Genomic DNA, 47,099 nt, shown 5'->3' on the forward strand with positions numbered 1-47,099 from the left:
GTGGGGGTGGCAGCGGCGGCAGCGGCGGCAGCGCGGTCTCGGCCAACAATTCGCAAAACATCGGTGTGGCCTCGAAACTGTCGGTCTACAGCGGCATGGAAAGCGCGATCAAGGTGATGCTGTCGCCTTACGGCAAGGTGCTGGCGTCGCCGGCCACCGGCGCCATCACCGTGGTCGACACGCCGGACACGCTGGACCGCGTCGCCGCCTACATCGAGGGCGAGAACAAGGCGCTGTCGCGGCAGATCGCCATCAACGTCACGGTGCTGTCGGTCAGCCTGTCCGATTCCGACGAGTACGGCATCAACTGGAACGCGGTGTACAACACGCTGAACCGCAAATTCCAGATCAACAATACCTTCACGCCGAGCACCGGCGCGGTCGGCTTCACCGCCAGCATCCTGGGATCGTCGCGCTTTTCCGGCACCACGGCGATGATCAACGCGCTGTCGGAACAGGGCAAGGTACGGCGCCAGACCACCGCCTCGGTGGTCACGCTGAACAACCAGCCGGTGCCGGTGCAGGTGGCGCGCCAGACCACCTACCTGGCGTCGTCGCAGACTTCGATCGTGGCGCAGGTCGGCACCACCACCACGCTGGTGCCGGGCGTGGTCACGGCCGGCTTCAACATGAGCATCCTGCCGCACGTGCTGACCAACGGTACCGTGATGCTGCAGTTCTCCACCGATATCTCGACCCTGCGCACCATCCGCGTGATCGAAAGCAACGGCACCAAGATCGAGTCGCCCGAACTGGACACCCGCAACTTCCTGCAGCGGGTGTCGATGAAGTCCAACGAGACGCTGATCATCAGCGGCTTCGAGCAGACAGACGACAACCTCGACTACCGCGGCGTGGGCAGCGCCAAGAATCCGCTGCTGGGCGGCGGCGCCAACGCCAAGAAGACCAAGGAGGTGATCGTGGTGCTGATCACGCCGGTGTCGATGGCGATCTCTTCCTGATCGGCGGAGACGGCCATGGCGCTCTACATCACGCAAATCGGCAAGCACAAGTTCGTTTGCGGCCTGTTCTGGCAGTCGCTGTCGCGGCCGCGCGAGCTGGCCAGGGAAGCGGCCGACCTGGGCCGCAAGATCGAAGCGGACCTGATGGTCATCCGCACCGACCATTCCACCACCCAGGCCGGCTTCGGCCACAGCAAGGAGGGCGCGCGCCGCGGCATGTATTCGCTGGCCACGGTGGTGTCCAAGACGCTGGCCCTGGAGGGCGCGTTCTACGATGGCGAGCAGCAGCAGGTGCACAACTGGCTGGGCGCCTTCGCCTTGCCGGACGGGCAGTGGGTGTACTTCGCGGTGCGCGACGCCAATTTCCTGCCCAATGGCGATTTCGCCGGCAGCCGGGAGGAAGTGCTCGAGCGCCTGCACAGCGACTACGCGCTGGGCGGCTGGAACGTGGTGATCGGCGATGCGGGACTGGCCAGCCACGGCTTTCACAATTTCAATCCGCGCGACATCGACAGCTTCATCCCGAAGAGAAAAGACGGCAGCGCCCGCATCCACCGCTGGTGGGCCTTGCGCCAGATCGACGGCGCGCGCACCTGGCTGCCGATGGCGGCCGCCGCCGGCGTGGCGCTGGCGGTGGCGCTGGGCGGCGTGGCCGGCTGGCGCTACTACCAGCACAAGAAGCAGGCCGAGGCGGACGAGCTGGCGTTTCAGGCCGCCCGCGCCAACCTGCTGCGCGTCAACTCGGCGGTCTCGCATCCGTGGTCGCACCAGGCGCCGCCGCGGGTGCTGGTGGCGGCCTGCCAGCGCCAGTTCACCCATCCGACCGCCGGCGGCTGGCGGCTCGACTCCTATGGCTGCACCGCCGGCGAGGCGCGCTATGCCTGGAGCCGCGCCGATTCCACCGTGGCCATGCTGCGCGAGCAGATTCCGGCCGTGGTGGTGGACATCGGCGGCGACAAGGCCACCTTCGCCAGCGCCCTGAACGGCCAGGCCGGCAGCGACGACGGGCTGCTGGAGCAGCGCCAGCTGATCGAGCCGTTGCTGACGCGCTTCCAGGCCATGGGGCTGCCGTTCCGCGTGACGCAGGTCGACGCCAGGCCGGCGCAGGCCGGCGAAGCCGTGGCGCCGCCGGCGTGGAAATCCTTTTCATTTGCGTTGAATTCCCACGGCGTCGAGCCGATGGAAATTGCGACGATACTCAACCGCCCCGGCGTGCGGGTGGACAAGATGGTCTACCGCGCGTCCGAATGGCTCATCGAGGGAACGATCTATGCCAAATAAATTCGCCATTCCGTTGCTCGCAGTGCTGGCCCTGCAGGGGCAGGCAGTCCGCGCCCAGAGCACCTCCGAGAGCCTGACCCGCATCGAGGCCGAGACCCTGGTGCTGAAGGCGCGCGAGCGCCAGCTCGATGTCCAGGCCAGCATCGTGGCCAAGCAGAACGACATCGCCAGCCGCCAGAACCAGGCCGCCGTCGTGACCCAGCCGGCCGCGGTGGACGATCCCGTGGTGCGCGGCATCGAGGGCATCGGCAGCAAGCTGTTCGCCACGCTGCAGATGGGCGACGGCAGCATCGTCGACGTGCAGCCGGGCGACGTGCTGGGCAACGGCATGACCATCGTCTCCATCGGCCCGCGCGAGGTGGTGGCGCGCGCCAGGGACAAGCGCAGGGTGCGGCTCGGCACCTATGGCCAGCAGCCGGTCGGTTTCAATCCCAACTATCCGGGAACCGGCCTGTCGCTGCCGGCGCCCCAGCTGCGCGGAGCGGCAAGATGACGCTGCGCCCGGTCAGGCACAACGGCCAGCCGGCGCCGCGGATCGTCGTCGACGATATCCGCGACATCGACGGGGTCGCCATCCTCAGCAACGCGGGCAACTACGAGGCCAGCGCCGAGGAAAAGAAATTGTTGTGCCTGCTGGCGGACGGCCGCCTGCTGGTGGCGGCCGGGCAGCAGCTCAATTCGCACGTGCTGTCCTACCAGGGGCGGCTGGAGCGGATGGGGTGCGCCTACACCGCGCTGTACACCAATATCGAGGTGATACGGCGCGTCAACCAGAACCTGCTGCCGGGCGGCGACCGCCACCAGGAGCATTCGATGATGCAGGTCACGGCCAAGGACCTGCTGACCAAGGCCTGCCGCGCGAGGGCGTCGGACATCCACTTACGCGTGAAAAAAAATTGCACAGAGATTTATTTCCGCATCCATAACGACCTGGTGCCGGTCGGCGGCCAGACCCGCGAATACGGCGAGCGCCTGCTGGCGACGCTGTACGGCGCGATGACGTCGGTGTCGGACAGCTCGTACAAGCCGACCGAACGCCAGGACGCCAGCATCGCCGACCGCGACAAGCTGCCGCCCGATCTGTACGGCGTGCGCATCGCCACCGTGCCCACCAGCGACGGCAGCGTGATGGTGCTGCGCCTGCTGTACAACGACGCCGGCGACAATATCGACCTGCGCCCGCTGGGCTTCAGCGACGCCCACGCGGACATGCTGCAGCGGCTCAAGGAGCAGCCGGTCGGCATGAACATCATCAGCGGCCCGACCGGCTCCGGCAAGTCGACCACCTTGCAGCGCGTGCTGTCGGGCGAACTGATCGAGGCCGGCGGCAAGGTGCACGTGCTGACCATCGAGGATCCGGTCGAATATCCGATCGAGGGCGCGGTGCAGACCGCCGTCACCAACGCCCACAACGAGGAGGAGCGCTCGCGCCTGTTCGCGGCCGCCATTTCCAACGCCATGCGGCTCGATCCGGACACCATCATGATCGGCGAGGTGCGCGACCGCGCGTCGGCGCAGAACGCCTTGCGCGCCTCGATGACCGGCCACCAGGTGTGGACCACGGTGCACGCCAACAGCGCGCTGGCCATCGTCGACCGCCTGCTCGACCTGGGCCTGCCGCTCAGCCTGATCGCCGACCACACGGTGATCACCGGCCTGATCAGCCAGCGCCTGGTGAAGACGCTGTGCCCGCACTGCAAGCTGCCGCTGGCGGCGCACCAGGACCGGCTGACGCCGGCGGCGCTGCTGCGCATCCGCCAGCGGGTGGCGGCGGACCTGGAGAACGTCCACATCGCCGGCCCGGGCTGCGAGCGTTGCGGCGGGCACGGCACCACCGGCCGCTCGGTGGTGGCCGAGATCATCATCCCCGACGACCAGTTTTTCAAGTATGTGCGACAGGGCGAGAAAATGGAGGCGATCAACTACTGGCTGAAGGAGCTGGGCGGACGCACCATGCTCGACCACGCGATCGAGAAGGTGGCGGCCGGGCTGATCGACCCGCGCATGGCGGAACATGTGGTCGGCCACTTCACGCTGGGCATCACGCGCCAGCCGCCGCAGTCGCCGCAGCTGCAGTTGCAACTGGTGGAGGGCGGCCATGCGCATTGACGTCAACCGCTGGTGGGCCAGGACCCAGTTCAACGATTCCGCGCGGCTGCGCCTGTACCGCAAGATGGCCAAGATGCTGTCCAACGGCCTGCCGCTGCTGAAGATCCTGGAGGAGCTGCGCGACCGCGCCTCGCAGCAGGGGCGGCGTCCCAACGATCCGCTGGCGATGGTGCTGGACGACTGCCGCCGCATGGTGCAGAACGGCCGCCTGCTGTCGGACGGGCTGGACTGGTGGGTGCCGAAGACCGAACAGATGATACTGATGGCCGGCGAGCAGGCCGGCCGGCTCGAGCCGACCTTGCTGTCGGTGGTGACCGTGGTCCAGGCCAACAAGAAAATCAATGGAGCCATCCTTGGCGGCATCGCCTATCCGCTGTCGATCCTGTTCCTGGTGAGCGTGTATGTGTACCTGTTCGGCACGCGGGTGATCCCGGAGTTCAGCCGCATCGTCGATCCGGCCGGCTGGCACGGCGCGGCGCGCTCGCTGTACCTGATGTCGGTGTGGGTGCAGCACTGGATGCTGCAGGCGGTGGGGGGCGTGGCGCTGCTGCTGGTGCTGCTGTTCGTCTCGCTGCCACGCTGGCGCGGCACGCTGCGGGTGCATGTCGACCGGCTGCCGCCGTACTCGATCTACCGCCTGACGGCGGGCAGCGGCTTCCTGATGGCGTTCGCGGCCCTGCAGGCGGCCGGCGTGACGGTGGAAAAGTCGCTGGCGCGGCTGTCGGCCATGGCGCAGCCCTGGCTGCGCGAGCGCCTGGACGGGGCTTTGCTGGGGGTGCGTTCCGGCCTCAACTGCGGCGAGGCGCTGCGCAATGCGGGATATGGATTTCCGTCGCCGGAGGTGATCGACGACCTCTGCGTGTACGCGAAATACAAGGGATTCGCCGAAGCCTTGCAGCTGATGGCGGATGAGTGGCTGGAGCAGGGCGTGGAAGTGATTACGCTCCGGATGAGGGTGCTGAACGGCGTGGCGATCGTCGTGCTGGCCCTGGTGATCGGCTGGCTGGTCACGGGCTTCTTTGGCATCCAGCAGGAAATCGCGGCGCTGACGCATGGCGTCCATTGAACTTTGACATCAAGCTTAATTGAGGAAATGCATCATGGCGAATCAAGACAACCTGAATCAAACAACACTGCGCGGCGCCGGCCGTCCCGCGCGTCAACGCGGCGCTTCTTTGCTGGAGGCGCTGGCCTACCTGGGCATCGCGGCGGTGGTGGTGCTGGGCGCGGTGTCGCTGCTGACGTCCGCCTTCGGCAGCGCCAAGTCGAACCAGAGCTCCGAGGAGGTGGTGGCGCTGCGCACCGCCGTGCACAAGCTGTACCTGGGGCAGACCTACCCGGCCGGCAACCTGCTGCCGACGCTGCTGACTGCCAACGCCGTGCCGGCCACGCTGACCAGGGGCGCCGCCAACGCGGTGACGAACAGCTGGGCGGGCGCCGTCACGGTGACCGGCAACACCAGCACCTTCACGGTGACCTACAACGGCGTGCCGCAGGACGTCTGCGTGGGCATGGTCAGCGGCGCCAACGGCTGGAGCCAGATCGACCAGGGCGGCAATGCCCCGATCACGACCTTCCCGGCCACGGCCGCCGCGGCGGCGGCCGTGTGCGCCAACGCGGCAGGCAACAGCGTGACCTTCACCGGCACCTGAGCCAACGACCTCGGCTGAAGGGAGACGACGATGTGGAATATCACGGTGATGCTGGTGCTGTTCTCGGTGGCGGGGTATTACACCACGCATAACCTGGAACAGCAGGACCAGAACCAGGCCAACGGTGCGCTGGCGGTGGCCGACGACATGGCGGTCTACCGTGGCGCGGTGATCGACTATTTCAGCAGCAACGACTTGCGCGACACCAGCGTGTCCCTGGCCACGCTGAAGGCCGCGCACGCGCTGCCCGCCTGGTCGACCAGCGGGCAGGGCGGCATCGCGCCGGCCTGGGGCAACTACCGTGACGGCGCCGGCCTGATCTACATCTACGCGACCAGGCTGCCCGCCGGCGATATTTCGGCCGACATCGCCAGGCTGTCGAGGAACTCGATCCTGGCCGGCGTGTATCGCCGCGAACAGCCCAACCTGCAGTCGCCGGTGTTCGGCGACACGCATATTCCATTGACGGCACTGGCCGGCCTCGCCGTTCCCGACGGCGCCCCGGTCTGGATAGGAACCAGCCCATGACACAGCACGCACGCCACACGCCCCGTACCCCGGCCCCGCGCCAGCACGGCTTCGCCCTGCTTGAGCTGCTGGGCGCGCTGGCGGTCGGCGCCCTGGTCCTGCTCGGCCTGTCCACCGCGATGGACACCTCGCTGGCGGACCTGAAGGGGCAGCAGGCCGGCTATTACCAGTCGCAGCTGGTGGCGGGCGCCGACAAATACATCAGCGCCAACGCCGATGCGTTGCAGTTGGCCACGCCGACCGCCGCCACCATCGTGCCGGTCACGCTGGCGCAGCTGAAGGCGGGGCGCTTCGTGCCGCCCGGCCTGGCCGCCGTCAACGCCTACGGCCAGAGCCCGTGCGTGCTGGTGCGGCAATCCGATCCGGCCGGCCATCCGGGCCAGTTCGACACGCTGGTGACGACCGTCGGCGGCGACAAGATCGCCGACCGCGAGATCGCCGTGGTGGCGGCCGGCGCCGGCACCGGCGGCGGCTACATCAGCGCGGCCAGCCCAGCCATCGCCAGGGGCACCAGCTGGAGCATCGACACCACGCCTTACCGGGGCACGGCCTGCGCCGGCGCCGGCGCACTGACCGGCGGCGCGGCGGACGGCGGCCACCTGGCGTCGAACCTGTTCTACGGCGGCCCCGGCCAGTTGTCGACCGACTTCCTGTATCGCGGCGCGGTGCCCGGCCATCCCGAGCTGAACCGCATGAACACGCCGCTGCGGCTGGCCAACGCGGCGCTGGTGGCGCCGGGCGCGTCCTGCCTGACGGCGGCCGGCGTGGCCGAAGCCGGCCTGGCGATCGATGCCGCCACCCGCGCGGTGCTGACCTGCGGCGCCGGCGGCACCTGGAGCCTGCCGTCGCAATGGAAGGATCCGGTGGCCGCCTACGCCGACCTGCCTGCCGCCGGCAGCACGACCGGCGACGTGCGCATGGTGACCGCGCTGAGCCGCGCCTTCACCTGGGACGGGGCCAAGTGGGCGGCGCTGGCGGTGGATCAGAACGGCGACCTCGACGTGCCCGGTACGGCGACCGCCGCGCAGCTGGTCGCGACCACGTCGGTGTATTCCAAGGGAACCATCAGGGCCGATGGGAACATTAATTCAGGTAACGACATCGCGGCACAACACGATGTCAACGCCAGCCACGACCTGCGCGCCACGCACAACGTCTATGCCGGACGGGATATGTTCGCCGACGGCGGCGTCAGCGGCCAGTTGTGGATGTATAGCAACCATATCTCGCTGTTCCAGCATTTCAACCCGGGCGACGCCTGCAATTTCCAGGTGTTCAACGTGGAGGACGGCGTGTATTACATCCCTTTCCCGATCGGTACCATAGTGCTGGATGCGAACTCACTTTCGATGACATGCTATGCAGACGAGACCTTCAGATATGCCAACGGCACCTACCGCCCATGACCGCGCGCGGCGACGACGGCTGATTGCCGCCGTGCTGCTGGCCGCCTGCGCCTCCAGCGCGCAGGCGTGCTGGCAGGACATCGCCGATTCGTACGGCATCAACGCGCACCTGCTGTACGCCATCGCCAAGACGGAATCGAACCTGAATCCGGCGGCGATCAACCGCAACAAGAACGGCTCCTACGATATCGGGCTGATGCAGATTAACAGCAGCTGGCTGCCGGTGTTGAAGAAATACGGGGTGGAGGAGGGGCAGCTGAAGGATGCCTGCACCAACCTGCAGGTCGGGGCCTGGATCCTGTCGCAGAATATGCGGCGCATGGGGCCGACCTGGGAGGCGGTGGGCGCCTACAACGCCAGGAATCCGCAGTTGCGCATCAAGTACGCGCAGCGGGTGTACAAGAATATTCCGGCCGAGGCGCGCGACCAGGATGTGCGCTAGGCCTGCGCTTCCAGCGGCGCGTCGCCGGCGTCCTCGCACAGTTCGAGCCGGTAGCCCTGGCTGTAGGCGGTGCGTATCATGACCACCGGCTTGCCGTCGACCTGCAATTTCTTGCGCAGTTTATAGACGTGCTGTTCGATCGTACGGCCGGCCACTTCGCTGTCGGCGCGCCAGATCACCGTGCCGATGGTCTCGCGCGAGATATAGACGCCGGGGGAGGAAAAGAACAGCCATGCCATGCTGAATTCGCGCGAGGTCAGCGAAATGGGCGTGCCCAGGTAGCTGAACTTGGACGACTCCCGGTTCAGCAGGAAGCCGGAGTATTCGATCGTGCGCCGCAGGCTGGGCGGCGCGGCGCGGCGTATCAGCGCATTGATGCGCGCCGTCAGTTCCACCGTTTCGAATGGCCGTACCAGGAAGTCGTCGGCGCCGCTGTTCAGGGCCAGCGCGACCAGGTCCGCGCTGCGGATCGGCGACAGGATCAGCGTCGGCGTGTTGTCGCCGCTGCGGAAGCCCAGCCAGGAAAAAATGCTGTCGTCGTCGCGCGGCGGCAGCGCGACGTCGATCAGGATCAGGTCGAAGGTGCGGCGCGTAAGCGTCCGCAACAACGCGTTCTCGGAATCGAACTGGATCGATTCGAAGCCGGCGCGGACCAGAGTGCCGCGCACTTGCTCGTACACGGTCGGGTTGCGGATGTAGCACGCTATTTTCATGTTATCGATGTCAAACAGGATGGCGTTAGGATAGCGGTTTTTGTCGAAGACGGTTGCGCATCATATAAGAAAGTGAATATTCTTGAGCATTGGTGTATGCCGATCACGGTATACTGGCCTGACTTCATATTTAGGTGACAGCATGTCCAATCACACGGCGCGTAATCTTCAGCAGGAACTGCTGGCACTGGTGAACGCGAAACGGATTTTTTCCGATATCCACATCGAACAGGATCAACCGATCATGGTGAAGGGGCCGCGCGGCTGGCTCGCCGTCGATGAAAATCCGGTGACGCTGGCGGAGATGACGCCGCTGCTGAGGGCCATCGACGAGGATTGGGAAGACAAGATCATCGACAAGGCGCTCGATCATCCGTATGTGCTGGAACAATGGCGTTTGCGCTGCAATATCTACCGTATGTCGCGCGGCAACCGGGTGGCGGTGTCGATCCGGCGCTTTCCGCTGGAGCCGATCGCGCTGGAGCAGACCGGCTTGCCGTCCTACGTCAAGACCATCCTGGAGGCGACCAAGGGCATCATCCTGGTGACCGGTCCGACCGGGGCCGGCAAGACCACCACCATCGCGTCCATGCTTGATTACATCAACACGACGCGTCAGGGCCATATCGTCACCATAGAAGAACCGATCGAGTATGAACTGCACCGCAAGCAGTCGATCATTTCGCAAAAAGAAGTCCCGACCGACACCGCCAGCTTTTCCAGCGGCCTGCGCGAGGCCCTGCGCCAGAAGCCGGACGTGCTGATGGTGGGTGAAATCCGCGATTTCGATACCGCCGACACGGTGCTGCACGCGGGCGAATCGGGCCACCTGGTGCTGGCCACGCTGCATACCAGCAGCGCGGTGCGCGCGATCACCAAGCTGCTCAGCTTTTTTCCCCAGGACCAGCGCAACCAGCGCGCCGCAGCCCTGGCCGACTCGCTGGTCGGCGTGATCTTTCAAAGCCTGCTGCCCTCCGAGGACGGCAGCAGCCACGTGATGGCCAGCGAGATGGTGTTCAACAACAACCAGCAGATCGCCCCCTATATCGCCGATCCGGACAAGCTGCACATGATTGCCGACTTCATGAAGCGCAAGGAAGACAATATGTCGAGGAATCTCAACGAGATCCTGGTGCAGCTGGTGCAGAAAAAAACCGTGGGTACGCGCGACGCCCTGCGGGTGGCGTACAACCGCATGGAGCTGCATGAAATGTTGAACAGCAAGCGATAGCTGGTTCAGCATGGCCCGCTCCGGGCCTTCACCGTGAATACCTGTCGAGGTCCGGCTGGTTCAAGCGTTTGGTGGAAACGGTTCCATGGAGGAATATAAAATCTATGAACTATCATGTCAATATCATTCGATAAATATTTCTTCCTGTAGCCGCGGGCCCGCGCTACAGGCCCATCTTGTCGAAGGCTTCGGTGGCGCGGATCAGTTCCGTCGCCACCTGCACCACCGGTATGCGTTGCGCCGTCGCCTGCCGGCGGATGGTCTCGTAGGCTTCGCTGCTGCTGACCCGCTTGCGCTCGACCAGGATGTTGACGGCCTTCTCGATCTCCCTGCGCGAGCGCAGCGTATCCTCGAGCCGCTTGACCTTGTTGTTCAGCCGTTTCTTGTAGTCGTTGGACGAGCGCGCCAGCACCAGCGTGCTCAGGATGCCGAACGAGCGGAACGGCTTGGTGATGACGGCGCTGGCGTTGGTTTCGAGCAGCGCGCCGAGCACCGTGGGATTCTCATAGTCGATCAGCGCGATCAGCACGGCCTCGGTCTCGGTCAGGCACCAGTCGGCGGTGGCGGTCTGCTCGCGGTCGACCAGGAAGAAAATGACGTCGGTGTCGGGCGGTCGCGTCAGGCAAAACGGCCAGATCCAGCGCACCTGGCAACCGATGCGCTTGAGCTGGCCTTGCAGAATGTCGCGGTCTTCGCCCGGCGGATGAATCACGGCCACGCGCAAATGGCGCAAATCATCAAAGAGTCTGCTCATCTCAGGTTCCTACTTTAGCCAGAATTCGGAAAACTCGTATGTGGTCAGATAGGGGTCGGGCTTGACCGGTTCCGCCGCCTGCCAGACGACGTCGAAAGCGCCGTCGTCGCGGGCCACGCCGATCTTGGGCTGCAGCCAGACGTGGTGGTTTTCGGGATCGACCGCGATCGCGCCCTCCGGCGCGTCGAAGCGCTCGTCGAACACCGCGTCGACCAGTTTTTGCGTGTCCATCGAGCCGGCCCGCTCCAGCGCGCCGGCAAACAGATACACCTGGTTGTAGGCCGCCTGGCCCCAGGCGCTGACGGTGGCGTCGGCGCCGAAACGGCGCCGGTAGGAGGCCAGGAAGCGCTGGTTCTGTTCCGACGGCAGCGAGCTGAAATAGGTCGCCGAGACGATGTGGCCGGCGCAGTATTGCGGCCCGATCAGTTTCAATTCGGTCTCGCCCAAGGTCAGGCTGGCCACCGGCAGCCGCTTTTCGGCGCGTCCGGCGTCGTGCAGCACGCGGTAGAAATCGCGCGCCGGACGCCCGATCACGGTGGAAAACACCGCTTCCGGGCGGTCGCGGTAAATGTCGTAGACGGCCGCCTCGATCTCCTCGTGGCGCACGTCGAAGGGCAGGTAGATCTCATCGACGATCTCGCCGCCGTGCCGCTCGAAGAAGTCGCGCATGATGCGGTTCGATTCGCGCGGATAGATGTAGTCCGAGCCGATCAGGTACATGCGCTTGCCGCAGTTCTTCAGCAGATAGGCCGCCAGCTGCAGGCTGTTCTGGTTCGGCACCGCGCCGGTGTAGACTACGTTGGGCGAGTACTCGAAGCCCTCGTACAGCGAGCAGTACCACAGCAGGCCGTTCTTGCGCTCCAGCTCGGGCAGCACCGCCTTGCGGCTGGACGAGGTCGAGCAGCCGAAAATCACGTTCACGCCCTCGCGCGACAGCATCTGGCTGGCCAGCCTGCGGTAGGCGCCCAGGTCGCCCTGGGGATCGAACACCACCGGATCGAGCAGGCGGCCGCGCACGCCGCCGCGCGCGTTGATTTCCTCGATGGCCAGCACGGTGCCGAAGAAGTGTTCGGATTCGGTGACCGCGGTCACCCCGGAACGGGAAAACAGGATCCCGACCCGCCAAGTCTCGTTGCCTTGCTCTGCTGCGCTATGGATAGCCGTCATATCGATCGCTCACTGGTGGTGCTGCTCATGGTACGGTATGGAACAAACGTCGCGCAAGGCCGTTCATGGGCCGCGCCGGGGCAGGGCGGCCCGTATCGCCGCCTCCACCTGTTCGGCGGCCGCCAGGCAGCGCCGGTCCTGCCACGGCTGGCCGATGATCTGTATTCCCATCGGGCAGCCTTCGGCGCCGCTCAGGCCCGGCACGCTGACGCAGGGCGTGCCGAGCAGCGTCCACACCTTGTTGAAGGTCGGCTCGCCGGTGGAGGCCCAGCCGAGCGGCGCTTCGCCCGGCGCGCTGGGCGTCATCAGCACGTCGACGCCGTCGAACAGCTCGGCGGTCCGCTGGCGGGCGGCGGCGATCAGCTGGCGCGTGGCGTCGTACTGCGCGGGCGTGACGTGGGCCGCGCCGCGCAGGAAATCGCGCAGCATCGTCGACAAGCGCGCCGCGTGCAGGTCGAATTCAAACGCCAGCGACTGGCTGGCCTCGTATTGCTGCAGCGTGGCATGGGCCGCATACAGCGCGTCGAACCACGACGGCAGCGCGATGGCCCGCACGCTGCCGCCGCGCGCCGTGATGGCGTCGGCCGCCCGGCGCACCGCCGCGGCGGCGCCGGCCGACGGCGCCTCCCACGGATAGGCCGCCGGCACGCCGACCACCAGCCCGCGCAGGTCGTCCGCCGCCGCGTCGGTCCGCAGCGGCCGGCCGATCAGCGTTTCGGCGAACCAGGCCACATCGGCCACGCCGGCCGCGAACAGGCCGACCGTGTCCAGCGACCACGAGAAACACTTCATGCCCGGCGTGGGGAACAGGTCGTAGGTCGGCTTGTAGCCGGCGATGCCGCAGAACGACGCCGGCCGGATGGTGGAGCCGCCGGTCTGCGTGCCGACGGCGAACGGCACCATGCCGGCCGCCACCGCCGCCGCCGAGCCGGAGGACGATCCGCCCGCCGTGCGGCGCGGGTCGGCCGGGTTCCTGGTCGGGGTCGGCGCCATGTAGGCGAACTCGCTGGTGACCGTCTTGCCGACCACCACGCCGCCGGCGCGGCGTATCAGCGACACGATCGCGGCGTCGGCGGCCGGCCGGTGCTCGCCGTAGATGGGCGAGCCGTAGGCCGTGGGCAGCGCGGCGGTGTCGAAGATATCCTTGACCGCCACCGGCAGCCCGGCCAGCGGGCCGCGCGCCTGCCCGGCCAGCGCCAGCGCCGCCGTCGGTTCGAGCACGGCGACGAAGGCCTGGGTCTCGGCGTCGTGCGCGGCGATGCGGCCGATGGCGCCGGCCATGACGTCGTGGCGGCTGATCTCGCCCAGTTCGATCTGGCGCGCGAGCTGCGCGCCGTGGAGCATGTTCATGGTGGTCCTCCTAGACGCTCAAGTGTCGCATGATGTCGCGCTGGGCGTCGGCGCCGCGCGTGTCGCCGGTCTGCACGATCTCGCCCAGCTTCAGCAGCGCGTAGCGGTCCGCCACCGTGGTGGCGAACTGCACGTTCTGCTCGACGAACAGGATCGCCGTGCCGTGCGTGGCGCGCTGGTGCAGCAGCGCCGCCGCGACCCGGTCGATCACCGACGGCTGCATGCCCTCGGTGACTTCGTCGATCAGGATCAGCGCCGGCCGCACCATCAGCGCGCGGGCGATCAGCAGCATTTTCTGCTCGCCGCCCGACAGCGTGCCGGCGCGCTGCGCCATGCGCCCCTTGAGGAAGGGGAACAGGTGCTCGACCTCCGCAAAGCGCTGGTCGAACAGGCTGTCCTTGGCCAGCCCCAGCCGCAGGTTGTCGCGCACGTTCAAGTCGTGGAACAGCGAACGCGATTGCGGCGCGTAGGCGATCTGCGCGCGGGCCACGCGGTGCGCCGGCTGCCGCGTCACATCCTTGCCGAACAGGGTCACCGAGCCGCCGCGCTTGGGCAGGTAGCCCATGATCGATTTCAGCAGCGTGGTCTTGCCCATGCCGTTCTTGCCGACCAGCGCGACGATCTCGCCCGGACGGATCGACAGGCTCACGTTGCGGACCACGATGGCGTCCTTGTAGCCGCTGGAAATGTCGTGTAATGCCAATGCCGCGTCGCTCATGCCATGCTCTCCTGTGTGGCGTTGTTGTGTTCGGCCGCCGGGGCGGCGTGGCCGGCGTACACCGACTGCACCAGCTCGGACGCCACCACCTCGTCGACCGTGCCCTGCATGACGATCTTCCCCTGGTGCAGCACGACCACGCGCGACGAGATTTCGCGGACAAAATCGAGGTCGTGCTCGACCAGCAGGCAGCACAGGCCGTAGTCCCTGGACAGCTCGATCAGGATGTGGCCGATCTTGGTGCGCTCGGCCTTGGTCAGCCCGGCGGTCGGCTCGTCCAGCAGGATCACGCGCGGCTCCAGCGCCAGCACCATCGCCAGCTCCAGCGCCTGCTGCTCGCCGTGCGACAGGTTGCGGCATACCCGGTCGAGCTTGGTGTCCAGCTCGGTGGCGCGCAGCACCGCCAGCGCGTACGGCGGCAGCGACAGGCTGTTGCGCTCGCGTACCAGCGACGGCGTCTCGATGCGCGCGCGGGCGATGCGCAGGCACTCGGCCACGGTCAGCGATTCGAACACGTTCGCGGTCTGGAATTTCCTGCCGATGCCGAAGCCGACGCAGCGGCTCGGCGGCAGCTGCCGCAGGTCGTGGCGGTCGATGCGGATGTCGCCCGCGCTGCGCTCGGCGCCGTCGCTCATGCAGCGCATCAGCGTGGTCTTGCCGGCGCCGTTGGGGCCGACCAGGCTGACCAGTTCGCCGGGATAGGCGGTCAGGTCTATGCCCTCCAGCACCTTCAGGCTGCCGAAGTGCTTGGCCACGCCGGCCAGCTCCATGGCGGGAATGGTGCGGTCGATGCGGTCGATGCCGCTGCGGCGGTCGGGCGCCGCCGTCAGCGTCGGCACCGGGGCCGGGCCGGCGGTGCGCGCGCGCCGCGGCAGGAAGCGGCGCAGCTTGAGCGCCAGCGGCATCAGCCCCTGCGGCAGCAGGATGATGACCAGCACGAAGGCGATGCCGACCAGCAGTTTCCACAGGAAGGGCAGGCTGCCGCTCAGGTAGGCGCTGGCGGTCTCGATCAGGATCGCGCCAAGCACCGGGCCCAGCAGCGTGCCGCGGCCGCCCAGCGCCACCCAGATGATGATCTCGGTGCCGAACACAAAGCCGGACAGTTCCGGCGCCACCACGCCGCTGAACGAGGCGTAGCCGAAGCCGGCCACGCTGGCGACCAGCGCGGTGACCACCAGCAGGGCGATCTTGACCAGCGAGGGATTGATGCCGAGGTATTCGCAGCGCGATTCATTGTCGCGGATGCCGACCAGCACCTTGCCGGCGTCGCTGTGGACGAAAATCCAGGCGGCGCAGGTCAGCAGTACCAGCGCGCCGCCGGTGATCCAGAACCAGGCGTCCAGCGACAGGTCGATCGTGGTGTAGCCGGTCAGGCCGGAACTCGAGCCGGTGAAGGTGCCGCCCGAGAACAGCAACTGCGTCATGACGATGGGCAGCACCAGCGAGATGACCGACGCGTACAAGGGCGTGGCGCCCTGGTAGAACGACAGCCAGCCGACCAGCAGCGACACCAGCGCGGCGCCGGCCAGGGCGATGCCCAGCGCCAGCCAGGCCGGTCCGGCGCCGAAGCCCATATGGGTGAACACCAGGCCGGCGGCGTAGGCGCCGATGCCGAAGAAGGCCGACTGGCCGAACGTCAGGATGCCGGTGTAGCCCCACAGGATGTCGACGGTCAGCGCCACCATGGCGAAGCAGCAGGCGCGGATGACGATGTTGAGCAGATAGGTGTCGAGCAGCGACGGCATCAGCGCCACCATCAGCAGCGCCGCCAGCGTGACGCCGAACACCGGCTTCAGCGATTTGCTGGAGGCCTTGGTTGATGTCTTAATCATGAGAAAACCCCTTCGGACGAATGCGCAGCGTGATCGCCGACAACAGCACGATGGCGATACCGCCCAGCACCGGACTGACAAATGTACTCAACAACACCTGGATGCCGCCGAACAGCGCGGCGGCCGCGACCAGGCCGAACATGGACGAGCCGGCCACCATGACCAGCATGAAGGCATTGATCAGCCATGGTATCCCCATGTTGGGATCGACGCTGGACAGCGGCGTGATCAGGGTGCCGGCCAGGCAGCCCAGGCCCGCGCCCAGGCTGAAGGTGAAGAAGCGCACCCGGCCCGAATGAATGCCGAGGCCGCGCGCCAGCTCCTCGTTCATGATGACGGCGCGCGTGACCAGTCCGAAGCGGGTCTTGGTCAGCAGCACGCTCAAGGCCAGCGCCAGTGCGGCGGCCAGGCCGATCAGCACGATGCGGTAGGCGGAATATTCGGTGCCGAACACCGACATCGGTCCGGACACCGGGCTGGTGGCGAATTGCGCCTCGCGCCCAAAGCTCAGCGTGATCAGCTGCGCGATGACGATGCCCAGGCCCCAGGTGGCCAGGATCGCGTCCAGCGGACGCGCATACAGCGGGCGCACGATGAAGTACTCGATCGCCATGCCGCAGATCCAGCCCGTCGCCATCGCCACCGGCAGCGCGATCCACGGGTTCAGCCCCAGCTGGGTGACCACCAGGCTGGCGTAGGCGCCTATGGTCAGGAACGCACCATGCGCGAAGTTGATGATCTTCATGACACCGAAGATCATCAGCAGTCCCGCCGCCACCAGATACAGGATGGCGGCCGAACTTATCACATCCAAAAACAACGACATTTCATCTCCTCGTTTTACTTTCTGCGTCAGGAACCGGGCGCGGGGCCCGGCTCCTTGTCAACTTACGCCGGGTGCCCTAGTTTGCCGGACATTGCTCCCCGGGGCCGATGTTATTGAAGTCCTGCACCACCTTGACGCTGCCGTCCGCCTGCACCTGGCCCAGGTACATTTTCAGCGGCGTATGGTGCTGCTTGGACATCTGCACATGGCCGCGCGGGCCGTCGTGCGACACCTCGGCCAGCGCCAGCCTGACCTTGGCCGGATCGGTGCCGCCGGCCTTCTCGACGGCCGCCTTGTACAGGTAAATGGCTTCGTACTGCGGCACCGACAGATCGTTCGGCACCTTCAGGTCGGCGCCGAATTTCTTCGCGATGTCAGCCAGGTACTTCTTGTTCTGCGGATTGTCGATGCCGGTCACGTACGACGCTGAAATATACAGGCCCTGGCCGTCGGCGCCCATGCTCTTGGCCGTGCCTTCGTCCACCGCCAGGTTGCCGTACAGCGGATTGAGGCCGGTGGCGCGCAGCTGCTTGGTCAGCGACACGTTGGGCGCGCCGCCGGCGGTCGAGGTGATCAGCGCATCGGCCTTGCTGGCGCGCAGCTTGCTCAGCACCGCGGTCCAGTCGGTGCCGTCCATCGGCAGGTACTCTTCGCCCACCACCTTGCCGCCCTGGCTTTCGATGAACTTGCGGGTGAACTCCAGCATGCCGCGGCCGAACGAGTAGTCGCTGCCGACCAGGAAGAAGGTCTGCGCCTTCTTGTCGCGCATGAAGTAGCGGACGATGGGCGGCACCTGCTGTTCCGGCACCCAGGCGTTGACGAACAGCCATGGGCTGCACGAGCGGCCTTCGTAGAACGAGGTGTAGATGTACGGGATCTTGCCCTTGTTGACGATGGGCAGGCCGGCGTTGCGGGCGGCGCTGGTTTCCATCGAGATGATCACGTCCACCTTCTTGCGGAACACCAGCGAGTCGAAGGCTTTTTGCGCGCCCACGGCGCCCGAGCCGTCGTCGGCGATTTCCAGCTGCAGCTTGCGGCCCAGCACGCCGCCGCCGGCGTTGATCTCGTCGACCGCCAGCTGCGCCGACTGCACCACGCCGGGCGCCACCACGCTGTTGGCGCCGGACAAACCGATCGGCACGCCGATCTTGATCGGCTCGGCCGCCATCGTGGCGCCGGCGCACAGGATGGCCAGTGCCATCGCATTCAATTGGATTATCTTATGCATTTTTTTTGCTCCCCAAATATGTTCAGAACGAATGGCTGATGCCGAGCGCGTAACCGTGCACATTGTCGCGCAGGTGTTCGGTCCAGGTATCGGCGTAGACGCTGGTGCGTTTCGAGAACGCGTGCACGTAGCCGAAGCTGACCTTGTGACTGCCCAGTCCCTTGTTGCCGCCGTAGCCGCCGCGCAGCGAGTCGTGCGCGTTCAAGCCGTAGGTGGCGGCCAGCAGGTAGAGGTTCTCCGCCTTGAGGTTGAGCACCTTGGTGTGCGCATAGCTGGCGAACACTTTCAGGCTCTCGACGGTATACGTGCCGCCGGCGTAGGCGATCGAATCGTCCTCATGGTTCTTCTCGTAGGACACCACGGCCAGCACCGGGCCGCTCTCGTAGTTGAACGCCGCGCCCTTGTTGCGCTTGCGGGCGCCCGGCGCCAGTTCCGCCTCGCCGGAAACGGTGATGTTGGCGCCGTTCCAGCTGGGCGTGTCGTAGAACACGGCGTTGTTGATGCGGGCGAAGGTGGCATAGTTCAGCGCCACGTCGTTGGTGCCGTCGGCGCTGTAGCTGCCGGTCTGATAGCCCGACAGGGTGGCGAAGGTGGCGCCGTTTCCCCATGGCTCCAGACGCCACAGCGATTGCCAAGCGGCCGACATGGCGCGGCCCAGGCGCAGCGTGCCGAGCGACTCGCTCTTCAAGCCGACCGTCGACTCGCCTTGCCAGAAGGTGCCCGGATTGGACAGGCCGCCGGTGTCGGGGTTGAACCGCATCTGCAGGTTGAACACGGCCTTCAGGCCGCCGCCCAGGTCTTCCGTCCCCGCCAGGCCCAGCCAGTTGAAATACCCCGGCCCCATGGTCAGCGGCGTGTCGCTGGATTTGCCGATGGCGGTGTCCAGGTTGCCGTAGAAAGTGACGTTGCTCTGCGCGTGTACCTGTGTCATCAGCGCCGCCAGCGCCAGCGCGGTGCAGCCCCCGGTACATCCTAGTCTTACGAAGCTTTTCATTGCTCTTATCCCTCTTTTAATATGAAAAAATCCCAGTGTCATGGTCCCGCTTATTCCGGTTGCACTTGCCCGCGCCTTAGCACGTGCCGCCGGTTACTGCCGGGGCGATCGTCATCGCCCGGTTATTTCGTCAGCGCCTCGTAATCGCCGTAGACATCGCCGCGGCGGTCGCTGAGCAACTGATTAAATTCATTCAGGCGCCGCTTGCTGCGCGCCTCGGACAGGTCCAGATCCGCATAGATGATGGCTTCGTTGTCCTGGCTGGCCGGCCCGGCCACGGGCCAGCCGCCGCAGTTGACGATCACGCTGCGGCCGATGAAGGCCTGGTCGCGCTCGACGCCGACGCGGTCGGCGCAGGCGATGAACAAGGCGTTCGAATGGGCCGACGCCATGGTCAGCGTGACCGCCATCGGATGCTGCCCGGGCGGCTGGTCCGGCATCGGCACCCAGTTGGTGGGCACGCAGATCAGGTCGGCGCCCTGCAGCGCCCCCAGCCGATACACTTCCGGGAACCAGCCGTCGTAGCAGACCGCGACGCCGACCCGGCCGAACGGCATATCGAACACCGGTACGCCGAGATTGCCGGGCGTGAAGTAGATGTTTTCCTCGTTCCACAGGTGGAGCTTGCGGTATTTGCCGATGTAGCCGTCGGGCCCGATGACGACGGCGGTGTTGTACAGGACGGTGCCTTCGCGCTCGGCGATGCCGGCCACGATATAGACCTCGAGCCGGCGGGCGAGGGCGCTCCACTCCAGGCAGGTGGGGCCGGCGGGAATGTCTTCCGCCAGGGCCAGCGCCTCTTCCCGGCTGCGGAACACATAGCCGGAATTGCACAGCTCCGGCAGTACGATCAGCCGTGCGCCCTGGCGCGCGGCAGCTTCGATGAACCGCGCGGCGGCCGCCCGGTTTCCTGCGACGTCGCCGACGTGCGGCTCCATTTGTATGCACGCGATCTTCACCGATCCGGCACTTGGTATATGCGCTGCCATAGCCACCCTTAACGCGAAATAAAAACGCAAAAAAAAAGCCCCCGATGCGCCTAGGCGCAAATCGGGGGCTTTATAGCCCGGTATTTAAAGCAGCGTTACTGCTGCCACAACCGTAAATTCTGTCTTGCCGGCGGCCAATGATGCTGGACTTGGCTGCCGCTGCCACCTGGATTTCGCGATATGGGAAATCCGGTGTGAATTTAGTATCGGGCTAAAGCAAACGCTGTGTCAAGTAAATTGTATAAATCAATGTTGCGTCAATGTCGCAGAAATACCGGGCCGCGGCTTACAGCACCTCCTGCTTCAGCGGGGAGTTCGGCGGCAGCTTGCCGTCGTGGCGCAGTATCATCTGCTGCACCCCGTGGATGGCGGAGGCCACCGCGCCGCTGGCGAAGCCGCCTTCGGCGGTATGCTCCTCGCCGATGAAGATCGCACCGTCGTTGCCCTTGAACGGCTCGCTGAACAGCGCGCGGGTGTTGTCCAGGTCATTCGGCGCGTCCATCTTGAAGGCGCCGCCGAAGTGCTTCTTCTCGCTCCAGTGGGTGTACATGACATTTTCCATGTTGTTCTCCACCAGCGTCGCCAGGTTGGCCAGTTTCTTGTGGGCCGGATCGTCGGGGTTCTGTCCGGCCGATTCGCGCAGGGTCGCAATATAGGTCTTCAGCTGGTCCTCGGCGCTCTGGCCCAGCACCTTGTCGGAGTTGGTGCCCAGGGTGTAGCTGGTGTACAGCACGTGGTGGCTGCCACCCGGCGCAGGTTTGAGGAAGTACGACTGCTGGAACAGCTTGTCGCCCTGCAGGTTGCCGGGCAGCTCCAGGCCCGCGATCTCGCTGTTCGGAATCTTGATCGCCATCTTGGTCGCGCCGACCAGGTTGGCCGAATTGATGGCGTGCGCCAGTTCGGGCGACATCAGCGCACCGGGGCCTTCGATCTCGCTGGTGAGCTTGAGTTCCTTGGCGGCGTGCGGACCGCCGGCGAAGAACAGTTCATCGTAGACCTCGGTCTTCGGTTCCTTGGACGTCGGGTCGGTGTAGGTCACGTGATACTTGTCGTCCTTCTTGGCGATTTTCGTCACTTCGGTGTTCACCTTGATGGCGCCTTGATCTTCCAGCGAGCCATTCTCGACACCGTCAGCGTCGGCGACCACGCGGCGCAGCGGCTCGTCGGCGCCCTGCAGCAGGCCGACGTGGTGTTCCAGGCGTTCGTCGACCAGGAAGCGCAACTCCTCCAGGAAACCGACTTTATAGTAACCCTTGTAGCCGCCCACGCCGATGCCCACGGAACCGAAGGTTTTCTGCTCTTCCTCATTCCATTCGACGCCGCTTTCCTTCAACAACTGCTTGATGCCGCTCTCGAAATTGAGCGGGTCGAATTTCTTCTTGGCCTCGTCGCACAGGCGGCGGAAGGTGGCGATGTCGCCTGCGTCGCGGGCATCGCGAATCGGCTTCAGCAGGGACGTATTCAGCGCCAGTTCGAGATCCTGCGCGATCTTGGCCATGACGGGATTGGTCGGCGTTTTGCCTGGCTCGGCTTCATGCACCTCGTTGCCGATCAGGTAGGAAGTCGGCACCGAGCTCGGATTCGGGAACGGTACGTTGTCCAGGTTGTAGTGCTTGGCGAAGCTCCAGTACACGTTGCCGCGGGTGGTGTGGAAGCGCATGCCGCCTGGATGCAAACGGGTCGGCGTGGTGCTGCCATCCTTGCCTTGCAAGGTTTCGGAAGCGATGCGGCCGCCGATCTTGTCGGCCTGTTCCAGCACGACAGGCTTGACGCCGATGCGGTTCAGGCAGTCGGCCGCGAAGATGCCGGCTGGCCCGCCGCCGACGACGCAGACCTTCAGGTTCTTGGCCACCTCGGGCGGCAGTTCGCCGACCTTGCGGTTGTTGTCCCAATAGAAGCCGGTGTAGTCGTACATATGGTCCAGCGGCATGGTCATGCGCAGGTCGGTGAAGCGCTCCGAAATGGCTTGCTTGACGGCCGGGTCGGTGTTGGCCTTGAACGGCGTCTCCAGTTTGCGCTGCACCGCCGAGCTGCTGGCGTTGAGCAGCCTGCTGGCGCGGTCCGACGGCATGAAGGCCAGGGTGTGTTCCAGCCAGTCGCGAACCGGAGTGCGCGCCTGTTCGGATGTCGCCGGCTGCGCGGTTTTGCCCAGCAGGCTGGAGCGGTCGGTGCCCAGCGATTCAAGCACCTTGCACTGTTCCGCCTCGCTCAGGCAGTGCCAGTGCAGCGTGATCTCCAGGTGCAGCTGGGTCCGGTTTTCCGGGGCTGTGGTGGCGAGCTTGGTCAGATTGCGGGCAACGACATCGGCCAGCTGGCCGCGGTCGACGGTCCAGTTACCGGCCGGCTGCTTGAAATAGCGGCCGACGGACTGCGGATTCAGCGGCGGCAGCGGCAGGCCGCTGGTGGACAGGGGCGCCGTTTGCGCCGCGTGATTGGTCTGCGCGGTCTGTGCACGCCGCGTCTGTGCGCCGGCCGCCACGAATGGGGCGGATTGGAATTCGCCCGCCGGCCATTTGACGGCGGCCTGCGAAGTTTCGGCCTCGGCTTGTCCGACCGGCGACGACAGGCGCTGGCGCTTGAGGGCGGATTGGGTCGGCGGCGTGGCGGTGCTGGTTGTGGCTTCCGGCGTAGCGGAACGGTCGTGCTTGGCGGCGGACGTGGTTGCCGTGTCTTGAACGACGTCCATTGCGTGGATGTCGGGGGAAGGGCTGCGGTTGACGATTGCCATGATATTTATTCTCAGTCTACGAAATATGGTGTTGTTCGGATGAACGGCACCAACGTGGTGCCGTTGCTGGGTGGTTCGCAGCGTCATCGACGCATGGTCGGATCAGCGAACCGACGGTACTGGCATGGTCATCGTGAGCATGCTGCGGCACCGTCTGAAGCTGAGTAGCGCCGGCGGCAAAGGTAGTTCCGGATTTTTTTGACGCGATGGCGGTGGAACCGCGCGGCGCGGGCCGCTACTCATGGAGACCCCCGACCATCCATTGAAGGAGCATGCGCGTGTCCAAGGAACGATATATCCAGCTGGCGACCGGCTTCTGCCGCCTGGCCAAACTGCCGCAACCGGAAAAACTCATCGAAGGCAACGCGGTGGAGGTCGACGGTGTCGACTTCTATCTGGCTTACGATGAAGAAAACAGTCCCGACCACGTGATGGTGTACTGCGACTTCGGCACGCCGCCGCAGGACCGCCTGCTCGATGCCTATCAGGCGCTGTTGGAAGCGAACATGATTGTCTACGGCAGCAACGCGCCGGCCTTCATGCTGTCGCCCAGCAAGAAGGTGACGCTGGCGTATCAATACCGGGTCGACGAAGTCGCGCCGGAGCAGCTCATGGGCTTATTCGCCAATTTGTCCGGCCAGGCCGGCGCATGGCGCTCACACTATTTCCTGGACGCCGCCGCATAAGGCCGGCAACAGGGCAAGGAGAATCAACATGACTATCGGTGTACAAGGACCTGGTTATTACCACCATCCCATGGACGACACGCAAACCAAGACCGCGCAGCGCGCGACGTTCACGCCAACGCTGAGCAATCAGCTGTCGAGTCGGATGCTATCGAGCAGCAACAAGTACGTGCGGGGGATGGGGCAGGCCATCCAGAGCGTGCGCCGGTTCGACCTGAACCAGCGGCAGAAGATCAACGACAGCCGCCTGGCGCGACGCGTGTCCTCCACCGAGAGCAGCCTGCGCAACGATATTGCCTTGTCCAGGGCGGAGTTCAAGCAGGATCGGCTGCGGATGAAACAAGACATCAATAACGCAGGCAGCCACCAGCAGATGCAGGCACGGATCAAGGACGCGAACAGCACCATGAAGGATTATCTTCAGGAAGACGGATATCAACCATCGTCCGGCCTGGCGAAGGTGGCGCTGCCCAGGCCGGACGCGGTATTTCTCAGCAGCCCGGATGGTCATCGGGTGCGTGCCGGCTACGACAAGCCGCCGCTGCTGGCGCGGACCATCGCCCAGACCACCAGCCTGCAGTCGGACCATGGCGTGACCGGCGTGAACAAGGCTTTGCAGCGCACCGTTCAGTATGGCGCGGTGGGCCTGCGCAATGCCACGCTGTACGCCAAACAAGGCATTTACAAGGCGGCGGCCAGCATCAGCCAGCGCGACGGCGAGGCGCATACCACCTTCCAGCGGCGGGCCGACAGGGCCAGCGATATGCGCACGCTCAATGCCGCCGCCTTGCGCGGCAACGTCGCCTTGGGCCGGAAGTTTGCCGAGGTGGATGCGCGGCGATCGGATGCTGTCCTGGAAAAATTGACGGATCAAGGCTATCGGCCGACCCGCAAGCTGGCCGGCGTGGCACCGGCCAAGACTGGCTGGGCGGCGCGCAAAGCCAGCGACTATTTTGCCGATAACGAAGACATCATGGGCAAGCGCCGCAAGCTGACCTCGATGGTTTTTGGCATCCGCAACGTTGTGCCTTCGCTCAAGGCGTCCTACCATGAGCACAAGATGCGTATCCATGCGCCCGCGATGGACTCGGCGGATACCGCGACGCGGAACGAGGCCCGCCGTACTGTCGTCCGGCACGATGCCAAGCGCTTCAAGGCGCAGTACGGAATTGATTCGAGGAATGCGGCACTTCAGGGGCAGCTGCCCAAGGTCACCGCCAGGCATGATCAAGAGCTGATGGACAAGTTCGGAGCGGAAGAGCCGACGGCCCGCGATGATGACGCGTCCAGCATAAGCAGCTTCTCGTCCGGCACCAGCTACGATACCTCTATCCTCAGGCCGGGCAGCGAGGGCAGCTCTTTGTATGACGACGACCAAGACAGCGTGCGCCGATAACGCCAGGAGGGCCGGCCGGGCCGGCGCACGCCCATTATCGAACCTGCAGTTCCTTGCTCAGCTTGATATTCGACGACGACTCGCCGATCATCAGCTTGAGCGGTCCGGCCTCGATGGCGGCGGCGCCACGGCCGGCGTCCCAGTAAGCCAGCTGGCTGGCCTTGAGCGGAATGTGCACGGTTTTGCTGGCGCCCGGCGGCAGGCTGACGCGCTCGAAGCCGGCCAGCGCGCGCAGCGGCCGCGCCACCTTGGACTTCGGATGGCTGACGTACAGCTGTATCACCGTGTCGCCGGCGCGCTTGCCGGTGTTGGTGACGTCGACGTCGACGGTGAGCGCGCCTTGGGCATCCAGGTAAGGGCTGCTGGTGCGCAGCTTGCCGTACTTGAAGCTGGTGTAGCTCAGGCCATGCCCGAAGGGATACAGCGGTTTCCCCTTGAAGTACATATACGTGCGCCCGTGGCGAATGTCGTAGTCCATCATCGGCGGCAACTGCTGCATGGAGGCCGGCCAGGTGCTGACCAGGTGGCCGCCCGGATTGTAGTCGCCAAACAATACGCGGGCGAGGGCGGTCCCTTCGTCCTGCGATGAATGCGCCAGATGCACGATGGCCGGCACGTTCTTTTGCGACCAGTTGATCGTGTACGGGAAGCTCGACACCAGCACCATCACAGTGTTGGGATTGGCCGCATGCACCAGCTTGACCAGTTGCTCCTGCTGGAGCGCCAGGGTTTCGCGGTCGCGTCCCTCGCGGCCATCGCCGGGATCGGCGCAGGGCTTGGTGCCGGCATCGGTCCAGTCGTGCGCCATGTTCGGTCCGCAGGTCGGATCGTTGCCGACGACGACCACCACCACGTCCGATGCGCGCGCTGCCTTGACGGCGGCGCCGTCGGTATTGTCGCTCGCGTAGTTGATCGTCACGCCGGGGCCGGCGGCGGCCTTGATGCCGTCCAGCGGCGAGACCGCATGCGGCGGATGGCCGCCGTACCAGTCCCAGTGCACGCTGTCGGCCAGCGGGCCGACGACGGCGATCGATTTCAGCTTGCCCTTCGTCAGCGGCAGCGCGTTGCCGGCGTTCTTCAACAGCACCACCGATTCCAGCGCGATCTGCAGCGATTGCGCCTGGTGCTTCTCGCTCAGCCACGGTTCCGGCCCATCCTTGATGGCCGCGTACGGATTGCCTTCCGGCGGATCGATCAGGCCCAGCCGCACGGTGACCTGGAATTTGCGCCGCAGCGCGGTATCGAGTTCAGCCTCGGTGACCAATCCCTCCGTCACCGCCTGCTGCATCTCGTCCTTGAATTTGTCGAGATACTGATTGATGCCGGCCTTGAACGCCGCCACCACCGCCGCCTTGTGGTCGGGATAGCGCTTGTACAGCTTGACCAGGTTGCCGACCGCGCCGCCGTCGCCGGACACCACCTCGGCATTCCATTTGCCGATCACCAGGCTGTTGAGAATCGGATGCACCGCCATCGGCGTGCCGTTCCATGCGTTGTACGACGCCATCAGCGCCCGCGCGCCGCCGTCCTCGAAGCCCATGCGAAACGGCATGGCGTAGTATTCCCAGAACAGCCGCTCGTCAAAGTCGGAAGAGGAATTGCCGCGTCCATTCTCGTTGCTGTTGGCGAGGAAATGCTTGAGCAGGGCCGCCGAACGCCAGTATTTGGGATCGTCTCCTTGCAGGCCTTTGACGAAGGCGGTGGCCATCGTGCCGGCCAGGAAGGGATCCTCGCTATAGACTTCCTCGGTGCGGCCCCAGCGCGGATCGCGCGCCAGGTCGGCCTGCGGGCCCCACAGCATCATCGATGGCTGGTTGTACTTGGGATTCTGCGTGATGTAGCGGCCCTCGGTACCCTGGATTTCGCCGGCCGCGCGCACCAGCGACGGATTCCAGGTCTCGCCCATGCCCGGCGGCTGCGGGAACTGGGTGGTGGGAATCGCCGCCAGGCCTTTGTCGGCGTTGCCGCGCTTGACCACGCCGTGGATGCCTTCGGAACTGCCGAAGCTGGGAATGCCGAGGCGCTTGACGCTGGAATCGGTCGACAGGGCGGCGATTTTTTCTTCCACCGTCATCAGCGACAGAATGTTGTCGATTCGCTGCGCTGTCGGCAGGGCGGGGTCCTGAAACGGATGATCGTAGGCCCGGGCGTGGGCGCTGGCGAGCAGGCACGCCAGCGAAGCAAGACGAAACAATTTTGCGGCCGCATTCAACTGATGCATGGTGCTCATCCTCGTTTATCCGTTCCAGGCGGATGCCCGGTGGGCGAAGATGGTGCAACGCCCCGGGGCGGCTGACAAGACAGAAAATGGCCAGAGCGCGTTACGTTTTTCACCAATTCAGCTGCCTATGGGCTGGCTGCCTCGTCGAGCATCAAACGCTCGCAGCCCGTTCGAGATGCGCGCCGAGCTTTTCCACAAAGCGTTCCATGGTTTCTTCGCCTAAATCAACCGCCTTGGCCCCGCCACCGGCAACGAATGTCACGTCGCTGATCCCGATCACGCCAAGTACGAGGCGCAGATATTGGGTTGCGATGTCGCGATTCTGGATGGGCGACCCCTCGGTATAGATGCCACCCGATGCGATCAATACGCTTGCCTTCTTGCCAGTCACAAGGCCGCGTCCATCGAAGCCCAGCGTCAATCCCTTGCGAACGACATGGTCGATCCACGCCTTGAGCACCGCCGGCACATTGTAGTTGTAGACCGGGGTTGCAATGACAATGTGATCGGCGGCCAGCAATTCTGCAACGAGTTCGTTCGAGAGCTGTAACTCGTTCGCCATCTCGGGAGAATGCTGTTCCGCAGGGGTGAAGTAGGCCTGCAACCAGGCAGCGTTGACAAACTGAAGTCCGGCATCCATGAGGTCGCGCTCGATCACTTCGCCATCCGGGTGGGTGGCAAACCAGTCCTGCACGAAACGCCGGGTCATGTTGCGCGACACGGAGTGTTTGCCGCGAGGGCTGGTCTCTACTACCAATAGCTTGGTCATGACAATAATCCTTAAAAATAGCACCGAGGGAAACGCCTGAAGCAAGTTTTCGATCAGGCTGTTTGTGTGTCCACAATATATCGCCGCGAACTTATTCCCGATAGAGATTAAAATGTGATGAAACCCATCGGTAGTTGTGATGGAAGAGGCCATGGAGAAAATATTTTGATTGGAAGTCTGACGCTTGATCAGTTACGTGTTCTGGTAACGATCGCCGATACGGGGAGCTTTTCCGCTGCCGGTCGAAAACTTGGTCGCGTGCAATCGGCTATCAGCCAGGCCATAGGGACGCTTGAGGATGTGCAAGGCCTGTTGCTGTTTGACCGCACTGGCCATCGCCCGAGATTGACCGAGACAGGAAGGGTTCTGGTCGAGCATGCGCGACTGGTATTGGCGAGCGCTGCCCGATTCGAGGCAGTGGCAATGGAGACGCGCTCAGGCTTGGAACCCGAGCTTGTCATTGCGATCGATCCCCTGGTGCCTACTGCGCCATTAATCGAAAGCCTGTCCGCGCTGAGCCGGACTTTTCCAAATCTGCCAGTCAGCTTTTCAACAGAAGGTCTGGGCGGTTCATTGAGACGCCTGCGAAGTGACCCGGCCGCCATCGGCATCTGCTTGCTGCTTCCTTCCATCCCAGACGACATTGCCGCTTATCCGCTGCTGAATGTTGGCATGCAGGCTGTGGTGGCGGCAGGGCATCCACTTGCTTCGCTGGGACGTCCGGCGACACAGACCGATCTGGAGCCTTATGTCCAGCTTGTGCTGTCGGATCCTGTCAATCCCGGCGGTGAAAACTTTGGGCTTGCGAGTGTAAAACTTTGGCGCTTCGTGGATCTCGGCCGGCGCCTGGACTTCCTGCTTGGCGGTTTCGGATGGTGCCGCATGCCCGAGCATCTGGTGTCGCGATTGATTGCTGCGGGGAGCCTGGTTGCGCTCAGTATCGAGCACGATCCGACGCCGCGCGAGGGAGTAACGATTTATGCGGCGCATCAGCGTCGCCGCACGCTCGGGCCCGCCGGGCGGTGGTTGCTGGACGACCTCAGGCGGCGTCTATCTTGAAACGATAACTATCCGGCTTACCAGATCCGTACACGATCGGATGGCGCCAGATAGAGCTTCTGGTCCGGCACAATGCCAAAAGCCTCGTACCAGGCATCGAGATTGCGGACCACGCCGTTGACACGATACTGCGCGGGGCTGTGTGGATCGGTGCGCAGGTCGATCCGCAATTGCGCTTCCCGGATATTTTCGCGGTAGGTCTGTGCCCACGACAGAAAGAAGCGCTGCGGCCCGCTGAAACCGTCCAGCACAGGCGCTGGGCGCCCATGCAGCGCGCGTTGATAGGCGTCGAAGGCGATCGCCAGCCCTCCGTTGTCGCCGATGTTTTCGCCCAACGTGAGCTGGCCGTTCACGCGCAAGTCAGGCAGCACTTCATATTGGTCGAACTGCCGCACAAGACGCGCCGTGCGGGCGCGGAAATTGGCCAGGTCAGCCTCCTGCCACCATTGACGCAGCGCGCCGCTGGCGTCCGACTTCGCGCCCTGATCGTCGAAGACGTGACTCATCTCGTGGCCGATCACGCCACCCACGCCGCCATAGTTGACGGCCGTATCGGCCTTGGGATCGAAGTAGGGCGGTTGCAGTATCGCGGCCGGGAACACGATCTCATTGAAGAATGCGTTGTAATAGGCGTTCACCGTTTGCGGCGTCATGCCCCATTCGTCGCGATCGGCTCGCTGATTCAGGCGTGCGGTGAGACGACGCCATTCCCATAGGCGGGCGCGTTTCTGATTGCCCACAGGGTCGTCCGCGCGCACAACCAAAGTGCCATAGTCGCGCCACTGTTCCGGGTAGCCGATCTTGACGCGGAGTTTATCCAGCTTGTCGAGCGCCGCCAGCCTGGTGGACGGTGTCATCCAATCCAACTGCTTGATGCGTTCGCGATAAGCCGCGCGCAGATTTTCCACCAGCTCGGCCACCTGCGCCCTGGCTTGCGGCGTGAAATGGCGGGCCACGTAGAATTCGCCGACGGCTTCGCCCAGCGCGGCATTCAGCGCGACCGTCGCGCGTTTCCAGCGTACTCTTTGCTGCTGTTGGCCCGACAACGTGCGGCCATTGAAATCGAAATGCAGTTCGTCGACGGCGCGCGGCAGCAGGTCGGCCATGCCCTGCAGGTAGTGGAAGGCGAGGTAGGCGCGCCAGTCGGCCACAGGCGTCGCGCGGAACAGTTCGGCCAGGGCGACGATCGCCGTGTCTTCCTTGACGACGAAAAAATTCTGCTGCGGAATGCCCTGCGCGTCCAGCATGTCGGCCCAAGGGAAGGAGGGCGCGAAGGCGATCAGCCCGGCCCGCGATTGCGGATGATAGGTTTGGTCGCGGTCAGCGCGTTTTTCAGCCGTCCAGTGGCAGCTGGCCATTGCTGTTTCCAGGGCCAGCACCGCGTCGGCGGCCCGGTCGGCGTCGGGCCAATTCACCTGTTTCAGCATCTGCGCGATGTAGATACGGTAGGCCGCGCGCGTGGCGGTTGCCCTTGCATCGCTTTGCAGATAGACGTCGCGGCCCGGCAAACTCAAGCCGGATTGGACGATATTGATGCCATAGCGATCCGGATTCTTCGCGTCCGGCCAAACTGTGAGCGACATCGGGCCGTCCGCACGCAGCTCCGGACGTCCCATCAAGCGTGCGATCTCCTCGTGACTGCGCGCCGCGGCGATGACAGCCAAATCATCGCGCACCGGCGCCAGACCGGCTCGCTCGATGGCGTCCGTGTCGAGAAACGCGGTGTAAAAATCAACGATTTTCCGGGCGGTTGATCCGGGCGCCTGTGGCTTGGCCACCAGCGCCTCGACAATTGACTGGACCTCGGCCTCGGCCCGGGCGCGCAATATGTAGAACGTGCTCCACTTGGTGCGATCAGGCGGGATCGGCGTGGTGCGCATCCAGTTACCGCCGCTGTAGCGGAAAAAATCATCACCAGGCTTGATCGACCGGTCCATGCCCGCCAGATCAACGCCCCATGGCATGATGGCTTGACCGCGCGCCATGCCGGCCGACGCGCACAGAACGAGCGCAAGCATGCGTACAGCGGGCTTCATGACAGGCCTCGGCGTGTTGGAGCGGCAGCCAATGCCGCGCTGACGCGTTCAAACAAGGATTGCTGGTTCAGCGCCCGATCCAACCTGGTCAGGCCAGACACCAGATCGCCGGCCTCCGCATTGAGCGCCAGCGCAGCCACATCCAGCGCCGCCCAAACTGGCAACAAGCGCGTGACCAAGGATTTTCCAGCCGCCGTCAGCGCAAGCGTGCGCCGACGCCCGTCGTCCGGATCCGGATGCTCGGCAATCAGCCCAACGTCAAGCAGGGAGCGGCGAGTCTGGCTCACAGATGGATGACTAATGCCAAGCGCCGCCGCAACTTCATTGACCGACATGTTGCCGTTCAAATGCAACTGATTCAGCGTTCCCATCCAGCGTTGCTCAAACTCCAGCCCCAGACTGGCATACACGCGGTTAGCGTCACGATCGATGCGTTCCGACAAACGACGCAAGCGCGCACCAATGCTGGCGCCGCCTTGTTGCTGGTTGTAGTCGGTAGTCAGCGGGTTGTCGATTTTGTTCATATGATTGGTAGGTGCCTACGTATATTTATTGTAATGACTAGGGCAAGAGAAGACAACCTGGAAATAACGCGCGGTATATGAATTGCGAACTCTTCGCATAATTTATATTATGTAAAATACGATTCGTAGACTTCTCTCCTTGCGTCGGACAGCAGCAACTCTTAAAAATAAAAATGCCGCTCAGTTTTAACTGAACGGCATTAGCCCCGAGGGACTCCTTTTTCAAGCCACGTTACGCTAACGATCGCGCCGGTTAGTTGGTGTACACCAGACCGCGGCCGGTACCGCTGAAGTAGATGCGGCCGTAGGTGTTCCAGTCGGCCGCCATCACGCCGATGCCGCCGTACTGATGCGCGTCATCGTTGAAGCGCGCCCAGGTCGCCCCGCCATCGTCGGAGTGGTAGACACCCCACACGCCATTCATCGCACCCACCACGTAGACCGCGGCCGAGTACGACGAACCGGTCTGCGCCTTGCCCAGGGCGATGACGCTGGCGCCCTGCAACTGTCCGGTCGAACCGTTGGCCGCTATCGTCGCGAAGCCGTTCAGCTTGGTCCAGCTGGCACCCGAATTGGTCGAGTGGTACACGGCATTGCCGTCGGCCAGCCAGAGGTCGCCCTCGACGTTCGGATTGACCGCCAGCGAAGTGGCATACCAGCCGTTCGGCGCCAGGTTCGCCGACACCGAACCCTGGCTCAGCGTGAAGTTGTGGCCGCCATCGGTCGAGACGTAGACCTTGCCCGGCAGGTTGCTCCAGGAAGCGCCGCCCGAATCGTAGGCATAGACCTTGTTCGGATTCTTGCGGTCGACCACCAGGCGGTAGCCACGATTGATACCGACGGCGGACAGCGCCGGCAGGTTGGTCGAGGTCCAGCTCGCGCCATTGTTCGTGGTGTAGGACGGCACCGAGTTGGCGGGCGCCCAGATCGCGTTGTTGCGGAACGGGGTCACGATGCTGGCCGACTCGGCGGTGTTGGCGGAAGCGCCGGCGGGCAGGGTCGCGAAGTTCGACCATGTGTTGCCGCTGTCGCCGGACCAGGAGCCGAACGCGACCGCGGGCGTGCCGTTGATGACGCCGGCACTGACGATGTAGCTCGGATCGGACCACAACACGTCGGCGGCGTTGCCATTGCTCCATGCGCTCGTGGGCGCCTTGGTCGGCGTCGCCGCGAGGTCGGTCTGGACCCAGGTGCCGATATCGCCCGCGCTGTTGACGAACTTGTACGACGCGCCGGCCGGCGGCGTGACGAGCTCCAGGGTGGCGGTTTCCTCGAAGTTATTCAGCGGAACATCCCAGCTCGGGCTGGCCGCCGACGCGTTCCAGGTTTCCCAGACGCCGCCGCCGTGGACGTGCATGATGTGATCCTTGTTGGCCGGATCGATCTCGATGTCGTCCACCCAGCCCCTGTACCCTCCGCCCCAATGCTGCATGCCGTCCGCGATTTCGCGCCAGGTGGCGCCGCCGTTGTCGGACAGCTGGACCACCGGCTGGCCGGCGCTCCAGGTCCCGGTCACGGCCAGCGCGATGCGGGCCGTCGCGCCGGTGCCGTAGACGGACACGCCGCCGTAGCCGCCCTGCGTGGTGGTGGAGAGCTGGGTCCAGGTCTCGCCGTTGGTCACGCCGCCGAACCTGTAGAGGTAGCCCGGGCCCTGGGCGCCCTGCCCGGCGTTCTTGTTGAACACCACGTAGTAATTGCCGTCGTTGGTGCGCAGCATGTGCGGGACGAAGTAGCCGGACACGTTGGACGGCACCGACACCGGCGTCCACGAGAAGCCGCCGTTGGTGGACTTGTACATGGTCGAGGTCAGGCCCGCCTTCTGCACGTACTCCGGCGCGATGGCGGCGTACATGATCCACGTCGTCGCGCCGCCACCCACGTTCGAGTTGTCGAAGATGATCTGCTCGACGCCCACCGGAGCCGTACCCAGCCCCTGGATTTCGGCGGTCGTCAGCACCTTGCTCGACAATCCGGTCTGGGTCCAGGTCTGGCCCGAGTTCGTGCTCTTCCACAGGCCGGCCGTGCGCGAGGCGTAGAACAGCGTCGACGGATTGGTGGGATCAAGCTTCATGCGTTCGCCGATGGCGCGGGCGTCCTCGTTGCCGCCCACCGGGAACGGCAGGTCGTAGTGCGTCCAGCTGGCGCCGCGGTCTCCCGAGACATAGATGCGGCCGTTGATCGGGGTGCCGTCCCAGTTGTGCGAGTACATGCCCGTGGCCAGGTAGACCTTGTTGTCGTTGGACGGATCCAGGGCGATGCTTTCGACGCCGTGGAAGGTACCCTCGCCCGCGTTGAAGCCGGCGCCGTCGGTGATGGGCGTCCACGATCCGTTCGAATTGTTCCAGCGGTAGGCGCCGCCGATGTCGGTGCGCGCGTACATGACGTTCGCGCTGGTCGGATGGTAAATGAGACCGGTGACATATCCGCCGCCGCCCCACTTCACGCTGGTCCAACTGGCGGGCAAGGCGGTCGAGGTCGACGCGGCGGCCATCACGCTGGTTGTGGCAGCAAGGAACTTGGGACGATTGTCGGTGGTGCTGTCAGACTGGCTGCCGCCGCAGGCAGCAAGCAGGCCAGCCAGCAAGGCCGGGATGACTAAATTGTACTTCCGATTCATACGGTTCTCCTCCAAAAAAACCATTTAAATGAGCCGGCGCCCGGTTTTGCAGCACCGGTGCTTGGACCGGCGTACGCGTTATTTATGGATGCAGAGATGGCTAAAAGCTGCCGGTCCGCATGCATCTTATCCGTGGGTGAGGCCGTCTCACTTACGAAAACTCTCAAATGCCGAAATGAAATTTCACAGTTGTGCGCCGCACGCCAATGCAGGTCGCTACGCCTGGCGCCCAATTTTTTTCGTTGTCCCTATTTGCCCCAAAAATACCTGGGACCGTCCATAAGTCGCCTGTTATGATGCCGGACCCGCAGCCGTCAAAACGCGCGGCGCCGAGACAGTTCAATACCCTACCTATATGCAAGAGTTCTATAAAAAGGCGCTGCTGGCGCTGATTTCCCTGCTCGTCGTGGACGCCCTGCTGGTGGTTTTTTTTGTTTACCTGGCCTTTCCGACGCAGACGTTGTCGGGGGCGAATAAAAATAGCGCCGGCTGGCATTACGGAGCGTTTTCCAATGTGGTAACTGGCGCAGTGCCGTCAGCGCACTTGCACGACACGTCGGGTGACCGGCTGCGCTTCGACTTCAAGCTGAAGGACGTGGTCGCGTATCCTGCCGCCTCCGGCTACCTGCAACGCCAAGACGACAAAGGACGGTTTATCCACGAGGATTGGTCGAAGTTCCATAGCGTTTCCTTCGTTGCCAAATGTTCGCTTGCCACTGCCATGTCATTCGAGGTGTCCATCTTCGATGAAAAATCCTCCGAGCCAGGCAAGTTCGAGACTTACCTTCCACCTAGAACGTATTTTTCGTGCTATGAACAGAGCACGCCGGTGACGCTCGACCTGGCCCGGCTGCTTATTCCCGAATGGTGGTATCTTTCGATGAGGCAGGACTTGGGGCGCCAGGTTTTTAAGCTGGACAAGGTCGGGAAAATCATGTTTGGCACCGCCGCTGCTACGCCACGCGATGTCGATGTCTATATTGAAATCAGCGAACTAACATTGCACGGCCGCGATTACCGCTATTTGGCCGCTCTCGGGGTCATTATCCTGAGTGGCTGGGTGGCATTTGGTGTGTGGTTTTTTCTGGCCCATTCACGCGCGCTGTTGGCCAGCGTGGATTCAAAAATAAAAATAAATTTGCCACTGGAGGCCTATCGCCAGCTAACCCTGGAACCGTACAAGGACAAGGAGAAGGCGTCGGTCTTTCGGTATATCGCCAGCTCATATACCGATCCCAAACTGGACCTGGAATCCGTGGTGGAAGGGACCGGCGCGAACCGCTATAAAATCAATGAAGTGCTGAAATCTGAACTCGGCATGACATTCACCGGTTACCTGAATAAACTGCGGCTGACTGAAGCATCCAGGCTGCTGACTGAGAAAAGCAGCGCCGCCGTGTCCGAAATCGCGTATTCGGTTGGCTACGCGAATGTTCCTTATTTTAATAAGCTGTTCAAGGAAGAATTTGGCTGCACGCCGAAGTCATTCCGGATGCTCGCCGCCCAGCAGCAGGAGCAGCCCGCCGACAGGGCGCCGCCAGAACCACTCGCCTGAGCCGACTCGTTCCAACCACGCGGCCTGATCTTGCTCGTCCTCACCGCTCAGCCCGAACACCTGGGCTGAACCGCTGCCATCCCCTCCTCCGCCAGCGACCATTCAACCTTGCGCCAACTGCCACGGCGGACTTCCACTGTGACTGACTTTGCTTGCAATTTCTGCGGTTTGCAAGAAATTCGATTCGCCGCGATAACGTCGAGCATGATGGACGGCCCATGCTTCAGACGTGGGCCCGGTTCCGCCACCGCAGCGCCTGCGGCCCATTCAGTTGTCGCGTTAATAGATGTTTTATATATTGGTACCGCTTTTTTTGGAGACATTAAGAAATGAAAACAATCAAACGCACGGCGCAGCTCGTGTTAGGCCTCTTGCTGGGTGCCGCCGCCTGCGGCAATAGCTGGGCTCAAAAAGCTGAAGGCCTGGCCGACACCCCGCCCATGGGCTGGAACAGCTGGAACAAGTTCGCCTGCGATATCGACGAGCGCTTGATCCGCGAGACCGCCGATGCCATGGTCAAGCAGGGCTTGAAGGACGCCGGCTTCCAGTACGTGAATATTGACGATTGCTGGCACGGCCAGCGCGACGCCGACGGCAACATCCAGCCCGACCCCAAGCGCTTCCCATCAGGCATCAAGGCGCTGGCCGACTATGTGCATGGCAAGGGACTCAAGCTGGGCATCTACTCGGACGCCGGCGCGACCACCTGCGGCGGCCATCCCGGCAGCCGCGGCCACGAGTACCAGGATGCGCTGACCTATGCGCGCTGGGGCATCGATTACGTCAAGTACGACTGGTGCGACACTCCGGGCCTGAACGCCGAAGCGGCCTACACCACGATGCGCGACGCGATCGCCAAGGCGGGCCGTCCGATGGTGTTCAGCATTTGCGAATGGGGCATGAGCAAACCGTGGGACTGGGGCGGCCAGGTCGCACACATGTGGCGCACCACGCCCGATATCTATAACTGCTTCGACTGCGAATACAGCCCCGGTTTCTCCGTTGGTCTGGGCGTGCTGCGCATCCTCGACAAGCAGGCAAACCTGCGCAAGTTCGCAGGGCCTGGCCGCTGGAACGATATGGACATGCTCGAAGTGGGCAACGGCATGAGCGAGGATGAAGACCGCGCCCACCTGTCGATCTGGGCCATGATGGCCTCGCCCCTCATCCTGGGCAACGACCTGCGTTCCATGACCGAGTCGACCCGCCGCATCCTGACCAACCCCGGCGTGATCGCGGTGAACCAGGACAAGCTGGGTGTGCAGGCGCTGCGCATCCTGGCCGACGGTCCGCTGGAGGTCTATGCCAAGCCGCTCGAAGGCGGCCAATGGGCGCTGATGTTCCTGAACCGCTCCAACCAGGCTCTCGACCTGCGCCATGACTGGAAGGCGCACCTGATGAACGATGACCTGAGCAAGCGGTCGGTCGATTTCAAGAAGACCGTCTACCGCTGGTCCGACCTGTGGAGCAAGAAGACGGGCGACACCAGCGGCAAGCTGGAAGCGCGGCTGGCGCCGCACAGCGTGCTGATGCTGCGCCTGACCGGCCCTGCGAAACCGTAGCGCGCCCGACCGCTCGGGAGCCCTTCTTTTATTGGAACGTGTGGCGCAGACCCAGGTCGAGCATACTTGCTCATTGTGCCGCCAAGCCGGCCGGGCTCGCATGGTGGCGGCGATACAGCACCAGCGTCGCCGCCAGGCTGCAGACGGCGGCAAGACTCATCCACAATGCCGGCGCCGCCTTGTCGCCGCTGGCTTCGATCAGCGCCGTGGCGATGGCCGGCGTGAACCCGCCGAAGACGGCGGTGGCCAGGCTGTAGGCTAGCGAGAAGCCGGCGGTGCGCACCGACACCGGCATCACCTCGGTGAGCGCGACGACCATCGCGCCGTTGTAGCTGCCGTACAGGAAGGACAGCCACAACTCCACCATCAGCATCCTCTCGAAGCTGGGATCGGCCACCAGCCAGCGCATCGCCGGATAGGCGCTGGCCATGGTCAGCGCGGCAAACACGATCAGCAACGGACGGCGGCCGACGCGGTCCGACAGCGCGCCCATCACCGGCAGCCAGATGAAGTTGGACAAGCCGACGCACAGGGTGACGATCAGGCTGTCGCTGGTGCTGAGCTTGAGCACCGTCTTGCCGAAGGTCGGCGTGTAGATCGTGATCAGGTAGAACGACACGGTGGTCAGCGCCACCAGCATCATCCCGGCCAGCACCAGGCCCCAGTTGTCCAGCATCGAGCGCAGGATGGCGCGCAGCTCCGGCCGGTGGGTGCGGCGCTTGAATTCCTCGGTCTCCTGCAGCGAGCGGCGGATCACGAACAGCACCGGCACGATCAGGCAGCCGATGAAGAAAGGAATGCGCCAGCCCCAGGCGCCCATTTCGGCCGGCGTGAACCACAGGTTCAAACCATAGCCCAGCGCCGCCGCCACGATAATGGCGACCTGCTGGCTGGCCGATTGCCAGCTGACGTAAAACCCTTTATTGCCCGGCGTCGCCATCTCGGACAGGTAGACCGATACGCCGCCCAGTTCCGCGCCGGCGGAGAAACCCTGCAGCAGGCGGCCGGCCAGCACCAGCGCCGGCGCCAGCGCGCCTATGCTGGCGTAGCCGGGAACGCAGGCGATCAGGATGGTCCCCAGCGCCATCAGGGCCAGCGTGACGATCAGGCCCTGGCGCCGGCCGACCCGGTCGACGTAGGCGCCCAGCACGATAGCGCCCAGGGGCCGCATCAGGAAACCGGCGCCGAAGGTCATCAGCGTCATCATCAGCGACGCCACCTCGTTATCGGCCGGGAAGAAGGTCTTGGCGATGGCGGTCGCGTAAAAACCGAACAGGAAAAAATCGAACATTTCCATGAAATTGCCGCTGGTAACACGCAGCACCATACCGACGCGGGACGGCGTCGCCGTTGATTGGGTAGTCATCGTAGTATCTTTGCTTGGAAGGGAAGAAAGCGCTTAGTGCGCGACGGCGGCCGGCACCGGATCGAGGCCGCTGGCGGTGACCGCATCGCGCGACTGTGGCGAGGCCAGGAAGTCCAGCAAGCGGCGCGCCGCCTGCGGATGGCGCGCGCCGACCGGAATGCCGGCCGCGAAGCGGGTGATGCTCTGCACCGATTCCGGCAGGCGGGCCACGAAGGTCGCGCCTTGCACCGGCAGGATTTCGCTCACCTGCTGGAAGCCCAGCTCATACTTCCCCTCGGCCACCATGACGGCGACCGGGGTTTTTTGCACCATGTGCGCCTTGGGTTTGACGGCAGCTTCGATGTCGAGTTTTTTCAGCAGCTCGCGCTCGATGTAGACCCCGCTGGCGCTATCGGAATAGGCGATCGACTCGGCCTGCAGCATCGCCTGGCGCAGCGCCGCCACGGTGGAGATGTCCGGCTGCGGATGGCCGTTGCGCACCACCAGTCCGATGCGCGAATCGGCCAGTTCGGTGCGGCTGGCGCGCTCGACCTTGCCCTCGGCGATCAGCTGGTCCAGCGCGTAGCCGACCATGATGACCACATCGGCCGGCTCGCCGCGCGCCAGACGGTTCGGAATCGCTTCCGGCGCCTTGCCCATCGACGGCCCCCAGGCGGTGGCCAGCGTGTCGCCGCTGGCGGCTTCGTAGCGTGGTTGCAGCGTCTTGTAGGCGGCGGTGAAGCCGCCCGAATTCATGACATCGATTTGCTCCGCGCTGGCGGCCGAAGCGGCCAGCACGAACACGATGGATACAGCTGTGACAGGGATGAAACGGCGATGCATGCTGGTCTCCTGATTGTTGTTCAACTCCATTTTCAGGCGATTATCCGAGCTTGCATCGATAATGTATATTGCAAAATTCATTACAATTGATCAGTAAAATGCATCAATTGGGTTTGCCTGTCAGCTCCTCCTTCAGCAGTTCATACAGGTGCTGCGCGGCGGGCGAGAAGATGCGGCCGGAACGGCGTATCACCCCCAGCGTGCGCTCGATGCCCTCGCCTGCCAGCGGAACCGCACGCAGCATGGCGCCGGCGGCGCCGGCCGGCATCGACAACTGCGGCACGACCGCGATGCCCAGGCCCGAGCGCACCAGTTCCAGCAAGGTGGAGACGTGGCGCGCCTCGATGAAGGAGCTGGGGCGGCGCTCCGTCGGCGCCATCGCCTGGTCCAGCACCATGCGGTTGCCGCTGGATTTGGCGACGGTCATGTAGGGGTGCTTGCCGATGTCGTCCCAGCTGACGCTGCGCTTGCGCGCCAACGGGTGGGTGGCAAGACAGGCCAGCACAAAACGTTCTTTCAGTATCGGTTCGAAGTCGATGCCTTGCTCGCCGTCGCCCAGGAAATTGATGCCGAAATCGGCGTCGCCGCGGGCGACGATGTTCAGCACCTCATGCGCCCCTTCGTCGGCCACCCGCAGGCGGATGCCGGGCAGCTCGGTATAGAAGCGTTGCAGGATAGGCGGCAGGAAGTTGTGCGCGACCGACGGCACGCAGGCGACGGTTACCTGGCCAAAATGGCTGCGCGAGATATCGCTGATCTTGTGCAGCGAGCGCTCCACGCCATCCAGGATTTCGACCGCCTTGGTGAAGAATTCACGGCCCATCAAGGTTAGCGCCACGCGCCGGGTGCTGCGCTCGAACAGCTTGACGTTGAGCGCCTCTTCCAGCTTGCTGATGCGGCGCGACAGGGCCGGCTGGGACAGGTTCAGCGTGGTGGCCGCGGCGCGGAAGCCGCCCTGCTCGACCACCGCGACCATGGCCTGCAAATCGTTCAGATCAAACCGCAGTTGATTCATAGTGTCGTATCAAAGGAAAAGAGCGCGCAGCCGGATGGCTGGCCCTCCCATTGTACCGGCCGACTGAAATTATTTACATGCTCAGGGCGCAGACGGCACGAAAGTGACGATGACGCGTCGGTAGCGCGTCAGCGCCGGACTGCCCTTGTCGATAACCTTTACGATGAAGTGGGCGGTCTCCGTCTTGCTTACCACTGGCGCCTGCCCCCAAACGGTATGATGATTTTCCGCGTACCCCAGCTTGATCTCCTCCTTGTAGCTGCCAGCTTCGGGATACTGAAACCACAGGTAGCTCAAGCTATCTCCGTCGGGGTCGGAGCTGCCGGCCGCGCTCAGCATGAAGCCCTCGCCGGATTTGACGGTCAGCCGTTCGCCAGGGACGAGCTTTACTATTGGTGGATGATTCGCCCCCTTGTAGGGCTTGGTGGTCCACTCCATTCGGGCGGCGAAATCGTTCTGGAAGTCTTTGCGCCAGCGCCAGATGGTGGTCCTGTACCCAGTGGAGACCTTGTCGTCGGCGCGCACCGTGCGGCCATAGTCGTTGTGGACCATCGGCCTGTAACTATCCACGGCGTTGGTCCAGATGGCATGCGGTTCTTGCAATACAGGTACGTTGCCGGTGAAGCCCTCCGGATTGGTCGTCTCCAACGCTGGCGTGTAGAACTCGTAGCGCCCGCCCCAGCCGCCCCAGTCCGGATGCTCGGGCGCGTTCAGGCCGTTGGGTATCAAGGACAGGAACGATGGCGTATCGCCCTCCACGCCAAAGGAAACATCCGGATAGATCGCGCCCAGCGGTCCATGCCCTTGTTGAATATGCGTGGCGATCCAGCTGTTGCTCACTTCCGTGCTGTCGAAGCCCGGCTCGGTCGAATGCATGCCAGTCCACGTGCCATTGCCATACCCACCGGGGCTGACGATGTAAAACAGGTGGGGAAACTGGGTGCGTATCCAGATACCGGAATCGTCCTGGTCGGAGATCGTGTAGACGCGCAACTTGCTGACCAGGCGGGCGGCCTGCTCCGGCGTCCTGTCGTGGCCGATCCGATACAACGCTTGAGCAAGCGTATTGGCACCGCCCCAGACCGAAACCCACAGGGGCCGCGTATCGTTTTTCTCCAGGGCCTTGATGATGGCGTCCGATCCAGGCGAGTCCTTGCCGTCGCCGACACCTTGCATGCCGTAGACTTGCGAGCCGGAGCGCACCACCGCTTTCAGCGCCTCCGCTTTCGGAAACCCCGGTTCGTGCTTCAACAGATTGGGTTGAACTCGGCCGTAGGCGTCGATGATCGCATGTATGGACGCCGGTGCGATACGCGACTTCTGATGCGTAGAGGTCGTGGCGACGAGGCCTTCGATATCGATCTGGTTCGCGTACAGGAGCAAGCGCACCAGCGACTGGCTGTCATCGGGATCGGCCTCGATATCGGTGAGGATAATCAAGCGTTGTTTGGGCTCGGCGAAGCCAAGGGCCGGCACGCAAGCCAGTAACGCCGCCAGCATCGCCGTGATTGGAAGTAGTCGCATCATCTCTGTATTGAATTGGGGTTGTCTCGTTATTGTCTGCTTGTTGTGCGAATTGTCGGGGCGGCAGCTTACGGCGCCGCGCCCTTCACCAGCGCATCGAGAAGGTTCGGGTCGAGGACTGTATTATTGCTCCGATCGATCAGGCCGCCCACGTCCCAATAGAACGGTATCACGCCGTTGGCCACAGCCGCATGGGTTGTGTATTGAATATAGTAGATCCGCGACTTCTTATGCAGGGCCAGTGCATCGCCCGTCAGATTGGTACGCAGCATTGCGGCGTACTCTCCGAGCACGACCGGAATGCCCTTGTCGACAAACTTCTGCTTCATCAGCAAAAACTGCTGATCGACATAGGCCTCCTCGCCCCAGGTGGGGTTATGGGCGGTGTCGGTGGTCGAATGATTATCCTTGCCCCAGTAATAGAATTGATTGCCCCACACTTCATCCTTGTCCATCAAGGTAAAGTTCCAGGGATAAAAGTGCACCTCCGCCATCAGCTTATTGCTGACGGTGTCGGTCGGCATGCCCGTCCACATCTGCATTGTTTTATCGATGTCCGTTTGCGGTCCTTGTATCACCAGGGTGCGGTAGGCATTCTTGCCGCCGGTGGCGCGCACCGCGTTGACGAAGGTCTGGTGGTAGGACATGAGCACCGGCATTTGGGTGGCCGTGTCGATACTCGGTTCGTTGGCGCTGGCAAACATCAAATGCTCGTCGAAGTCGCGCAGTTGCGTGGCGATCTGGGTCCAAAACGCCTTTTGCTTCGCGTTGACAGCCACTTGCTTGTCGGGCACGACGTTTCTTTCGAGCCAGCCGCCGTCCCAATGTATGTTCACAAGCACATACATCTGGTTGTCCACGCAGTATTTGACAACCAGCTTGACGCGGTCCAGCCAGGCCTGGTCGATCTTGGCGGTCTGCTGGTTGGCGTACTGGTCCCAGGCAACCGGCAGCCGGATGGCGTTGAATCCGTCCGCCTTGGCCGCCTTGATCAGCTCCTGGGTGATCAGGGGATTGCCCCAGGCGGTTTCTCCGCCGATCGCCTCCATCGTGTTGCCAATATTAAAACCCAGACGAATTTGGCTGGCCAGCTGGACAGCGGTGCTGCCCATGCCGGTCGCGTCGGGCGCGATCGGATTCTGGTTGTAGTCGGGATAGAGACCTGCGGCCGGCGTCGTTGGAGCCGGCGTTGCCGGAGTTGGCGTGGTTGCGACTGACGTCGTTGGGGCTGGTGTGGTGGGGCCTGGCGTTGGGCTGGCCGAGCCGCCGCCACAGCCGACGTTTAGCGACAGGATTCCAATTAATAAAAATGCACTGCTGAGTTTCATCGTATCCCCGGAATATTCATCTGACAAATTGTCATGCGGCCTTGAAGGTTTTCTTAGGCCAAATGTCAGCATAGGGTGGAAGGCGCAGTCGTCGGTAGCGATTTTTCTGAAACTGCTAGCAGTGTGCGGATAGTTGCAAGACTTGGGGATTTACTTCTGTTTGCCGAGGGGGCTGAAGGCCCTGGGACAGCCGTACGCTTCCTTGAACCACTTGTTGAACCAGGAAGTGTTGCCATAGCCGATGGAACAGGCAATTTCCGCGATGCCCGGCCGTCCCGCTGCCGTCGGCGCAAAGTGATGGCGCGCGTCATCGCACATCGCCGACAGGGACAGGCGAGCAGCAAAAGGACACGGTGGGGTAAGCGCCGAAATAACGCTAACCGTGAAGATATTACAAGGGTGCAGATAATCGCAGTGATACTGCACTTCCTTGCACCCGACATGCGGCGCCGCGGCGCGGCCGCCGGCGCACAGGTGGTGGCCGGCTCGCACAGTGCCCTGGCAATAGCAAAATATGCACGAGTACCCATTGCAGCCGTGCAGAATTTTCGCTCAAGGCCGTCATGGCACGTGGCGGCGCATTTCAGCGTGTATTTTTGCCGCAATATTTGGGATAGACTCCGCCGGTTTGCTGGACAGGGATTCGGATGCGCCAAAAAAGACGAGGATATTAATGAAATTAAAAAATCGCAGTATGGGGATGGCCCTATGGGCTGTTTTGGCAGTATGTGCCGCCGAGCCTGCGGCGTCGCCTGACAAGCTGGCGTTTAACTGGACTTCGAGCCCGCCGCTTATTGCGCCGCAAGCGGATCCAAATCAGACAATCTACGCTGTGAAAGATCCTTCGATTGTTTACGTGAATGGCAAATATCACGTATTCATGACAACGGCAGGATCTGCTGGCTGGGGTCTTGGGTACACGAGCTTTGACAAATGGTCGAACGCGTCGACTGCGAAAATAGTCCCGCTTGACAAGTCCCCCATGGGGCCGGGTTATCGCGCGGCGCCGCAGGTATTTTATTTCGCTCCGCAGAAAACCTGGTATCTCGTATATCAAGGCGCCGACCCGCTGTATTCAACCTCGAAAGATATTGGCGATCCGATGTCTTGGAGCGCGCCGAAGCCGTTCTTTCCAATCGTACCCGACATCGTCAAGACTCCGCCAGGCATGGGCTGGTTGGATTTTTGGGTGATTTGCGATGATAAAAAATGCTATCTGTTCAGCACCGACGACAATGGACGTCTGCTTCGGTCCGAAACCGAATTAGCCCAGTTCCCGAACGGCTTCCATAACACCGTCGCTATCATGACCGAAAAAAAGGAAGACCTGTTCGAGGCGAGCAATACCTACAAGATCGCCAACACGAATACCTACATTACTGTGGTGGAGGCAATTTCGCCGCAAGGACGTTACTTCCGGATTTGGGAGAGCAATGGCCTCGACGGAAAATGGGAGCCATTCTCCTCCGCGCCTATGAATGCTTTCGCGGCTCGCGATAACGTTCAACAGAGTTGGTCGGAAGGGATTTCCCACGGTGAATTGGTGCGGACTAATGCCGATCAAACGATGACCATCGATCCTTGCCGGCCGCTCGAATACCTCTTCCAGGGGAATGACCCCGCAGTGCGGGTGGACGACTACATCAAGATTCCGTACCGCCTGGGCGTTATCACGGCAAAGGGAAAAAATCCGGTAAGCGCACTCTGCCGCTGATCGAGCCCACGGCACCGCCACTTCAATAACAACTGTCTGGAAACTCCTGTATGAACCTCATCAAACACAGCCTGGCCGTTCTCGGCATGATCGCAGCACCGGCTTTTGCCGCCGGCCAGGTCAGCATCAGCATCGACGCCGGCAAACCCGGCCCGGTCATCAACAAGAACGTGTACGGCCAGTTCGCCGAGCACCTCGGCACCGGCGTCTACCAGGGCATGTACGTCGGCTCGAAGTCGAACATCCCCAACACCAAGGGCTGGCGCAATGACGTCGTCGGCGCGCTCAAGGAATTGCATGTGCCGCTGGTGCGCTGGCCGGGCGGCTGCTTCGCCGACACCTACCATTGGCGCGATGGCATAGGCCCGCAGGACAAGCGTCCGAGCAACGTCAACGGAGGCAACGTAGACGAGATTAATGCCGTCGGCACCCACGAATTCTTCGACCTGATCGACATGCTGGGCGCCGAAGCCTACGTCAACGGCAACGTCGGTACCGGCACTGTGCAGGAGATGTCCGATTGGGTCGAGTACCTGACTGCGGACGGCGGTTCGCCCCTGGCCAGGCTGCGCGCCCAGAACGGGCGCGAAAAGCCGTTCAAAGTCGCCCTGTTCGGTATCGGCAATGAGGCGTGGGGTTGCGGCGGCAACATCAAGCCCGAGTACTACGCCAGCCTATACCGGAATTATGAGAACTTCCTGAGGGCGCCCGACCAGTCCAGGCCGAAAATGATCGCCAGCGGCGGCAGCGGTTTCGACACCTCGTGGACCGACGTCCTGAGCAAGGAACTGAAGGGCCACACGGTGGGCATCAGCGTCCACCAGTACACCATCCCGGGCGGCAGTTGGGAGGTCAAGGGCGAAGCCCTCGGCTTCAAGGAGGACGAGTGGATCTCGGCCCTTGCCAATACCTTGAAAATGGATCAGCTTGTCAAAGATCACGTGGCCGTGCTGGACAAGAACGATCCCGAGAAGAAGATCGGGCTGATGGTCGACGAGTGGGGTACCTGGTACGACGAGAAAGGCGCCAAAAGCGCACTGCACCAGCAGAACTCCCTGCGCGACGCGCTGGTGGCGGCGCTCAACTTCAACATCTTCCATGAGCACGCGGAGCGGGTCACCATGACCAGCATCGCCCAGATGGTCAACGTGCTGCAAGCGATGATCCTGACCGACAAGGAGAAGATGGTCCTGACCCCGACCTATTACGCGTTCCAGATGTATGTGCCGTTCCAGGACGCCAAGACGCTGCCGCTGACAATCAAGGACAACACCAGCTACACCTTGGGCGCGGTGACCATTCCCGGCGTGAGCGCTTCGGCGGCACGCGCCAGGGACGGCAAGCTTTACCTGGCGCTGGTCAACACCGATCCGTCCAGGGCGGTCGATGTCGCCGTCAACGTCGCCGGCACGAAGGTAAAAGGCGCTGCCGGCAAGGTGCTGACCTCGGCCGCGATGGATGCGCATAACACGTTCCAGAACCCGCAGGCCATCAAGCCGTCGGCGTTCAGCGCGCGTGCCGCAGGCGGCAAGCTGCCGATCAAGGTGCCTGCAAAAGCCGTAATGGTGGTGGCGTTGGAGGAATAAACGCCTCCCGCGCGGGCGCATCGGGATCACCGCATGGGCGCCAACCTTATCAATTGACATTGTATTTAGAAACGTATGCGCTCAACACCGGAATCCAGTTTGCCCCCGCCCGCAACCGAAGGGCAACCGTCCAGGCGGCGCGAGAACCGGCGCTACGCGCTGGGCATCGTGGTGCTCATTCATCTGGCCTTGCTGGCCGGCATACTGCTGTCGCGCGTGCGCCGCCCCGTGCCTCCGCCGCCCAGCGTGGACGTGGTCCTGTTCCAGGAGAAAGTACCGGAAAAAAAGATTGCCGAACCGCCGCCCGCCGCAAGCAATATCGCTCCTCCCGCCATCGCTCCGCCGCCCCCGGTCGCCGTGCCCCCGTTGCCAGTGCTCGACGTCGTGCCCGACTCCCGGACGTTAGCGC

General features: G+C 63.5%; 38 protein-coding genes and 1 pseudogene. 18 read left to right on the forward strand and 21 right to left on the reverse strand.

What is annotated here, in order from left to right; translation table 11 throughout:
* The 9 genes from ACCD07_RS27390 to ACCD07_RS27430 all read left to right on the forward strand — a co-directional run.
* A partial coding sequence (locus ACCD07_RS27390; protein WP_413449170.1) for a PilN family type IVB pilus formation outer membrane protein occupies positions 1-962 on the forward strand: 962 nt, incomplete at its 5' end.
* Between the two features lie 15 nt (positions 963-977).
* Positions 978-2,243 (forward strand): type 4b pilus protein PilO2, encoded by a 1,266-nt coding sequence (pilO2, locus tag ACCD07_RS27395; RefSeq protein WP_413449171.1) that lies wholly within the window; start codon positions 978-980, stop codon positions 2,241-2,243.
* Positions 2,233-2,736: a type IV pilus biogenesis protein PilP gene (gene pilP / locus ACCD07_RS27400; protein WP_413449172.1), complete on the forward strand. Its 504-nt coding sequence runs from the start codon at positions 2,233-2,235 to the stop codon at positions 2,734-2,736. Before pilO2 ends, pilP begins: the two co-directional genes overlap by 11 nt.
* The gene (locus ACCD07_RS27405; RefSeq protein WP_413449173.1) at positions 2,733-4,352 is read left to right on the forward strand and encodes a GspE/PulE family protein; all 1,620 of its coding nucleotides are present in this window, start codon (positions 2,733-2,735) and stop codon (positions 4,350-4,352) included. The genes pilP and ACCD07_RS27405 overlap by 4 nt, the downstream gene beginning before the upstream one ends.
* On the forward strand, positions 4,342-5,418 hold the full coding sequence (locus tag ACCD07_RS27410; protein ID WP_353399138.1) for a type II secretion system F family protein: 1,077 nt from the start codon (positions 4,342-4,344) through the stop codon (positions 5,416-5,418). Before ACCD07_RS27405 ends, ACCD07_RS27410 begins: the two co-directional genes overlap by 11 nt.
* Positions 5,419-5,452: 34 nt before the next feature.
* Complete coding sequence (locus tag ACCD07_RS27415; RefSeq protein WP_176650732.1) at positions 5,453-6,004, forward strand: type 4 pilus major pilin; 552 nt, start codon at positions 5,453-5,455, stop codon at positions 6,002-6,004.
* A 30-nt stretch (positions 6,005-6,034) separates the two neighbouring features.
* Positions 6,035-6,532: a type IV pilus biogenesis protein PilM gene (pilM, locus tag ACCD07_RS27420; protein WP_176650733.1), complete on the forward strand. Its 498-nt coding sequence runs from the start codon at positions 6,035-6,037 to the stop codon at positions 6,530-6,532.
* Positions 6,529-7,938: a shufflon system plasmid conjugative transfer pilus tip adhesin PilV gene (pilV, locus tag ACCD07_RS27425; protein WP_176650734.1), complete on the forward strand. Its 1,410-nt coding sequence runs from the start codon at positions 6,529-6,531 to the stop codon at positions 7,936-7,938. The genes pilM and pilV overlap by 4 nt, the downstream gene beginning before the upstream one ends.
* Complete coding sequence (locus tag ACCD07_RS27430) at positions 7,913-8,380, forward strand: lytic transglycosylase domain-containing protein (RefSeq protein WP_413449174.1); 468 nt, start codon at positions 7,913-7,915, stop codon at positions 8,378-8,380. Before pilV ends, ACCD07_RS27430 begins: the two co-directional genes overlap by 26 nt.
* On the opposite strand, the gene ACCD07_RS27435 is transcribed toward ACCD07_RS27430, so the two are convergent.
* On the reverse strand, positions 8,377-9,093 hold the full coding sequence (locus ACCD07_RS27435; RefSeq protein ID WP_176650736.1) for a response regulator transcription factor: 717 nt from the start codon (positions 9,091-9,093) through the stop codon (positions 8,377-8,379). The two genes, ACCD07_RS27430 and ACCD07_RS27435, sit on opposite strands and share 4 nt — an antisense overlap.
* Positions 9,094-9,235: 142 nt before the next feature.
* Between ACCD07_RS27435 and ACCD07_RS27440 the strand changes: the two genes are divergently transcribed.
* The gene (locus ACCD07_RS27440; protein WP_176650737.1) at positions 9,236-10,324 is read left to right on the forward strand and encodes a type IV pilus twitching motility protein PilT; all 1,089 of its coding nucleotides are present in this window, start codon (positions 9,236-9,238) and stop codon (positions 10,322-10,324) included.
* A gap of 163 nt (positions 10,325-10,487) precedes the next feature.
* Here the strand turns inward: ACCD07_RS27440 and ACCD07_RS27445 are convergent, their stop codons facing one another.
* From ACCD07_RS27445 to ACCD07_RS27490, 10 genes are all read right to left on the reverse strand, one after another.
* Positions 10,488-11,078: an ANTAR domain-containing response regulator gene (locus ACCD07_RS27445; RefSeq protein ID WP_176650738.1), complete on the reverse strand. Its 591-nt coding sequence runs from the start codon at positions 11,076-11,078 to the stop codon at positions 10,488-10,490.
* 9 nt (positions 11,079-11,087) lie between these two features.
* Positions 11,088-12,245: a transporter substrate-binding domain-containing protein gene (locus ACCD07_RS27450; RefSeq protein ID WP_413449175.1), complete on the reverse strand. Its 1,158-nt coding sequence runs from the start codon at positions 12,243-12,245 to the stop codon at positions 11,088-11,090.
* A gap of 63 nt (positions 12,246-12,308) precedes the next feature.
* Complete coding sequence (locus tag ACCD07_RS27455; RefSeq protein WP_353399123.1) at positions 12,309-13,595, reverse strand: amidase; 1,287 nt, start codon at positions 13,593-13,595, stop codon at positions 12,309-12,311.
* 10 nt (positions 13,596-13,605) lie between these two features.
* Positions 13,606-14,313, reverse strand: coding sequence for an ABC transporter ATP-binding protein (locus ACCD07_RS27460; protein WP_353399121.1), 708 nt, complete (start codon positions 14,311-14,313; stop codon positions 13,606-13,608).
* A complete protein-coding gene (locus tag ACCD07_RS27465) occupies positions 14,310-16,145 on the reverse strand; it encodes an ABC transporter permease subunit (RefSeq protein WP_176650742.1) in 1,836 nt (611 codons plus the stop codon). The genes ACCD07_RS27460 and ACCD07_RS27465 overlap by 4 nt, the downstream gene beginning before the upstream one ends.
* Complete coding sequence (locus ACCD07_RS27470) at positions 16,138-16,971, reverse strand: branched-chain amino acid ABC transporter permease (protein WP_176650743.1); 834 nt, start codon at positions 16,969-16,971, stop codon at positions 16,138-16,140. The genes ACCD07_RS27465 and ACCD07_RS27470 overlap by 8 nt, the downstream gene beginning before the upstream one ends.
* 76 nt (positions 16,972-17,047) lie before the next feature.
* Entirely contained in the window at positions 17,048-18,199 is a 1,152-nt protein-coding gene (locus tag ACCD07_RS27475) for a substrate-binding protein (protein ID WP_176650744.1), read from the reverse strand.
* Between the two features lie 22 nt (positions 18,200-18,221).
* Positions 18,222-19,193: a porin gene (locus ACCD07_RS27480; RefSeq protein WP_353399117.1), complete on the reverse strand. Its 972-nt coding sequence runs from the start codon at positions 19,191-19,193 to the stop codon at positions 18,222-18,224.
* A gap of 122 nt (positions 19,194-19,315) precedes the next feature.
* The gene (locus ACCD07_RS27485) at positions 19,316-20,182 is read right to left on the reverse strand and encodes a nitrilase family protein (protein WP_176650746.1); all 867 of its coding nucleotides are present in this window, start codon (positions 20,180-20,182) and stop codon (positions 19,316-19,318) included.
* 286 nt (positions 20,183-20,468) lie between these two features.
* Positions 20,469-22,910 (reverse strand): flavin monoamine oxidase family protein, encoded by a 2,442-nt coding sequence (locus ACCD07_RS27490; RefSeq protein WP_413449176.1) that lies wholly within the window; start codon positions 22,908-22,910, stop codon positions 20,469-20,471.
* Positions 22,911-23,188: 278 nt separating this feature from the next.
* On the opposite strand from ACCD07_RS27490, the gene ACCD07_RS27495 reads away from it, so the two are divergent.
* Positions 23,189-23,596 carry a CesT family type III secretion system chaperone gene (locus ACCD07_RS27495; protein ID WP_176650747.1) on the forward strand — a complete coding sequence of 136 codons (408 nt, stop codon included), beginning with the start codon at positions 23,189-23,191 and terminating at the stop codon, positions 23,594-23,596.
* 28 nt (positions 23,597-23,624) lie between these two features.
* On the forward strand, positions 23,625-24,992 hold the full coding sequence (locus ACCD07_RS27500; protein ID WP_413449177.1) for a hypothetical protein: 1,368 nt from the start codon (positions 23,625-23,627) through the stop codon (positions 24,990-24,992).
* 34 nt (positions 24,993-25,026) lie between these two features.
* Here ACCD07_RS27500 and ACCD07_RS27505 read toward each other — a convergent pair whose 3' ends face one another.
* Complete coding sequence (locus ACCD07_RS27505; RefSeq protein WP_413449178.1) at positions 25,027-27,213, reverse strand: glycoside hydrolase family 3 C-terminal domain-containing protein; 2,187 nt, start codon at positions 27,211-27,213, stop codon at positions 25,027-25,029.
* A gap of 151 nt (positions 27,214-27,364) precedes the next feature.
* Positions 27,365-27,982, reverse strand: a complete 618-nt coding sequence (locus tag ACCD07_RS27510) for an FMN-dependent NADH-azoreductase (RefSeq protein ID WP_413449179.1) — start codon at positions 27,980-27,982, stop codon at positions 27,365-27,367.
* A 117-nt stretch (positions 27,983-28,099) separates the two neighbouring features.
* On the opposite strand from ACCD07_RS27510, the gene ACCD07_RS27515 reads away from it, so the two are divergent.
* On the forward strand, positions 28,100-29,041 hold the full coding sequence (locus tag ACCD07_RS27515; protein ID WP_413449188.1) for a LysR family transcriptional regulator: 942 nt from the start codon (positions 28,100-28,102) through the stop codon (positions 29,039-29,041).
* 17 nt (positions 29,042-29,058) lie between these two features.
* Here ACCD07_RS27515 and ACCD07_RS27520 read toward each other — a convergent pair whose 3' ends face one another.
* The 3 genes from ACCD07_RS27520 to ACCD07_RS27530 all read right to left on the reverse strand — a co-directional run bounded on the left by ACCD07_RS27520 (position 29,059) and on the right by ACCD07_RS27530 (position 34,218).
* Positions 29,059-31,077: a M13 family metallopeptidase gene (locus ACCD07_RS27520; protein ID WP_413449180.1), complete on the reverse strand. Its 2,019-nt coding sequence runs from the start codon at positions 31,075-31,077 to the stop codon at positions 29,059-29,061.
* Positions 31,074-31,601 (reverse strand): MarR family winged helix-turn-helix transcriptional regulator, encoded by a 528-nt coding sequence (locus ACCD07_RS27525; RefSeq protein ID WP_413449181.1) that lies wholly within the window; start codon positions 31,599-31,601, stop codon positions 31,074-31,076. Before ACCD07_RS27525 ends, ACCD07_RS27520 begins: the two co-directional genes overlap by 4 nt.
* Positions 31,602-31,854: 253 nt before the next feature.
* Positions 31,855-34,218: a dockerin gene (locus ACCD07_RS27530; protein WP_413449182.1), complete on the reverse strand. Its 2,364-nt coding sequence runs from the start codon at positions 34,216-34,218 to the stop codon at positions 31,855-31,857.
* Between the two features lie 355 nt (positions 34,219-34,573).
* Here ACCD07_RS27530 and ACCD07_RS27535 point away from each other — a divergent pair, with 355 nt between their 5' ends.
* On the forward strand, positions 34,574-35,773 hold the full coding sequence (locus ACCD07_RS27535) for a helix-turn-helix transcriptional regulator (RefSeq protein ID WP_413449183.1): 1,200 nt from the start codon (positions 34,574-34,576) through the stop codon (positions 35,771-35,773).
* Positions 35,774-36,102: 329 nt separating this feature from the next.
* Positions 36,103-37,335, forward strand: a complete 1,233-nt coding sequence (locus ACCD07_RS27540) for a glycoside hydrolase family 27 protein (RefSeq protein ID WP_176650919.1) — start codon at positions 36,103-36,105, stop codon at positions 37,333-37,335.
* 70 nt (positions 37,336-37,405) lie between these two features.
* Here the strand turns inward: ACCD07_RS27540 and ACCD07_RS27545 are convergent, their stop codons facing one another.
* The 5 genes from ACCD07_RS27545 to ACCD07_RS27565 form a co-directional block, all read right to left on the reverse strand.
* Entirely contained in the window at positions 37,406-38,701 is a 1,296-nt protein-coding gene (locus ACCD07_RS27545) for an MFS transporter (protein ID WP_413449184.1), read from the reverse strand.
* Positions 38,702-38,734: 33 nt separating this feature from the next.
* On the reverse strand, positions 38,735-39,523 hold the full coding sequence (locus ACCD07_RS27550; protein WP_176650917.1) for a substrate-binding domain-containing protein: 789 nt from the start codon (positions 39,521-39,523) through the stop codon (positions 38,735-38,737).
* Positions 39,524-39,626: 103 nt separating this feature from the next.
* The gene (locus ACCD07_RS27555; protein ID WP_176650916.1) at positions 39,627-40,538 is read right to left on the reverse strand and encodes a LysR family transcriptional regulator; all 912 of its coding nucleotides are present in this window, start codon (positions 40,536-40,538) and stop codon (positions 39,627-39,629) included.
* An 81-nt stretch (positions 40,539-40,619) separates the two neighbouring features.
* Positions 40,620-42,065, reverse strand: a complete 1,446-nt coding sequence (locus tag ACCD07_RS27560) for a nucleoside hydrolase-like domain-containing protein (RefSeq protein WP_413449185.1) — start codon at positions 42,063-42,065, stop codon at positions 40,620-40,622.
* Positions 42,066-42,130: 65 nt separating this feature from the next.
* On the reverse strand, positions 42,131-43,390 hold the full coding sequence (locus ACCD07_RS27565) for a glycoside hydrolase family 5 protein (protein WP_413449186.1): 1,260 nt from the start codon (positions 43,388-43,390) through the stop codon (positions 42,131-42,133).
* Between the two features lie 673 nt (positions 43,391-44,063).
* Between ACCD07_RS27565 and ACCD07_RS27570 the strand changes: the two genes are divergently transcribed.
* From ACCD07_RS27570 to ACCD07_RS27580, 3 genes and pseudogenes are all read left to right on the forward strand, one after another.
* Positions 44,064-45,104 (forward strand): non-reducing end alpha-L-arabinofuranosidase family hydrolase, encoded by a 1,041-nt coding sequence (locus ACCD07_RS27570; RefSeq protein ID WP_218087714.1) that lies wholly within the window; start codon positions 44,064-44,066, stop codon positions 45,102-45,104.
* Between the two features lie 50 nt (positions 45,105-45,154).
* Positions 45,155-46,690, forward strand: a complete 1,536-nt coding sequence (locus tag ACCD07_RS27575) for an alpha-N-arabinofuranosidase (RefSeq protein ID WP_413449187.1) — start codon at positions 45,155-45,157, stop codon at positions 46,688-46,690.
* Positions 46,691-46,765: 75 nt separating this feature from the next.
* A pseudogene (locus ACCD07_RS27580) lies at positions 46,766-47,099 on the forward strand (hypothetical protein); the annotation flags it as partial.

The sequence above is a fragment of the Duganella sp. Dugasp56 genome (assembly GCF_047304105.1).
Lineage (GTDB): Bacteria > Pseudomonadota > Gammaproteobacteria > Burkholderiales > Burkholderiaceae_D > Rugamonas > Rugamonas hordei.

What these genes read in the sequence shown, in the direction of transcription:
- ACCD07_RS27465 (WP_176650742.1), bottom strand. Translation starts at nt 16,145, where the DNA reads ATGATTAAGACATCAACCAAGGCCTCCAGCAAATCGCTGAAGCCGGTG.
- ACCD07_RS27415 (WP_176650732.1), top strand. Translation starts at nt 5,453, where the DNA reads ATGGCGAATCAAGACAACCTGAATCAAACAACACTGCGCGGCGCCGGC.
- ACCD07_RS27510 (WP_413449179.1), bottom strand. Translation starts at nt 27,982, where the DNA reads ATGACCAAGCTATTGGTAGTAGAGACCAGCCCTCGCGGCAAACACTCC.
- pilV (WP_176650734.1), top strand. Translation starts at nt 6,529, where the DNA reads ATGACACAGCACGCACGCCACACGCCCCGTACCCCGGCCCCGCGCCAG.
- ACCD07_RS27470 (WP_176650743.1), bottom strand. Translation starts at nt 16,971, where the DNA reads ATGTCGTTGTTTTTGGATGTGATAAGTTCGGCCGCCATCCTGTATCTG.
- ACCD07_RS27575 (WP_413449187.1), top strand. Translation starts at nt 45,155, where the DNA reads ATGAACCTCATCAAACACAGCCTGGCCGTTCTCGGCATGATCGCAGCA.
- pilP (WP_413449172.1), top strand. Translation starts at nt 2,233, where the DNA reads ATGCCAAATAAATTCGCCATTCCGTTGCTCGCAGTGCTGGCCCTGCAG.
- ACCD07_RS27535 (WP_413449183.1), top strand. Translation starts at nt 34,574, where the DNA reads ATGCAAGAGTTCTATAAAAAGGCGCTGCTGGCGCTGATTTCCCTGCTC.
- ACCD07_RS27485 (WP_176650746.1), bottom strand. Translation starts at nt 20,182, where the DNA reads ATGGCAGCGCATATACCAAGTGCCGGATCGGTGAAGATCGCGTGCATA.
- ACCD07_RS27435 (WP_176650736.1), bottom strand. Translation starts at nt 9,093, where the DNA reads ATGAAAATAGCGTGCTACATCCGCAACCCGACCGTGTACGAGCAAGTG.
- pilO2 (WP_413449171.1), top strand. Translation starts at nt 978, where the DNA reads ATGGCGCTCTACATCACGCAAATCGGCAAGCACAAGTTCGTTTGCGGC.
- ACCD07_RS27515 (WP_413449188.1), top strand. Translation starts at nt 28,100, where the DNA reads ATGAAACCCATCGGTAGTTGTGATGGAAGAGGCCATGGAGAAAATATT.
- ACCD07_RS27410 (WP_353399138.1), top strand. Translation starts at nt 4,342, where the DNA reads ATGCGCATTGACGTCAACCGCTGGTGGGCCAGGACCCAGTTCAACGAT.
- ACCD07_RS27475 (WP_176650744.1), bottom strand. Translation starts at nt 18,199, where the DNA reads ATGCATAAGATAATCCAATTGAATGCGATGGCACTGGCCATCCTGTGC.
- ACCD07_RS27570 (WP_218087714.1), top strand. Translation starts at nt 44,064, where the DNA reads ATGAAATTAAAAAATCGCAGTATGGGGATGGCCCTATGGGCTGTTTTG.
- ACCD07_RS27545 (WP_413449184.1), bottom strand. Translation starts at nt 38,701, where the DNA reads ATGACTACCCAATCAACGGCGACGCCGTCCCGCGTCGGTATGGTGCTG.
- ACCD07_RS27550 (WP_176650917.1), bottom strand. Translation starts at nt 39,523, where the DNA reads ATGCATCGCCGTTTCATCCCTGTCACAGCTGTATCCATCGTGTTCGTG.
- ACCD07_RS27450 (WP_413449175.1), bottom strand. Translation starts at nt 12,245, where the DNA reads ATGACGGCTATCCATAGCGCAGCAGAGCAAGGCAACGAGACTTGGCGG.
- ACCD07_RS27525 (WP_413449181.1), bottom strand. Translation starts at nt 31,601, where the DNA reads ATGAACAAAATCGACAACCCGCTGACTACCGACTACAACCAGCAACAA.
- ACCD07_RS27445 (WP_176650738.1), bottom strand. Translation starts at nt 11,078, where the DNA reads ATGAGCAGACTCTTTGATGATTTGCGCCATTTGCGCGTGGCCGTGATT.
- ACCD07_RS27555 (WP_176650916.1), bottom strand. Translation starts at nt 40,538, where the DNA reads ATGAATCAACTGCGGTTTGATCTGAACGATTTGCAGGCCATGGTCGCG.
- ACCD07_RS27560 (WP_413449185.1), bottom strand. Translation starts at nt 42,065, where the DNA reads ATGATGCGACTACTTCCAATCACGGCGATGCTGGCGGCGTTACTGGCT.
- ACCD07_RS27540 (WP_176650919.1), top strand. Translation starts at nt 36,103, where the DNA reads ATGAAAACAATCAAACGCACGGCGCAGCTCGTGTTAGGCCTCTTGCTG.
- ACCD07_RS27455 (WP_353399123.1), bottom strand. Translation starts at nt 13,595, where the DNA reads ATGAACATGCTCCACGGCGCGCAGCTCGCGCGCCAGATCGAACTGGGC.
- ACCD07_RS27480 (WP_353399117.1), bottom strand. Translation starts at nt 19,193, where the DNA reads ATGAAAAGCTTCGTAAGACTAGGATGTACCGGGGGCTGCACCGCGCTG.
- ACCD07_RS27530 (WP_413449182.1), bottom strand. Translation starts at nt 34,218, where the DNA reads ATGAATCGGAAGTACAATTTAGTCATCCCGGCCTTGCTGGCTGGCCTG.
- ACCD07_RS27490 (WP_413449176.1), bottom strand. Translation starts at nt 22,910, where the DNA reads ATGGCAATCGTCAACCGCAGCCCTTCCCCCGACATCCACGCAATGGAC.
- pilM (WP_176650733.1), top strand. Translation starts at nt 6,035, where the DNA reads ATGTGGAATATCACGGTGATGCTGGTGCTGTTCTCGGTGGCGGGGTAT.
- ACCD07_RS27405 (WP_413449173.1), top strand. Translation starts at nt 2,733, where the DNA reads ATGACGCTGCGCCCGGTCAGGCACAACGGCCAGCCGGCGCCGCGGATC.
- ACCD07_RS27440 (WP_176650737.1), top strand. Translation starts at nt 9,236, where the DNA reads ATGTCCAATCACACGGCGCGTAATCTTCAGCAGGAACTGCTGGCACTG.
- ACCD07_RS27430 (WP_413449174.1), top strand. Translation starts at nt 7,913, where the DNA reads ATGCCAACGGCACCTACCGCCCATGACCGCGCGCGGCGACGACGGCTG.
- ACCD07_RS27505 (WP_413449178.1), bottom strand. Translation starts at nt 27,213, where the DNA reads ATGCATCAGTTGAATGCGGCCGCAAAATTGTTTCGTCTTGCTTCGCTG.
- ACCD07_RS27520 (WP_413449180.1), bottom strand. Translation starts at nt 31,077, where the DNA reads ATGAAGCCCGCTGTACGCATGCTTGCGCTCGTTCTGTGCGCGTCGGCC.
- ACCD07_RS27460 (WP_353399121.1), bottom strand. Translation starts at nt 14,313, where the DNA reads ATGAGCGACGCGGCATTGGCATTACACGACATTTCCAGCGGCTACAAG.
- ACCD07_RS27565 (WP_413449186.1), bottom strand. Translation starts at nt 43,390, where the DNA reads ATGAAACTCAGCAGTGCATTTTTATTAATTGGAATCCTGTCGCTAAAC.
- ACCD07_RS27500 (WP_413449177.1), top strand. Translation starts at nt 23,625, where the DNA reads ATGACTATCGGTGTACAAGGACCTGGTTATTACCACCATCCCATGGAC.